The organism is Pseudomonas mohnii (genome assembly GCF_900105115.1).
GTDB lineage: Bacteria > Pseudomonadota > Gammaproteobacteria > Pseudomonadales > Pseudomonadaceae > Aquipseudomonas > Aquipseudomonas mohnii.
In genome coordinates this window covers 288,205-345,875 of record NZ_FNRV01000001.1, presented here as the reverse complement: position 1 = coordinate 345,875, position 57,671 = coordinate 288,205, and the positions used below count along the sequence as shown (strand labels likewise).

General features: G+C 61.1%; 50 protein-coding genes (1 of these 50 running past the window's edge). 17 read left to right on the top strand and 33 right to left on the bottom strand.

Annotation, left to right across the window (positions count from 1 at the left end; translation table 11 throughout):
- The first annotated feature begins 203 nt into the window (after positions 1-203).
- Together BLV61_RS01455 and BLV61_RS01450 are read left to right on the top strand one after the other, a co-directional pair.
- The gene (locus BLV61_RS01455) at positions 204-1,259 is read left to right on the top strand and encodes a glycerate kinase (protein WP_090462027.1); all 1,056 of its coding nucleotides are present in this window, start codon (positions 204-206) and stop codon (positions 1,257-1,259) included.
- The gene (locus BLV61_RS01450; protein ID WP_090462025.1) at positions 1,259-4,102 is read left to right on the top strand and encodes an RHS repeat-associated core domain-containing protein; all 2,844 of its coding nucleotides are present in this window, start codon (positions 1,259-1,261) and stop codon (positions 4,100-4,102) included. The genes BLV61_RS01455 and BLV61_RS01450 overlap by 1 nt, the downstream gene beginning before the upstream one ends.
- A 388-nt stretch (positions 4,103-4,490) precedes the next feature.
- On the opposite strand, the gene BLV61_RS01445 is transcribed toward BLV61_RS01450, so the two are convergent.
- Complete coding sequence (locus tag BLV61_RS01445) at positions 4,491-4,775, bottom strand: LuxR family transcriptional regulator (RefSeq protein WP_090462023.1); 285 nt, start codon at positions 4,773-4,775, stop codon at positions 4,491-4,493.
- Between the two features lie 464 nt (positions 4,776-5,239).
- On the opposite strand from BLV61_RS01445, the gene BLV61_RS01440 reads away from it, so the two are divergent.
- Positions 5,240-6,427 (top strand): pyridoxal phosphate-dependent aminotransferase, encoded by a 1,188-nt coding sequence (locus BLV61_RS01440; protein ID WP_090462020.1) that lies wholly within the window; start codon positions 5,240-5,242, stop codon positions 6,425-6,427.
- A 79-nt stretch (positions 6,428-6,506) separates the two neighbouring features.
- Here BLV61_RS01440 and BLV61_RS01435 read toward each other — a convergent pair whose 3' ends face one another.
- The 7 genes from BLV61_RS01435 to BLV61_RS01405 form a co-directional block, all read right to left on the bottom strand.
- Entirely contained in the window at positions 6,507-7,484 is a 978-nt protein-coding gene (locus BLV61_RS01435; RefSeq protein WP_090462018.1) for a 2-hydroxyacid dehydrogenase, read from the bottom strand.
- A gap of 21 nt (positions 7,485-7,505) precedes the next feature.
- On the bottom strand, positions 7,506-8,804 hold the full coding sequence (locus BLV61_RS01430; protein WP_090462016.1) for an MFS transporter: 1,299 nt from the start codon (positions 8,802-8,804) through the stop codon (positions 7,506-7,508).
- Positions 8,805-8,942: 138 nt separating this feature from the next.
- Positions 8,943-9,929: a sugar kinase gene (locus BLV61_RS01425; RefSeq protein WP_090462014.1), complete on the bottom strand. Its 987-nt coding sequence runs from the start codon at positions 9,927-9,929 to the stop codon at positions 8,943-8,945.
- Entirely contained in the window at positions 9,922-10,704 is a 783-nt protein-coding gene (locus BLV61_RS01420) for a sugar phosphate isomerase/epimerase family protein (protein WP_090462011.1), read from the bottom strand. Before BLV61_RS01420 ends, BLV61_RS01425 begins: the two co-directional genes overlap by 8 nt.
- 167 nt (positions 10,705-10,871) lie before the next feature.
- Positions 10,872-11,897, bottom strand: coding sequence for a LacI family DNA-binding transcriptional regulator (locus BLV61_RS01415; protein WP_090462009.1), 1,026 nt, complete (start codon positions 11,895-11,897; stop codon positions 10,872-10,874).
- 132 nt (positions 11,898-12,029) lie between these two features.
- A complete protein-coding gene (locus BLV61_RS01410; RefSeq protein WP_047529385.1) occupies positions 12,030-12,638 on the bottom strand; it encodes a LysE family translocator in 609 nt (202 codons plus the stop codon).
- A 52-nt stretch (positions 12,639-12,690) separates the two neighbouring features.
- Entirely contained in the window at positions 12,691-13,530 is an 840-nt protein-coding gene (locus tag BLV61_RS01405) for an AraC family transcriptional regulator (protein ID WP_047529383.1), read from the bottom strand.
- A gap of 212 nt (positions 13,531-13,742) precedes the next feature.
- On the opposite strand from BLV61_RS01405, the gene BLV61_RS01400 reads away from it, so the two are divergent.
- Positions 13,743-15,425, top strand: coding sequence for a fibronectin type III domain-containing protein (locus tag BLV61_RS01400; RefSeq protein ID WP_167361770.1), 1,683 nt, complete (start codon positions 13,743-13,745; stop codon positions 15,423-15,425).
- A gap of 24 nt (positions 15,426-15,449) precedes the next feature.
- Here BLV61_RS01400 and BLV61_RS01395 read toward each other — a convergent pair whose 3' ends face one another.
- The 3 genes from BLV61_RS01395 to BLV61_RS01385 form a co-directional block, all read right to left on the bottom strand.
- Entirely contained in the window at positions 15,450-16,091 is a 642-nt protein-coding gene (locus BLV61_RS01395) for a DUF1345 domain-containing protein (RefSeq protein ID WP_090462005.1), read from the bottom strand.
- Between the two features lie 181 nt (positions 16,092-16,272).
- A complete protein-coding gene (locus BLV61_RS01390) occupies positions 16,273-19,371 on the bottom strand; it encodes an efflux RND transporter permease subunit (RefSeq protein ID WP_090462003.1) in 3,099 nt (1,032 codons plus the stop codon).
- A gap of 15 nt (positions 19,372-19,386) precedes the next feature.
- Entirely contained in the window at positions 19,387-20,544 is a 1,158-nt protein-coding gene (locus BLV61_RS01385; RefSeq protein WP_090462001.1) for an efflux RND transporter periplasmic adaptor subunit, read from the bottom strand.
- 293 nt (positions 20,545-20,837) lie between these two features.
- On the opposite strand from BLV61_RS01385, the gene BLV61_RS01380 reads away from it, so the two are divergent.
- The 3 genes from BLV61_RS01380 (at position 20,838) to BLV61_RS01370 (ending at position 23,226) form a co-directional block, all read left to right on the top strand.
- The gene (locus BLV61_RS01380) at positions 20,838-21,539 is read left to right on the top strand and encodes a response regulator (RefSeq protein WP_047529373.1); all 702 of its coding nucleotides are present in this window, start codon (positions 20,838-20,840) and stop codon (positions 21,537-21,539) included.
- Positions 21,540-21,543: 4 nt separating this feature from the next.
- The gene (locus BLV61_RS01375; RefSeq protein ID WP_090461998.1) at positions 21,544-22,842 is read left to right on the top strand and encodes an ATP-binding protein; all 1,299 of its coding nucleotides are present in this window, start codon (positions 21,544-21,546) and stop codon (positions 22,840-22,842) included.
- A 111-nt stretch (positions 22,843-22,953) separates the two neighbouring features.
- Complete coding sequence (locus BLV61_RS01370) at positions 22,954-23,226, top strand: hypothetical protein (protein ID WP_047529368.1); 273 nt, start codon at positions 22,954-22,956, stop codon at positions 23,224-23,226.
- A 52-nt stretch (positions 23,227-23,278) separates the two neighbouring features.
- Here BLV61_RS01370 and BLV61_RS01365 read toward each other — a convergent pair whose 3' ends face one another.
- The 3 genes from BLV61_RS01365 to BLV61_RS01355 form a co-directional block, all read right to left on the bottom strand.
- The gene (locus tag BLV61_RS01365) at positions 23,279-24,040 is read right to left on the bottom strand and encodes an anti-sigma factor family protein (protein ID WP_090461996.1); all 762 of its coding nucleotides are present in this window, start codon (positions 24,038-24,040) and stop codon (positions 23,279-23,281) included.
- Positions 24,037-24,522 carry an RNA polymerase sigma factor gene (locus BLV61_RS01360; RefSeq protein ID WP_047529365.1) on the bottom strand — a complete coding sequence of 162 codons (486 nt, stop codon included), beginning with the start codon at positions 24,520-24,522 and terminating at the stop codon, positions 24,037-24,039. Before BLV61_RS01360 ends, BLV61_RS01365 begins: the two co-directional genes overlap by 4 nt.
- Before the next feature lie 66 nt (positions 24,523-24,588).
- Positions 24,589-25,122: a tetratricopeptide repeat protein gene (locus tag BLV61_RS01355; protein WP_090461994.1), complete on the bottom strand. Its 534-nt coding sequence runs from the start codon at positions 25,120-25,122 to the stop codon at positions 24,589-24,591.
- Between the two features lie 260 nt (positions 25,123-25,382).
- Between BLV61_RS01355 and BLV61_RS01350 the strand changes: the two genes are divergently transcribed.
- The gene (locus BLV61_RS01350) at positions 25,383-26,195 is read left to right on the top strand and encodes a crotonase/enoyl-CoA hydratase family protein (protein ID WP_090461991.1); all 813 of its coding nucleotides are present in this window, start codon (positions 25,383-25,385) and stop codon (positions 26,193-26,195) included.
- A 7-nt stretch (positions 26,196-26,202) separates the two neighbouring features.
- Entirely contained in the window at positions 26,203-27,033 is an 831-nt protein-coding gene (gene nudC / locus BLV61_RS01345) for an NAD(+) diphosphatase (RefSeq protein WP_047529359.1), read from the top strand.
- Here nudC and BLV61_RS01340 read toward each other — a convergent pair.
- Both BLV61_RS01340 and BLV61_RS01335 read right to left on the bottom strand, forming a co-directional pair.
- Complete coding sequence (locus tag BLV61_RS01340; RefSeq protein WP_047529357.1) at positions 27,001-27,780, bottom strand: TSUP family transporter; 780 nt, start codon at positions 27,778-27,780, stop codon at positions 27,001-27,003. The two genes, nudC and BLV61_RS01340, sit on opposite strands and share 33 nt — an antisense overlap.
- A 145-nt stretch (positions 27,781-27,925) precedes the next feature.
- Positions 27,926-29,164 (bottom strand): acyl-CoA dehydrogenase family protein, encoded by a 1,239-nt coding sequence (locus BLV61_RS01335; protein ID WP_090461989.1) that lies wholly within the window; start codon positions 29,162-29,164, stop codon positions 27,926-27,928.
- Positions 29,165-29,500: 336 nt separating this feature from the next.
- Here BLV61_RS01335 and sfnG point away from each other — a divergent pair, with 336 nt between their 5' ends.
- The gene (gene sfnG / locus BLV61_RS01330) at positions 29,501-30,595 is read left to right on the top strand and encodes a dimethylsulfone monooxygenase SfnG (RefSeq protein ID WP_090461986.1); all 1,095 of its coding nucleotides are present in this window, start codon (positions 29,501-29,503) and stop codon (positions 30,593-30,595) included.
- Positions 30,596-30,648: 53 nt separating this feature from the next.
- Here sfnG and BLV61_RS01325 read toward each other — a convergent pair whose 3' ends face one another.
- Together BLV61_RS01325 and BLV61_RS01320 are read right to left on the bottom strand one after the other, a co-directional pair.
- Entirely contained in the window at positions 30,649-31,125 is a 477-nt protein-coding gene (locus tag BLV61_RS01325; RefSeq protein ID WP_090461984.1) for a nuclear transport factor 2 family protein, read from the bottom strand.
- Positions 31,126-31,181: 56 nt separating this feature from the next.
- Entirely contained in the window at positions 31,182-31,745 is a 564-nt protein-coding gene (locus BLV61_RS01320; RefSeq protein WP_090461982.1) for a TetR/AcrR family transcriptional regulator, read from the bottom strand.
- Between the two features lie 170 nt (positions 31,746-31,915).
- On the opposite strand from BLV61_RS01320, the gene pssA reads away from it, so the two are divergent.
- Positions 31,916-33,259 carry a CDP-diacylglycerol--serine O-phosphatidyltransferase gene (gene pssA, locus BLV61_RS01315; RefSeq protein WP_090461979.1) on the top strand — a complete coding sequence of 448 codons (1,344 nt, stop codon included), beginning with the start codon at positions 31,916-31,918 and terminating at the stop codon, positions 33,257-33,259.
- A gap of 141 nt (positions 33,260-33,400) precedes the next feature.
- Here the strand turns inward: pssA and efeO (BLV61_RS01310) are convergent, their stop codons facing one another.
- The 4 genes from efeO (BLV61_RS01310) to efeU all read right to left on the bottom strand — a co-directional run bounded on the left by efeO (BLV61_RS01310) (position 33,401) and on the right by efeU (position 37,891).
- The gene (gene efeO, locus BLV61_RS01310; RefSeq protein WP_090461977.1) at positions 33,401-34,225 is read right to left on the bottom strand and encodes an iron uptake system protein EfeO; all 825 of its coding nucleotides are present in this window, start codon (positions 34,223-34,225) and stop codon (positions 33,401-33,403) included.
- 25 nt (positions 34,226-34,250) lie between these two features.
- Entirely contained in the window at positions 34,251-35,546 is a 1,296-nt protein-coding gene (efeB, locus tag BLV61_RS01305; RefSeq protein WP_090461975.1) for an iron uptake transporter deferrochelatase/peroxidase subunit, read from the bottom strand.
- A gap of 18 nt (positions 35,547-35,564) precedes the next feature.
- The gene (gene efeO / locus BLV61_RS01300) at positions 35,565-36,764 is read right to left on the bottom strand and encodes an iron uptake system protein EfeO (protein ID WP_090461972.1); all 1,200 of its coding nucleotides are present in this window, start codon (positions 36,762-36,764) and stop codon (positions 35,565-35,567) included.
- A gap of 269 nt (positions 36,765-37,033) precedes the next feature.
- Positions 37,034-37,891 (bottom strand): iron uptake transporter permease EfeU, encoded by an 858-nt coding sequence (gene efeU / locus BLV61_RS01295; RefSeq protein WP_090461969.1) that lies wholly within the window; start codon positions 37,889-37,891, stop codon positions 37,034-37,036.
- Positions 37,892-38,185: 294 nt separating this feature from the next.
- On the opposite strand from efeU, the gene BLV61_RS01290 reads away from it, so the two are divergent.
- From BLV61_RS01290 to BLV61_RS01265, 6 genes are all read left to right on the top strand, one after another.
- Positions 38,186-39,202, top strand: coding sequence for an AraC family transcriptional regulator (locus BLV61_RS01290; RefSeq protein ID WP_090469667.1), 1,017 nt, complete (start codon positions 38,186-38,188; stop codon positions 39,200-39,202).
- Between the two features lie 144 nt (positions 39,203-39,346).
- Entirely contained in the window at positions 39,347-41,011 is a 1,665-nt protein-coding gene (locus tag BLV61_RS01285) for an AMP-binding protein (RefSeq protein ID WP_090461968.1), read from the top strand.
- A 16-nt stretch (positions 41,012-41,027) separates the two neighbouring features.
- A complete protein-coding gene (locus BLV61_RS01280; RefSeq protein WP_090461966.1) occupies positions 41,028-41,789 on the top strand; it encodes an SDR family NAD(P)-dependent oxidoreductase in 762 nt (253 codons plus the stop codon).
- 11 nt (positions 41,790-41,800) lie between these two features.
- The gene (locus tag BLV61_RS01275) at positions 41,801-42,994 is read left to right on the top strand and encodes an acetyl-CoA C-acyltransferase (RefSeq protein ID WP_090461964.1); all 1,194 of its coding nucleotides are present in this window, start codon (positions 41,801-41,803) and stop codon (positions 42,992-42,994) included.
- 147 nt (positions 42,995-43,141) lie between these two features.
- Positions 43,142-44,269, top strand: a complete 1,128-nt coding sequence (locus BLV61_RS01270; RefSeq protein WP_047529329.1) for an acyl-CoA dehydrogenase — start codon at positions 43,142-43,144, stop codon at positions 44,267-44,269.
- Positions 44,270-44,283: 14 nt separating this feature from the next.
- Complete coding sequence (locus BLV61_RS01265) at positions 44,284-45,057, top strand: enoyl-CoA hydratase (protein WP_047529327.1); 774 nt, start codon at positions 44,284-44,286, stop codon at positions 45,055-45,057.
- 158 nt (positions 45,058-45,215) lie between these two features.
- Here the strand turns inward: BLV61_RS01265 and BLV61_RS01260 are convergent, their stop codons facing one another.
- From BLV61_RS01260 to arnA, 11 genes are all read right to left on the bottom strand, one after another.
- Positions 45,216-46,367 (bottom strand): acyl-CoA dehydrogenase family protein, encoded by a 1,152-nt coding sequence (locus tag BLV61_RS01260; protein WP_090461961.1) that lies wholly within the window; start codon positions 46,365-46,367, stop codon positions 45,216-45,218.
- A gap of 3 nt (positions 46,368-46,370) precedes the next feature.
- Complete coding sequence (locus tag BLV61_RS01255) at positions 46,371-47,477, bottom strand: enoyl-CoA hydratase/isomerase family protein (RefSeq protein WP_090461958.1); 1,107 nt, start codon at positions 47,475-47,477, stop codon at positions 46,371-46,373.
- Between the two features lie 160 nt (positions 47,478-47,637).
- Positions 47,638-48,345, bottom strand: a complete 708-nt coding sequence (locus tag BLV61_RS01250) for an HPP family protein (protein WP_090461956.1) — start codon at positions 48,343-48,345, stop codon at positions 47,638-47,640.
- Between the two features lie 161 nt (positions 48,346-48,506).
- Positions 48,507-49,685, bottom strand: coding sequence for an MFS transporter (locus BLV61_RS01245; protein ID WP_090461954.1), 1,179 nt, complete (start codon positions 49,683-49,685; stop codon positions 48,507-48,509).
- Between the two features lie 142 nt (positions 49,686-49,827).
- Positions 49,828-51,411: an ArnT family glycosyltransferase gene (locus BLV61_RS01240; protein WP_244159772.1), complete on the bottom strand. Its 1,584-nt coding sequence runs from the start codon at positions 51,409-51,411 to the stop codon at positions 49,828-49,830.
- Entirely contained in the window at positions 51,411-52,796 is a 1,386-nt protein-coding gene (locus BLV61_RS01235) for a UDP-glucose dehydrogenase family protein (RefSeq protein ID WP_047529316.1), read from the bottom strand. Before BLV61_RS01235 ends, BLV61_RS01240 begins: the two co-directional genes overlap by 1 nt.
- Positions 52,793-53,194, bottom strand: coding sequence for a 4-amino-4-deoxy-L-arabinose-phosphoundecaprenol flippase subunit ArnF (gene arnF, locus BLV61_RS01230; RefSeq protein ID WP_047529314.1), 402 nt, complete (start codon positions 53,192-53,194; stop codon positions 52,793-52,795). Before arnF ends, BLV61_RS01235 begins: the two co-directional genes overlap by 4 nt.
- A complete protein-coding gene (gene arnE, locus BLV61_RS01225) occupies positions 53,191-53,535 on the bottom strand; it encodes a 4-amino-4-deoxy-L-arabinose-phosphoundecaprenol flippase subunit ArnE (protein ID WP_090461949.1) in 345 nt (114 codons plus the stop codon). Before arnE ends, arnF begins: the two co-directional genes overlap by 4 nt.
- Entirely contained in the window at positions 53,532-55,181 is a 1,650-nt protein-coding gene (arnT, locus tag BLV61_RS01220) for a lipid IV(A) 4-amino-4-deoxy-L-arabinosyltransferase (protein WP_090461947.1), read from the bottom strand. The genes arnE and arnT overlap by 4 nt, the downstream gene beginning before the upstream one ends.
- Positions 55,178-56,062: a 4-deoxy-4-formamido-L-arabinose-phosphoundecaprenol deformylase gene (arnD, locus tag BLV61_RS01215; protein ID WP_090461945.1), complete on the bottom strand. Its 885-nt coding sequence runs from the start codon at positions 56,060-56,062 to the stop codon at positions 55,178-55,180. The genes arnT and arnD overlap by 4 nt, the downstream gene beginning before the upstream one ends.
- Positions 56,062-57,671, bottom strand: the 3' portion of a protein-coding gene (gene arnA / locus BLV61_RS01210) for a bifunctional UDP-4-amino-4-deoxy-L-arabinose formyltransferase/UDP-glucuronic acid oxidase ArnA (protein ID WP_090461941.1). The gene runs 382 nt beyond the window's last position; the window shows 1,610 of its 1,992 coding nt (coding positions 383-1,992); its start codon lies off the right edge, out of view; it ends in the stop codon at positions 56,062-56,064. The genes arnD and arnA overlap by 1 nt, the downstream gene beginning before the upstream one ends.

The window sequence follows — 57,671 nt, the reverse complement described above, 5'->3', positions numbered from 1 at the left end:
GGCCAGCGGCTGCCACAAGCGCTTTGTGAACGCTGGCTTGCCGGGGATGGCGATGGTGACGTTAGTATCATTGGCAAGCCGATTCCCCCAGCGGTAACGTTGGCTGGCTGGAATTGAAAAAAATCTTTTCCGCATGCGCTGCCGACCGGCGCTATCGCTAATGCGGGCTGGCAGCATTGATGTAATGAATAGGGAGAATTCGCATGAAAATCGTCATTGCCCCGGACTCGTTCAAGGACAGCCTCAGCGCCCAAGGCGCGGCCGACGCCATCGCCATGGGACTGGCCGGGGTATGGCTCGACGCGCAACTGATCACATGCCCGATGGCTGACGGTGGTGAGGGCACGATCAAAGCGGTGCTCGCAGCGCGTGATAGCGCACTTTGCTGGGCGGCGGTTTGCGGGCCATTGGGCTCACCCGTCGATGCGAGGTGGTGCTGGTTGCCCGACAGCCACACCGCGATCATCGAAATGGCTGAAGCCAGCGGTTTGCAATTGATCCCGTTGGACCACCGCGATGCTTGCACCAGCAGCACCTACGGCACCGGCGAGTTGATCCGCGCCGCCCTGGATGCGGGCGCGCAACGGGTGATTCTGGCGGTTGGCGGCAGTGCTACCAATGATGGTGGCGCCGGGGCCATGCAAGCCTTGGGGGTGAAGTTGCTTGACGCCCGGGGACAGCCTTTGCCGCCAGGAGGTCTGGCGCTGAGACGACTGGCGAAGATTGATTTGTCGGACATCGATCCGCGCCTGGCCGCCGTGCACTTCGAAATCGCTGCGGATGTGGACAATCCATTGTGCGGCGCTCAAGGTGCCTCGGCGATTTTCGGTCCGCAAAAAGGCGCCTCGCCCGAACAGGTCGAACAGCTGGACCGCGCCCTTGGGCACTTTGCCGATCACTGCGCCAAAGTCCTGGGCAAGGATGTGCGTGACGAACCCGGCAGCGGTGCGGCGGGGGGGCTGGGATTTGCCGCCAAGGCGTTTCTGGGCGCGCAGTTCAAGGCCGGGGTAGAAGTGGTCGCAGAGCTGGTGGGCCTGGCCGAACTGGTGGAGGGCGCCGATCTGGTGATCACCGGCGAAGGGCGTTTCGATGCGCAAACCCTGCGCGGCAAGACGCCCTTTGGCGTGGCGCGCATCGCCCGTGAACATGGCGTGCCGGTGATCGTTATCGCTGGCACCCTGGGTGAGGATTACCAGGATCTGTATGCCCATGGCATCGACGCCGCATTCGCGTTGCCGAGCGGGCCGATGATCTCGTGATGATCCGTTATGCCTACGACGCACTGCAGCGGGTGATCAGCGAAACGGCGGCGCCAGGCACGGCGTACGAAGCCACCCGTCGCTATGAGTATTTCCTGTGCGCCAAAGCAGGCGAGCAGGCCGAGCAACGGATGTTCGATGTCAAGAATGTAAAAACCACCGCCCGCTTCGACGGGCTCAACCGGGTCATTTACGAAGAGCGCGATGACGCCGATAACCCGGCGCCCAATAGCCCGCCACGCCAGATCTATGCCGGCGGCTACGACTCATTCGGCAACCTGGTGAAAGAAACCGAGTTCGACTGGATCGGCGCGACGGCACTGGCCCTGACCACTGAATATGAGTTTGACGACTGGGGCCAGCAGCGCTGTGTAACCGGGGCGGACGGTGTGAAAACCTTCGAGGAAACCGATCCCATCGGTACAGAGGTGTCCCAAGGCCCGATTCAGCGTAGCTGGCGTCAGGGCGCGGGTGAGAATCCGCCAGTGAGCGGCGTGACCGAAACCTGGTTCAACCTGTTCGAGAAACCGACGCGCACCGAACGTTTCAATCTGGCCCAGCAACGTGTCAGCCTGCATCAGTATTTTTATGACGGACTAGGGCGGACTCAGAAGGAGATCGTAGGATTCGACAAGGTCCAGCGCGTCACGCAGTACAGCTATGACGCATTTGATCGGCTGATCACCAACACCTTGCCCGACGAAGCGATCGTGCGGCGCAGTTTTGCCACGCATAGCCGCAACGATTTGCCAACGAGCATCAGTGTCAACAATATCCAGCTGGGCACCCAGGCGTTCGACGGCCTTGACCGCAGGATCAAGGCCGTCACTGGCGGTCGCGAACAGGTCTTCGACTACGAGCCGGGGCAAACCCAGCCGAGTTCGGTCACCATGGCGAGTGGGGAGGTCATCGAGTATGCCTATGTGCCGCAGTTGGGCAGTGAACCTGTGTTGCGCCGATTACCGAGCATCGGCCTCAAGGGCGAGGTTGACGAGGCCACGTATGAATACGACACGAAAAACGCGCGCCTGGTGTTTTGCCAGGAGCAGGACATCGCACTGACGCGTGAGTACTACAGCACCGGTGAACCCAAGCGCGAAAAACGCACCGTCGCTCAGGGCGAATACACCATGGACTATCGCTATAGCCGGCTCGGGCGTTTGCTGGGTTACACCGATGTGCTGCGTCAGGAACAAACCTATCGCTACAATGCCGACGGACGACTGGTACACACCCAACTGGGTACTACATCTTCGACGTTTACCTACGATTTACTGGGGCGACCGGAAACCATCACAACCAGCGACACCGGCAGTGGGCAAAGCGTTGGCATCAGATTGGAGTACGACGAGTTCGATCGGGAAACTCTGCGCGAATTCGATCTCGACGGTGTGAAGCAGCAAATGACGCAGAAGTACAACGATGTCGATGGCCTGGCCCTGCGGACGCTGAAAGAAGGGACTGTCGTGCTGCGTGATGAAACGTACGGCTATGACTTGCGCGGAAGGTTGACCACCTACACATGTGGGGGCACTCAACGCCCGGTTGATCCCTATGGCAAGACCATCACCGGTCAGGTGTTTTCGTTCAGTCCAGTGGACAACCTCCAGCTTGTGCTGACGACCTTTGACGGTGGCAGCAACCGGGCCATCTATACCTATGACACGGTTGATCCGACGCAGCTGCGCAAAGTTGTCAACACTGACGTCGATTACCCGGCGGAAATTCTGCTCGACTACAACGCCGACGGTCACCTGATTCGCGACGAAGCCAATCGCACTCTGGAATACGATGCGCTGGGCCGTTTGATCAGCGTCAGCGCACTGCCGGGCGAAACGCCGGGCAGCTACCACTACGACCCCCTCGATACACTGGCCGGGGTGAGCGACGGTGGTGGCCAGGAACAGCGTTTTTATCAGGACGGCAGCCTTGCCAACCAGATCAAGGGCGCCAACAGCAGTACCTTTATTCGGGGTGAAGACGTGGTGCTCGCTGAGCTAAAGGCAGGTGCCGACCCAAAGTCTTTATTGCTGGCCAGTGACATGAAGAGCAGCGTGCTCGCCGAGGTCAGCAGGGCCGGGCGCAAGGAGGTCGCGTATTCACCGTATGGCCACCGTGCGAATGACCCCTCGGTGAGCAGCCAATTGAGTTACAACGGCGAGCGAAGGGAAGGACAGACCGGACGGTATTTGTTGGGCAATGGTTATCGGGCGTTTAGTCCGGTGTTGATGAGGTTTAACAGTTCGGACAGTGAGAGTCCTTTTGAGCAAGGCGGGGTTAACCCCTATGCGTACTGCGAGGGTAATCCGGTTGATTATGTGGATCCGGAGGGTAGGTGGCGCTTGCCCCTGGCTGTGACAAAGTTTTTTGGCCGGCTTTTCGGAAAAACGGCAGCAACTGGCGCAAAGGCAAGCCGTTCTGCAGCGAAAGCGGGTCAAGGATCGCCCAGTTCAGGTGGGGCACTCAGCAGGAGCACAAATGCGGGTACGCGAGTTTCCAGGACCGCAGGTAACGCTGTCTCCGACGGTGGCAAGATTCAACCCCGTGGCGCTCTCAAACGTGGACGGGTAACAGGCGGTTACTGGGACCAACTAACGAGCGGAGAAATCCAACTCAGGCCGGGCCAGTTAGCTGCAAAAGGCTCAAGTCCTATTGCCGATGTAAAAGGACCAAAAATGTATGATGCGCTGGAAAAGCCACCAAGCGGTTTGCAGCAATGGAGGGCGCGAACACGTGCTAAGGAATCCATGTTTAAACAGAACTTTAAAATCAGTGGACTCAGTCAGAGCCAACAAGCAGAGGCTGGCACAGCGTTGAGCGGGCACTTCATTAGAAGAACATAACAGGAGCCAGTCCGTGCTCGGCACAACCTGTCGAGCATGGACTTCAACCAACGGAAACAGGCAATTTCTGCAAGCCGTTGGTGTAAGCCCACCTATGACCGGATCACTGAAGATTTCTTCTCGATGCAACACCATCATCACCGCCATCTGGCGTGAACTGCCCCCCAAACGTGCGACGAATATTGCTGAAGTGGTCATTCACACCCGCTTCACCGCCATTGAAGAAACGGCTGATTTTCCACGACGACGTGTCTCCGGCGACAACAGTGCTTTTATTGCGTGTGGTGAGCGCAACGCAGCCGTTGTTTGGGGCAGGTCAGGCACGCCACCTGCATCCGGTGTTCTTCACTGCCCCTGCAAACACACTGACCACTGTTGGACGGCCGGTTTAAGGTCGTTGAATCAAACCTTGCTCCAGGGCCATGACCATAGCGACCCAGCGCGAGCTCACGCCGAATTTTCGGCGGATATTGGTCAGGTGGTAATTCACCCCTGCTTCGGTACAGCTGAAGATCACGGAGATTTCCCAGGACGACTTGCCAGCGAAGACCCACTGCAAGACTTCTTTTTCCCGGGTGGTGAGGGTGATTTCTTCTGAGGGGTCGCTTTCTTGATGCAGGACATCGGCCGGGGCTGGCGATGCACGAACTGAAGTGGTGGCGGAACGGTGCATGGTTGAGTCTCCCATTCATCATCAATGACGGCGTGGGCGCGGCAGAATCTTCCTACTTCTAAATGGCGTGGTTCGCGCGGCCGTCCTACAGACACCTGTACAAGGGCTGAGGTACGGGGTTCTTATATCGCGATTCTGTCCTCTTGGAACCTGTCACAAATTACAGGTGGTGCACTTTAATCAGGCGCCGGGGAAAGGCTGTCAGTGAAAGCACTCCGCGTTTGTAGTCGGTGTCTTTGAGTTCTCGCCTCCTACAAACAGAGCGCTAAATTATTGAATAGAAAGGATTTTTTTGATCTGGCGAGGCACCGGAGGGCGGCAAAAAACAGCACCGGACTGCATCGGTGGTCTCGCCGATTCGCAATACGTGGCGCGATGCCGGTCGTCGAATTGAATGCGCTGCTGGCGCACTGCATGATTTGAGATAGGGTTGTGGCTTGGAGCCCGCGCGACAGGAGAACCACATGCGCTATTCATCCTTGACCCATCGAATCGCCGGTGACGGAGCGGCAGCCTGGCAGATCCATTACCGAGCGCTGCAATTGCGAGAGCAGGGTGTCGATGTACTGCTGTTATCCGTCGGCGATCCGGATTTCGACACACCCAAACCCGTGGTGCAGGCGGCCATCGACAGCCTGCTGGCGGGTGATACTCACTACTCGGAAGTCCGTGGCCGTCGAGGCTTGCGCGACAGCATTGCCCGCCGTCATCGGCTTACCAGCGGCCAGATAGTGGACGCCGAGCATGTGGTGGTACTGCCCGGTGCCCAGAGCGCGGTGTATTCAGTGGTGCAATGCCTGCTCGATCCAGGGGATGAAGTGATTGTCGCCGAGCCGATGTACGTCACCTATGAAGGGGTCATGGGGGCCTGTGGCGCCAAAGTGGTACCGGTGGCCGTGCGGCCGGAGAATGGCTTTCGGGTCGATCCGGCGGATGTGGCAGCACTGATCACGGCAAGGACCCGCGCCATTTTGCTCAACAGCCCGAACAATCCTTCCGGCGCCAGCCTGCCCCTGATGGTCTGGCAGGAGCTGGCGTCGCTGTGCATCCGGCATGATTTATGGCTGATTAGCGATGAGGTCTACAGCGAATTGCTTTACGAGGGCGAACACATCAGCCCGGCAAGTCTGCCGGGTATGGCCGAGCGCACCGCGACCATCAATAGCCTGTCCAAATCCCATGCCATGAGCGGTTGGCGGGTGGGGTGGGTGGTCGGGCCCAAGCCCTTGAACGACCATCTTGAGAATCTGTCGTTATGCATGCTCTTTGGCATTCCGGAGTTCGTGCAGAAGGCTGCGCAATTGGCGCTTGATGAAGATCTGCCGGAGGTGGCGTTGATGCGTGAGGAATATCGCCAGCGTCGTGACCTGGTGTGCGCGAGCCTGAACCATTGTCCGGGCATTCGCGCGATCAGGCCCGATGGCGGGATGTTCGTGATGGTCGATGTGCGCCAGACCGGGTTGTCGGCCCATCGCTTCGCCGAGCGGTTGCTGGAAGGTTATGGCGTGTCGGTGCTGGCGGGCGAAGCGTTCGGGCCGAGTGCTGCGGGGCATATTCGCCTTGGCTTGGTGGTGGACCAGCTAAAACTGGCGGATGCGTGCCGACGCATTGCGCTGTGCGCGATGGACCTGCTGGAGGCGCGGCGGGCCTGAAAGGATCGCAGCCTTTGGAAGCGCCTGCATTGAAATGCGTTCACTCAATGAGCCGCCAACAGCTGCGATCTTTTGATCTTCAGCCTTTCCAGGCCGCTCCATTCACCAGATTAACCGGCCGCTGACCCGCCAGCGCGGCCAACAGGTTGTCCACCGCACACCGGGCCATCGCCTCCCGGGTTTCATGAGTCGCTGAACCCATGTGCGGTGTGGCCACCACATTGTGCAGTTGCAGTAACGGCGAGTCATGACTCAGCGGCTCGCGCTCGAACACGTCCAGCCCCGCGGCGCGAATCTGCCGTTCGCTCAGGGCCCGGATCAGCGCCGCTTCATCCACGACTTTGCCTCGGGAAATATTGATAAAGATGGTCTTCGGCCCCATCAGCGCGAACTGCCGCGCACCGATCAGCCCTTCGGTTTCGGCGGTCAGCGGCAGCGTCAGGCAGACAAAATCGGCCTGCTGCAGCAATTCGTCGAGGCTGCGGTATTGGGCATTGAACCGCTGTTCGACCGCCGGTTTCGGCGAGTGACTGTGGTAAATCACCGGCATGCCGAAGCCGAAATGCCCGCGCTGGGCCAGGGCTTCGCCGATGCGTCCCATGCCGATGATGCCCAGGGTCTTGCCGTGCACGTCGCTGCCGAAATGCGCAGGGCCGATGTTGCGGGTCCACTGGCCGTCGCGAACCATGTTCGCCAGTTCCACTACGCGCCGGGCGGTGGCCAGGATCAGGGCGAAACCCGTGTCGGCGGTGGTTTCGGTCAGCACATCCGGCGTGTTGCTGAGCAGGATGCGCCGTTCGGTCAGGTAGTCGATGTCGTAGTTGTCGACGCCCACCGAGACACTGGCGATGGCTTCGAGATTCGGCGCCAGGTCGAGCAGTCCGGCATCGAGTTTCAGGCTGGCACCGAGCAAACCCTGGGCACGGGGCAGGGCGTGGCGCAGCTTGGCCAGCCCCTCGGCATCGAGGCTTTCGATCAGGGTCACTTCAGTCTGCTCGTGCAAGCGAGCCATCAGCGACGGTGACAGTTTCTTGTATAGAACGACCTGCTTTTTCATCCGGGTTCTCTCGACATCAATTCATGGGTGAGCGGCGGTGCGACGGGTCAGCGCGACCGTGGGACGTTCCCGGTCGCTGGCGCCGGGCTTGAGGAAAATCGTCAGCACCACCGAGAGCATCAGCGCGCCGCTCATCAGCAGGTACGACGCACCAGGCGAGCCAGTGGAGCTGTTCAGGTAGCCGACCAGGTAGGAACCGCCAAACGAACCCAGCGCGCCCATGCTGTTGATCAGCGCCATGGCGCCGCCGGCGACGTTGGACGGAAGGATTTCCGGGATGATTGCGAAGAAGGGGCCGTAAGGCGCGTACATGCAGGCGCCGGCAATCACCAGCAGCGTGTAGGACCACCAGAAATGTTCGGCGCCCAGGGCGTAGGAACCGTAGAAGGCGATGGACGCAATCAGCAGCGGCGGCCAGACGAAGCGTTTGCGTTTTTGCAGCTTGTCCGAACCCCAGGACACTAGCAGCATGCCGATCACCGCCGCCAGGTAGGGCAGGGCCGAGAGCCAGCCGGCTTCGATCATGTCCATTTGCGCGCCGGCCTTGAGGATCGATGGTAGCCACAGCACGAAGCCGTACACGCCGATGCTCCAGCAGAAAAACTGCAGGGCCAGGATGATCACTTTGCTGGAGCGGAACGCTTCGGCGTAGTTTTTTACGGCTTTGATGCCGACCTGTTCGGCCGCCAGGGCGCTTTCCAGATCGAGTTTTTCCTGGTCGTTGAGCCACTTGGCCTGGGAGGGGCGATCATCGGCCAGACGCCACCAGATAAAGGCCCAGAGCACCGCCGGCAAACCTTCGACGATAAACATCCAGCGCCAGCTGAAATGCTGCACCAGATAGCCCGACACCACCGACATCCACAGCATCGTCACCGGGTTGCCGAGGATCAGGAAGGTATTGGCCCGCGAGCGTTCGGCACGGGTGAACCAGTGGCACAGGTAGATCAGCATCGCCGGCATCACCGCGGCTTCGACAACCCCGAGCATGAAGCGGATGACCACCAGCCAATAAGCGTTGGAGACAATCCCGGTCAAGGTCGCCAGGCCACCCCAGAGGATCAGGCTAACGAAAATCAGTTTCTTCACGCTGTGTTTCTGCGCGTAAATCGCCCCCGGTACCTGGAAGAAAAAGTAACCGAGGAAGAACAGCGCGCCGAGCATCGACGACAGGCCCGGGGTGATCATCAGGTCCGCTGCCATGCCCGAGGCGGCGGCGAACCCGTAGTTGGCGCGATCGAGGTACGCCAGGCTGTAGGTGATGAACACGATGGGCATGATGTACCACCAGCGGCGGGTGGCGAGCGTTGCGGTTTTCATGGTGATGCTCCTGAGCTTGTTGTTTTTGTCGCAGCAGGTAACGGTTTCAAATCTTCAGTGGCTGGGCGGGTTCAGTGGCTGGGCGGGCCTCATCGCGGGCAAGCCCGCTCCCACAGGATCGGTGGTGTTCCTATTTATTTATGTTCGACACAAGTCCCCTGTGGGAGCGGGCTTGCCCGCGAAGGCGGCCTCGAATTCGACGGACATCTCTGCCCGGGTCGGCAACCCTTCCATGTCCCCGCGGCTCTGCACCGCGCGGCTGCCAACCCAGTTGGCACGCTGCACCGCCTCGGCAAAGCTGTAGTTTTCCAGCAGCGCGCTGATCATGCCCACGGCAAAGCCATCACCGGCACCCACGGTGTCGACCACGGTTTGCACCGGCACGCCGGCGACAAAACCAGCATCCAGGTGCGTGCGGTAATAGGCGCCATGCGGCCCCAGTTTGATTGCCACCGCTTCGGCGCCCTGGTCGAGATAGAACGCGGCGATGTCGGCCGGGTCCTCGAAACCGGTCAGCAGGCGACCTTCGCTCAGGCCCGGCAGTACCCAATGGGCAAGGGCGGCGAGGCGGTTGATCTCGCTGATCATCAGTTGCTCGCTGGCCCACAGGCCCGGACGCAGGTTCGGGTCGAACGACACGCTACGGCCGGCATCGCGCATGCGGCTCATCAATTCGAACGACATCTGCCGCGCCGTTTCCGACAGCGCCGGGGGGATGCCGGTGGCGTGCAGGTGCCGGGCAGTGAGCAATTCGGGCACGATCGAATGCGCCGACAAGTGACTGGCCGCCGAGCCACGGCGGAAGTATTCGACCATCGGGTCGCTGCCATCGTCGGTGCGCGATTTGAGTTGAAACCCGGTGGGGTGCGCGGGGTCGATGTCGACGTGGCGGCAATCCAGGCCTTCTTTCTCCAGCGTATCGATCACAAATCGGCCCAGTGAATCGGCGCCGACCCGGCTTAGCCAAGCCACCTTGAAGCCCAATCGGGACAAGCCGATGGCGACGTTGCTGTCGGCGCCGGCAATGCGTTTGTGGAAAGCGCTGACGCTGGCCAGATCGCCGGCCTGTTCGGCGACAAACATCGCCATGGTCTCGCCGAACGACAGAATATCGAACTCAGACATGAACGTTCTCCAGCTGCGATTGGCCGAGTCGGGCGAGGGCGGTGACGTGTTCGTGGGTCAGTTGCATCAGGTCTTCACCTTGCAGTGGATATTCCACCGCCCGCATAACCCCTTGGGCCATGTGCCGCAGCAGGTGTTCCCATTGTTGCAGGTCACTGGCAGTGGGCGGGATCGCCACCTGTTTGCCGTCGGCACGACGCGCCACCGCCTTGCAGTGCACATACCCGACGTGACGTCCGAGCAGGCGTGCGGCGCAGGCGGCCGACTGGTCCTGCCAGTGCCAGTTGCCGATATCGAAGGTCATTTTGATCGGCAGGTGGTGTTGCTCGACTTCCGCGAAAAAGCGCTGGAACGGTTCGATACGACCACCGTGCAAGGTCTGGTCGTTTTCGACCAGTAACTGCACGGAGCTTTCGCCGAGCGCGCGGGCAAGGGCTTGCAGGTCGCAATTATCGGTGAAATAGCCGAGCGACACTTTCAGCCATCTGGCGCCAAACGCCTGGGCGCGCCCCAGGGCGCTGATCAGTTGCGGATTGGGTTTGGACTGCCCGGCCAGCCACAGCTCCATGGGCGAGGAATACACGCTTTGCAGACCTTGGGTCAGGGTCGCCTCGGCCAGTTGGGCAGGGTCTTCGACGGTCAGCAATTCCTCGCGCCATTCAATGTGCGTGGCGCCGGCGGCGGCCAGGACTTCGATGAAGCTGCCCTGACCGCGCTGACGGACCAGATCGGCACCGTAGCTCGACAGGCTGATGGAAACGGCAGGTTTGTTCATTGTTTTTCTACCTCTGAAACCGGTTTCATTTTTGTTCAAAAAAATAGTGATCTTTAGGGCCCCATCGCGGGCAAGCCCGCTCCCACAGCGTTTTGTGTCGTCCACAAATGGTGTGTATCCCAGAGACTCCTGTGGGAGCGGGCTTGCCCGCGATGGGGCCAGAACATTCACCGCAAATTCCCAAGGGTGGACCCTCTAACAATCAATCGCGCCGCAAAATCCAGCGTCCGCACCGGCCCGTCATCCCCGCGCAAACGCTTGAGCAAACACTCAAACGCGCTCGCGCCAATTTCGGTGGTCGGTTGGGCGAGGGCGGTGATGCCGCTGCCCACCAGCGGATACCAATCCAGGTCATCAAGGGCGATGAGCCCCACGTCTTCAAACAGGTTGCACTGCAATTCACGCAGGGCATGGGTGCTGGCCAGCGCCGCGATGCCGTTGGCGCAGAACAGCGCTTTGGGGCCCGCACCGGGGGTGTCGAGAAAGGTTTTGAGTCGTGCGGTCAGATCGCTGCCGGTTTCGACCAGCGTGCCGCGAAGGGCTGGGCGTTGCTCGATGTGCGCCTTGAAGCTGGCGACCCGTTCGACGCGAGAACTGGTGCCGTCAAAAGGTTCGGTCACCAGCAACACATCGCGGTAGCCACGTTCTTCAAGGTGGGCGAGGGCCATCTCGACCGCTGCGGGGTTGTCCAGGCCGACCATGTCGCTTTCCAGGTGCTCGACCTTGCGGTCCACCAGCACCAGGGGCATTTCACGGTGCAATTCCAGCAACTCGTCCCGGTGATGGCCGAGGGTGTTCACGATCAGGCCCTCGATGTTGTACGAGCGAAGCAGGGCCAGGTGCTGGCGTTCCTGCTCGTCGTCGCGGTCGGTGTTGCACACCACCAGGCTGTAGCCATGCTGACGACAGGCGGTTTCCACCCCGTGCATCACGGCGATTGAATAAGGGTTGCGGATATCGGCCACCAGCATGCCGATCAGGCGGGTACGCCCGCGCTTGAGACCACGGGCCATCTGGTTCGGGCGATAACCCAGTTCGGCAATCGCCTGTTCGATGCGCTGGGCAATGGCATCGGAAAGCAAGTCGCGGTCGTCGCCAATGAACCGCGAAACGCTGGCCTTGGAGACCTTGGCGTGTTCGGCCACGTCGAGCATGGTCACGCGGCTGCGCTGGGCGGCGGAGAAATCGTTCACGGTCTGGAACCTTCTTATTGGATTTATTAGGCTGAGCGCATGACGCTGAAACCGGTTTCAGAAGACACCAAAAGCCAATTCGCCGTCAAGCCCCGAATAGCGAATTGTCCTACAACCCACGACGAGTGGTGTTCACGCCAGCACGCTCAACCATGCCGAACCCAGCAGTAATAGCGCCATACCTCGGTTGAAGCGTTGCACTGCCGTCGCCGAACTCAACCAGTGCGAGGAGGCCGCACCGAGCAGCGCCCAGGCACTCAGGCACGGCACCGAAATCACAAAGAACGCCAGGGACAGGCAGAACACATGGACCAGCCGATTTTCGCCAACCCCGGCAAACACACTGACCACCGCCAGCGCCATCATCCAGGTCTTCGGGTTGATCCATTGCAGGCCGGCGGCGCCCCACATTCCGAGACGGGGTTCTTTGGCCTGAGCGCTGATTGCGCCGGCCGGCGCGCGGAAAATCTGCCACGCCAGATAGCTCAGCCACGCCACACCGATCCATTGCATGACGGTTTGCACGACCGGCCAGGCAGTCAACGCAGCCCCGGCCCCGGTACCCACCAACAGCACAAGGCTCGCAGCGCTGACGCAGGCGCCCAGGATGATCGGAATGGCCGCCGCCACGCCGAACCGTGCACTGTTGCTCAGCACCAGAATATTGGTCGGGCCGGGCGTGATCGAGGCGACAAAGGCAAACAGCAAGAAGGGCAGTAACGTCGGAAAAGAGGCGAACATTGCGGGCAAACTCCGGTGAAGATCAGTGAAGTTGATCTTCACAATCGCGGCGTTACCTGTCTGGAAGATTTGAGCAGCGTTTACGGTATAGGGCCGGTGTCAGGCCGTAGGCGCGGACGAACCAGCGACCGAGATGACTCTGATCGGCGAAGCCCAGCGCCATGGCGACCGCTGCCGGTTGTTCGCCCTGGGCGAGCATTCTCCGGGCGTTGGCCAGGCGCAACTGCACAAGATAGGCATGGGGCGCGATGCCATACGCGGCCTTGAAAGCGCGGGTCAGACGGAAACGGTCGACGCCAGTGGCGGTGGCCAGTTGATCGAGGCCGATGTCGTATTGAGCGTTGGCGTGCAGGTACTCTCGCGCCTTTTGCGCAACCAAGGGCAGGCGCGGATCTTCGCCATAGCGGGTGCGCCAGTGCAGATGGCGGGTCAAGCGTTCGAGCAAACCGTCAAGGGCGGTTTGCCGGACGATTTTCAGTTCGCCGCGGTGCAAGGTTTCGAACGCCAGGCTGGTGGCCTGCGCCAGGCGCGCGTCGGTTGCCAGGGTGTTGGTGAAGCCCAATTGGCCGTGGTCGGGCGCTTTCTCGAATACGGCAGCCAGTTCACGCTGCAACCACTGCGGGTCGAGGTACAGCATGCGGTAGGTAAAGCCTTCAGCCGTCGGGGCTTCGCCGTCGTGAATGTCTCCCGGTTCGAGCAAAAACACCTTCCCCGGCGTGCTTTGATGCCTGGCGCGCCGACAATTGAACTGCTGTACGCCTTGCTCGGTGACACCCACCAGATAACTGTCATGCCAGTGCGGATCGTAGGCATGGCCTTCGAAATGCGCGCGCAGGGTCTCGATGCCGGTGTCGGCATCCTGGGACAGATCGATCCAGTTATGAGACGTCATGCTTCACCTGTGGGACGGGTTTTCTGGCTCATTTAACGCTCGTATCGAGGGCGATGGATAGAATGTTTGTGCACTGGATATCCATTGCCTCCCCCACAAGCCGACCGCCTTAGCACAAATGCACGGTCTTGCCACTCACAGTTCTGATAGTGGTGCAGTTGACTCAGATGTTTTTTACTAACGGGACTTCATTTATGCAGGGCTCCCAAAACATGAACCAGTTTGACTCCCCTTCATCCGCCGTCGGCCCTGCAACGGATGAGGTGCAAATTTGTGCTCCGGGTAATTTGAGAGGCACACGAACCGCCCCGACAACTGCCGTGTTGAGTTGGGAGGAGCCCTATTCAACCTGCAAGCGGTGCCCGAATGCCATTGGTTATGAAGTGTTCGGAGAAGGTATTCAAACAAGAAGCGTGACCCAACCGCCTGTTGAATTGACCGGGTTAAACCCAGATACCGAGTACCTGCTTTACGTCAGGGCAATGGCTGCCGGCAATAATGTTTCGCAACTCAGTCCGATGCGGTTTTTAAAATTCAAATTAGTCGCGCCCTCCAGCCCGGGCCCCCTGGATCTGAGCGATTTAACCAGCACCTCTGTAAAAGTGAGCTGGGCCGCGTCCACTGATAATGGTGGGAACATTCGCTATAGGGTTTTTTTGAACGACTTTCTCATCAAGCAGACCGCCCAACCGCATGTCTTGATTACGCACCTGCAAAATCATACTGACTATCGAGTCAAGGTACTGGCAATCAATGCCGCAGGCAGCTCCGAACCCGTTGCCACGGCCTTTAAAACCAGGCTGAGCCCACCGACCAATCTTAAGTTCAGGCACTTTAACGGGATCTGCAGGCTGGCATGGGATCCACTATTCAAAAAACGCCCGGCGCATGAAGTTTCCATTAATGGCAAAAGTTTTACGATTGCCCCTGGTCGCTGGGGCTACAACTTCAGGTTGGCGGATCTTTCTCCTGGGCCTGCTCCGCATCACTTCAAGTTTGCGGTACGCGCCCAACTTGACGGAGACAGCTCTGAAGTGGTGACTCTGGAGGCGACAGTGGCTGACACAATCCCTCCAAGCCAGCCTGGAGCCCCCGTCGTCACTGATGTAACGGAAACCTCCGCAAAAATATCCTGGGAGCCCTCGAGCGATAATGCTGCTGTCACTGACTATCGGATTACCTTGAACGGATTTCTGGTGTTCAATAGTCCGGACACTCAAATGACCTTCAATAGTTTGACCCCGGGTGCCTATCACTATGCTTCCGTGCGCGCCCGTGACAAGGACGGAAACCTCTCCGAACGCAGCCCGATAAGCGTATTCAAAACGGCAGGGCAGGCGCCTGTGCCTAGACCCCATGCACCGACCGTCAGTATAAGCGCACTGAGCTCCAGCTCAGCCAAGTTGGAGTGGGCATTCGCGGAAGGTGATGCGGCTTCGGGGGTAAGGATCGTGAAGGATGACGAGCACCTGAAAGACGTGCTGTTCTTACCAAGCATTCACCTCAATAACTTGATCCCGCACACGGAGTACAAGATCAGCGTCAGTGCGTTTGATATTTACGGACAATTGTCCGAACCCACGGTCATTGTTTATGAACCCCTGGACCTCACCCCGCCCAGCGCTCCGGGAAACCTGCGCAAGATGGGTTCGACCCTTGACTCCGTCACGCTCGCCTGGGATGAATCCACCGATGACATCGGTATTTGTGATTACATTATCTACAATAATCAGCAGTATTTTGATCGCACCCCATTGACCCATTACACTGCCGTTGACTTGCCTTCCGGCGAGTACTTATTTGAGGTGTGTGCGCTGGATCTCAGCGGTAATTACTCCGTCCCTGCGTCGGTAAGGATTGAAATCGAGGGTGAACCCTGGGGCAGCGAGCTCTGAAGACTGCCACTGACCACTATCGCTTTAGCCAAACAACCCAGCGGCGATGTTGATCGAAAACCCGAGAATGGCCGTGTTGAACAGAAAACCGATCAGCGACTGCGCCAGTACGATCTTGCGCAAGTCGCGAGTCGCCACGCCCACATCGGACGTCTGCACCGCCACACCGATGGTGAAGGAGAAGTACAGGAAGTCCCAGTAATTGGGGGTGGTCAAGCCCTCGGCAAACCGCAGCGCCGGCTCTTTGCCTTCCCAGGTGTAATACAGCCGCGCGTAATGCACGCTGAAAATCACCCCGATCAGCAGCCACGAACTGAACACCGTCAACGCGGTGAAACCGTAATGCAGCAGTTTTCGGGTGGTTTCCAGCTCCTTGCTGCCCGCCAGTTCGAAGGTGATGGTCGCCAGGCTGGCAATCGCCGCAATGCACACCACGAACAGCACCAGCCCGGCGTTTTCATCTTCGATGTCGGCAATGCGTTTCACATCCGCGGCTTTGGAATTCACGACGAGCCAGGACATCAGGATCAGGTAAGTCCAGACCCCGGCATTCCAGCCGATGAGTATTTTGGTGATGATCGAATCGGCCGGAACCAGAATGCCCGCCGCGATCCCGCACGTCATGGCGGCGGAGAGGCGAGGGTGGGTGTGGGTGAGGAAGGACATGAGCACTCGATGGGTCAGGGTATTGCCAACACCTTAGCCCAGGTGAGCACAATCTTGAAATCACCAAGATCCCTGTAGGAGCGAGCCTGCTCGCGATGAGGCCATCACATTCAACTACTCGGTTGACTGTCACACCGCTATCGCGAGCAGGCTCGCTCCCACAAGTCATCGACTGTGTTGGTCAGATGATTTTGTGGCGCTTGCTGACCAGCTTCATCACCACCACAAAAAACACCGGCACGAACACCACGGCAAGGGTCGCGGTGATCATCCCGCCAATCACCCCGGTCCCGATGGCCTGCTGGCTCGCCGAGCTGGCCCCGGTGGCAATCGCCAGGGGCACCACGCCGAGGATGAACGCCAGCGAAGTCATGACGATCGGCCGTAATCGCAGGCGCGCCGCTTGCAAGGTGGCGTCGATCAGCTCATGGCCTTCGTCGTACAGGCTCTTGGCGAATTCGATGATCAGGATCGCGTTCTTCGCCGACAGGCCGATGATGGTGATCAGCCCGACCTTGAAGAACACATCGTTGGGCATGCCGCGCAAGGTCACCGCCAGCACCGCGCCAAGCACGCCCAGCGGCACCACCAGCAGCACCGAGGTCGGGATCGACCAGCTCTCGTAGAGCGCCGCCAGGCACAGGAACACGATCAGCAACGACAAACCGAGCAGGATCGGCGCCTGGCTGCCGGAAAGACGTTCCTGCAACGACAACCCGGTCCATTCCTGGCCCAAACCCGCCGGGCCCAACGCGACGAGGCGCTCGATCTCCGCCATGGCTTCACCCGTGCTGTGGCCGGGTTTCGGTTCGCCGGAAATCGCGATCGCCGGGTAGCCGTTGTAGCGGGTCAACTGCGCCGGGCCTTGGGTCCATTTGGCCTGGACGAATGCCGACAGCGGCACCATGTCGCCGGCGTTGTTGCGCACATGAATCTTCAGCACGTCCTCGACCTGACTGCGTTGATCGCCTTCAGCCTGCACCACCACTCGTTGCATCCGCCCCTGATTGGGGAAGTCGTTGATGTAGGTCGAGCCGACGGCGGTGGACAGCACGCTGCCAATGTCGGCAAAGGACACGCCCAGGGCATTCGCCTGTTTACGGTCGACGACCAGTTGCACCTGGGGCGCTTCGGCCAGGGCGCTTTCGCGTACGTTCATCAGGATCGGGCTTTTCTCGGCGGCGGCCAGCAGCTCGGTGCGCGCTTGCATCAGCGTGGCGTGACCGAGGCCACCGCGATCCTGCAGGCGGAATTCGAAACCGCTGGAGGTGCCGAGGCCGTCGACCGGCGGCGGCAGCACCGAGAAGGCCATGGCGTCCTTGATCTCGCTGAGGGCGATGTTGGCGCGGTCGGCGATCGAACTCGCCGAATCGTCGCTGCCTCGATGCGACCAGTCCGTGAGCGTGGAAAACGCCAGCGCGGCATTCTGTCCACTGCCGGAAAAGCTGAAACCGAGAATCACCACGCTGTCACCGATACCGGGTTCGCCGGCATTGTGCGCCTCGATCAGCTCGGCCACTTGCACCGTACGATTCTTGGTGGCGCCTGGCGGTAATTGAATGTCGGTGATGGTGTAGCCCTGATCTTCCACCGGCAAAAACGAGGAGGGCAGGCGCACAAAGCACAGGCCCAGACCTGCCAGCAGCACACCGTAGATCAACAGGTAACGGCCGCTGCGCTTCAACGCATAGGCGACCCAACTCTGATAACGGTCCGTGAGTCGCTCGAAACGGCGGTTGAACCAGCCAAAGAACCCGCCTTTCTCGTGATGCTCACCCTTGGCAATCGGCTTCAACAGCGTCGCGCACAACGCCGGGGTCAAGGTCAGGGCGAGGAACGCCGAGAACAGGATCGAAGTGGCCATCGACAGCGAGAACTGGCGGTAAATCACCCCGACCGAGCCCTGCATGAACGCCATTGGAATGAACACTGCAACCAGCACCAGGGTGATGCCGATGATCGCGCCGGTGATCTGCTTCATCGCCTTGCGCGTCGCTTCCTTGGGCGACAGGCCTTCAGTGGCCATGATTCGCTCGACGTTTTCCACCACCACAATCGCGTCGTCCACCAGAATGCCGATGGCCAGCACCATGCCGAACATGGTCAGCACGTTGATCGAGAAACCCAGCGCCAACATGGTCGCAAAGGTGCCCATCAGCGCCACCGGCACCACCAGCGTCGGGATCAGCGTGTAGCGGATGTTCTGCAGGAACAGGAACATCACCGCGAACACCAGCAGCATCGCCTCGCCCAGGGTGTAGACCACTTTGGTGATGGAGACTTTCACAAAGGGCGACGTGTCGTACGGAATCTTGTATTGCACCCCGGCCGGGAAGTAGCGCGACAGTTCATCCATCTTCGCCCTCACCAGCGTCGCGGTGCTCAGGGCGTTGGCGCCGGGCGACAATTGCACGCCGACGGCGGTCGACGGCTTGCCGTTCAGGCGCGTGGAAAACTGATAGTCCTGGCTGCCGATCTCGACCCTGGCGACATCGCCGATGCGCACGGTGGAGCCATCGGGATTGGCCTTGAGTACGATATCGGCGAATTCCTCAGGCGTAGACAATTGGCCCTTGACCAGAATGGTCGCGGTGATTTCCTGGGTGCCGCGGCTCGGCAAGTCGCCGATGCTGCCCGCCGAGACCTGGGCGTTTTGCGCCACGATGGCGGCATTGACGTCGGCGGGCGTGAGGTTGAAACCGAGCAGTTTCTGCGGGTCGATCCAGATGCGCATCGCCCTTTCGGCACCATACAGCTGCGCCTTGCCGACGCCGTCCAGACGCTTGATCTCGTTCATCACGTTGCGCGCCAGGTAATCGCTGAGCGCCACATCGTCGAGCTTGCCGTCACTGGAGGTCAGGGTGATCAACAGCAGGAAGCCGGCAGAGACTTTCTCCACCTGCAAGCCTTGCTGGGTCACCGCTTGTGGCAGGCGCGATTCCACGACCTTCAAGCGGTTCTGCACATCCACCTGGGCCATTTCCGGATCGGTGCCGGGCTGGAACGTCGCCTTGATCGTGGCACTGCCCAGACTGCTTTGGGATTCGAAATACAGCAGGTGGTCCGCGCCATTGAGTTCTTCCTCTATCAGGCTGACCACGCTTTCGTCCACGGTCTGTGCCGAAGCGCCGGGGTACACGGCATAGATTTCGATCTGCGGCGGCGCGACGTCGGGGTACTGCGCCACCGGCAACTGAGGGATGGCCAGGGCACCGGCCAGCAGGATGAACAACGCGACCACCCAGGCAAACACCGGGCGGTCGATAAAGAACTGCGGCATAAACAAGCGTCCTGCTTACTGGCCAGAAACCTGGGCGAGTGGAAGAGGGGTGTCGTCGATCTGCACTTTTTCGCCGGGGCGGGCGTGTTGCAGGCCTTCGACGACGATGCGGTCGCCGGGTTTTAGGCCGCCGGTGACGACCCAGCGATCGTTCTGCACTGGGCCCAGTTCGACCGGTTGCTGGCCCACCCGCTGTTGGTCGTCGAGCAGCAGCACCTGCGCCACCCCGGCGCTGTCACGCTGGATCGCCCGCTGCGGCACGCTGATGCCTTGCTGATTGACCGCTTGTTCCAGGCGCACCCGTACGAAACTGCCCGGCAGCAAGTCGAGGTCCGGGTTGGGGAATTCGCTGCGCAGGATGATCTGCCCGGTGCCTGGATCGACCGTGATATCGGTGAACAGCAGCTTGCCCGGCAACGGGTACAGGCTGCCGTCGTCCTGGATCAGTGTGGCCTTGGCCTGTCCTTGACCCACTTCCTTCAACTGACCGGTACGGAATGCCCGGCGCAGGTCATTGAGTTCGCGGGTCGACTGGGTGAGGTCGGCGTGGATCGGGTTCAGTTGCTGGATCAGTGCCAGCGGCGTGGTTTCGCTCTGCCCCACCAGCGCGCCTTCGGTGACCAGGGCACGACCGATGCGCCCGGAAATCGGCGCGGTGACGGTGGCGTAACCCAGGTTGAGGCTTGCCCGGTCGACCGCCGCCTTGTTGGCCGCGACATCGGCCGCCGTTTGCCGAACGGCGGCGCGCGCATTGTCGTAGTCCTGACCACTGATGGCCTTGTCGTCGATCAACTGGGCGTAGCGCTGCTCTTGCAGTCTGGCTTGATACGCATTGGCCTCCGCCTTGCGCAACGCCGCCTCGGCGCTTTCCAGATCGGCCTTGAACGGGGCCGGGTCGATGCGAAACAGCACATCGCCTTTTTTCACGTCGCTGCCTTCGCGGAAGGTCCGTTGCAACACCACGCCGGCCACCCGCGCTCGCACTTCGGCGATGCGTGGCGCCACGATCCGCCCGCTCAGCTCGCTGCTGATCGACAGCGGCCGCGCTTCGATGGTTTCGATGCGAACGGTGGCCAACGGCGCCTGTTCTTCGGCGTTGGAGGACTTCTCGCACGCGCTGAGTGTCAACGCCAACGTTACAAGACTGAGCCGGGCAAGCAGATGTTTAGACATGAATGACCCCAATAATGACCCCCAGCATCCTACTGGGCGGCGGGGAGGGTAGCGGTGAAGCTTTGTAGGCGCTGTGTGAAATTGTGTAAGGGTTTTACTCAGGTGTGGGCGGGGGCGTATATCCTGCAAGTCTTGAATTTTATTGCGACTGTGAGGCCGCCTTCGCGGGCAAGCCCGCTCCCACAGTGGTCGGTGGTGTTCACATCATCTGTGTTCACATCAGATCCCTGTGGGAGCGGGCTTGCCCGCGAAGAGGCCGGAACAGGCGCCACAGCACTTTCTGGAACACCCCCATGCCCAACATCCTCCTGGTCGAAGACGACACCGCACTCGCCGAGCTGATTGCCAGCTACCTGGAACGCAACGGCTACTCCGTCAGCGTGATCAGTCGCGGTGATCATGTGCGCGAACGGGCGCGGCTCAATCCGCCGGACCTGGTGATCCTCGACCTGATGCTGCCGGGGCTCGACGGCCTGCAAGTGTGCCGACTGTTGCGCGCCGATTCGGCGAGCCTGCCGATCCTGATGCTCACCGCCCGCGACGACAGCCACGATCAGGTGCTGGGCCTGGAAATGGGCGCTGACGACTACGTCACCAAACCCTGCGAGCCTCGCGTATTGCTGGCCCGGGTACGTACCTTGCTGCGGCGCAGCAGCCTCAGCGAACCACAGACCGCCAACGACCGGATCCTGATGGGCAACCTGTGCATCGACCTGTCCGAGCGCACCGTGACCTGGCGCGAACAATTGGTCGAACTGTCCAGCGGCGAATACAACCTGCTGGTGGTGCTGGCCCGGCATGCCGGCGAAGTATTGAGCCGCGACCAGATTCTGCAACGGCTGCGCGGCATCGAGTTCAACGGCACCGACCGTTCGGTGGACGTGGCGATCTCCAAGCTGCGACGCAAGTTTGACGACCACGCTGGCGAAGCGCGCAAGATCAAGACCGTGTGGGGCAAGGGCTATCTGTTCAGCCGTTCCGAGTGGGAATGCTGAGCCGATGTTCAGAATCCTCTTTCGCCTTTACCTGGTGACCATTGTCTCGTTCAGCGCCGCCATTTATCTGGTGCCGGACCTGGTGATCAAGGTCTTCCAGGAGCGCTTTATCAGCTACAACCTCGATTATTCCCGAGGGCTGCAAACCCTTATGGTCAAGCAGTTCAAAGCGGTTCCGGTCGATCGGTGGCCAGCCCTGGCGGCCGAAATGGACGAGGACTTCCGACCGCTGCACATCGTACTCAGCGCGATCGACGATCCCGGTTTGTCCCTCGACGAGCAGCAACGTTTGCAGCGCGGTGAAAACGTGGTGCGTGTCGGCGACTGGGGTTGGCGCACCCTGGCGGTGGCGCCGCTGAATGAGCGCACCGTGGTGCAAATGGTGGTGCCGCCGGACCCGCTGGACGTCAACCTGCTGTACTGGAGCATCAACGTGCTGATCGGCGCGACCATGCTCGCGTGCCTGTTGCTGTGGCTGCGTCCGCACTGGCGTGACCTGGAGCGCCTGAAACGTGCGGCAGAACGCTTCGGCAAGGGCCACTTGAGCGAGCGCACGCAGATTGCGGCCAGTTCCAACATCGGCAGTCTGGCGAACGTCTTCGACACCATGGCCGGCGATATCGAAAACCTGCTGAATCAGCAGCGAGACCTGCTCAACGCGGTGTCCCACGAATTGCGCACGCCGTTGACGCGACTGGATTTCGGCCTGGCCCTGGCCCTGTCCGACGACCTGCCGGCCACCAGCCGCGAACGTCTGCAAGGGCTGGTCGACCACATCCGTGAACTCGATGAATTGGTGCTGGAACTGCTGTCCTACAGCCGCTTGCAGAATCCGGCGCGGGTGCCGGAGCAGGTCCAGGTGTCGCTGGATGAATTCATCGACAGCATTCTGGGCAGTGTCGATGAAGAGCAATCACCGGACATCGTTATCGACGTGCTGCTCCATGGGCAGCTCGAACGCTTCAGCCTCGACCCGCGCCTGACCGCCCGCGCCCTGCAAAATCTGCTGCGCAACGCCATGCGCTACTGTGAAAAACGCATTCAGATTGGCGTGCAGGTGTGTCCAAAAGGCTGTGAGATCTGGGTCGACGATGACGGCATCGGCATTCCGGATGATCAGCGTGAACGGATTTTCGAGCCGTTCTATCGGCTCGATCGCAGTCGTGATCGCGCCACGGGCGGGTTTGGCCTGGGGCTGGCGATCAGTCGTCGGGCACTGGAGGCGCAGGGCGGTACCTTGACGGTCGAAGCATCGCCGCTGAGCGGGGCGCGATTCCGCTTGTGGTTGCCGACGCCGGCGTGACACGACAGCCGAACTGTCATTCCTGACAGTAGTCACCCACGCGAATTCGGCGTTTCATTGAAAACACGCAGTCAAGCTGTCGCGCCACCCACGTATGACCGGAGGCGAGTGATGGGAACACCCACAATAAAAACAACGGGCAACGGTACGATCAACGCCATCAGGCACGTCTGGATCGATTCGACACCGACCCGGTTCGCGATGATCCTGCCGGATGACGGCCATTCCAGACTGGCCGTGCGCATAAGCCCCCATCTTACGGTCGATGGCCGCGACTGTTTTCAAGTGGGCGACAAGGTCAAATACACCGTGCTGACGGGGCCGACGGGAGAGTTCCCAAGGGTGCAGGACCTGGCGAAGTCCGCCGACACCAACACGGTCTGACAGGCCGCCGCCCTGTGGCGAGCTCGCTCCCTCGCCACAGAGATCCGTGCAGTCAGGCGCTTAATCGGCTGCGTAGCGTCGTGGCCATCGCCTCAAGTTCTGCCGCCGGGTTATGCCCGATCAGCATCCAGGCGTGGTGCATGTCCGACCAATAGACAATGTTCAACCCGTGCCGACGTTCCCGGGCGACCTGTCGGCTGCCACTGCTGGAAAGGGTGATGCACAGCGCAAGCGGGCCATGGACCGGGTCCAGGTAGGTGATCTGGGCGATCGGCACGTCATCGTATTCAAGGATTTGCGCGCGCTTGAGTTCAATCCTGGGCAAGCTCAACTGCGCGGGTGCGAGCTTGAGGCCCAGATGTTCATCAAGGGTCTGCAACTGCGCGCGCTGAGTGGTTTCATCGCTGGGTAGATGGTCCAGGGTCTGCGGCACGTAGAGCGCCATATAGTCGGCCACCAGCCCACGCCAGTTGCTGGTTTGCTGACTTTCCTGCCAGCCCAGGAACAGGCGATCCGCCAGCACGCCACCGGCCAACAGCCCGGCCGCTGCCGCCAGGAACCAGCGACGGCTGAGCGGTGGACGGGCCGGCGAGGGCAAGGTGTCGAGCATCGCTTGCAGGCGATCCACGGGGGCCTGCCGATTCAATTGATTGAACGCTTCCTTGAACGGCAGGCTGCTGCGATCCAGCCATTGCAGGCGCAGGCCGATCATCGGGTCTTCGGCAATGGCCGCGTCGATGCGTGCCCGCTGTTCGGTATCGAGCTGGTCATCCAGGTACGCCACCAGTTGCTCATCCGAGAGTTTCGCGTTCATCGACGTTCTCCGCTGGAAGGGTTCGGCACGGATTGCAACGGCGGGTATTCGGCGAGTTTCACCCGGGCCGCTGCCAGGCGACTCATGACCGTGCCGATGGGGACTTGCAACACTTCGGCGACCTCGCGATAGGACAGACCCTCGACATAGGCCAGAAACACCGTTTCCCGTTGTGCCTCGGGCAGCGCATCGACACGGCGAATGACCTGCGACGCCAGCACATGGGTCTGCGCCACGTGCTCTCCGTCAAACGACAAGGCAGTGTCGGTATCGACTGTCCCTTGCCCCTGACGCACCCGCCGCGCGCGTACTTCGTTGATCCAGATCGAATGCAGGATGCTCATCAGCCAGCGGTCCATCCGCGTCCCCGGTTCGTATTGCCCGGCCCGTTCCAGTGCGCGCACGCACGTGGCCTGCACCAGGTCTTCGGCGACATGCCGTTGTCGGGACAGCAGCAGGCCGTAGCGCCACAATCGCGCCAGGTGCTGGCTCAGCTCTGCCCGTATTGCCTGATTGCTGGCGATGGCGACCTCCGTCCGTTCAGGGAGTCAGGTTTTCGATGAATCGTTGATGGCTTCGGCCAGGTCCCGGTATTCCTCGCAGGCGCTGTTGCCGCAAATCGATTTGATCTGTTGCAACTGTTCCTGGGCCAGGTCCAGCCGGCCTTTGACCACATAGGCTTCGCCGAGGTACTCGCGGACCTTCGCGTACTGCGGGTCGAGTTTGACCGATTGCAGGTAGTAACCGATGCCTTCGTCGGTGCGCCCCAGTTTACGCGTGGCGTAGCCGCGATAGTTTAACGCCTTGGCGGTGTTGGGGTCTTTGAGCGTATCCAGCAATGCCAGCGCTTCTTCGTAGCGATTGTCCTTGGCCAATTGGTAAGCGTAATCGGTGCGGTCGGCGTCAGACAGCGCTTTACTGGTTTGCAGGACGCATTTTTGCGTTTTTTTATCTAAAACCTGGCCTCGAGGGCATTCGGGCTTGGCGGGGGAGTCGTCATCGCCGTGGGCCAGCGCCAGGGAACTGGTGAGCGCGGTGGCAATCAACAGCGGTGCGATGAACACTGAAAAACGGCTATTCATGGACAATGCTCCACAGGAATCAGGGTCGGGACATCGAACAGGCCGAATACGTCGAATTGCTCTGCCAGTGCCCGTCACAAGGTAAACACTGCAGGGTGAACAATTATTCATTCCGTTGCGGGGTTCTTTGCAAGAAAGGCTCACATCGAGGGGTTATGTCCGCATGCGGTCCCGCTTTTGGCCGAACCGCTGCCTTACTGCCCACCGCACTGCCTTGTTATAGTTCGAGCCTCTTTTTGGCCCGTTAAAGGATCACTGGCATGTCCCAATACACAGCATTCAACGTCGAACTGGTCGATAAAATCGCCCATGTGCAGATCAACCGCCCGGAAAAGATCAACTCGATGAATGCTGCGTTCTGGAGCGAAATCGTCGAGATCTTCCAGTGGATCGACGACACCGACGAGGTGCGAGTGGTGGTCCTCAGTGGCGCCGGCAAGCATTTTTCCTCGGGCATCGACCTGATGATGCTGGCGGGCGTAGCCAATGAACTGGGCAAGGATGTCGGCCGCAACGCGCGCCTGTTGCGGCGCAAGATTCTCAATCTGCAAGCGTCGTTCAATGCCGTCGACAACTGCCGCAAACCGGTACTGGCCGCCATTCAAGGCTACTGCCTGGGCGGTGCCATTGACCTGATCGCTGCTTGCGACATGCGCTACGCCGCCGAAGATGCCCAGTTCTCGATCAAGGAAATCGACATCGGCATGGCCGCTGACGTCGGCACGCTGCAACGCTTGCCGCGGATCATCGGTGACGGCATGCTGCGCGAACTGGCTTACACTGGTCGCACCTTTGGTGCCGAAGAGGCGCGGGGCATGGGCCTGGTCAATCGTGTTTACAGCGACAACGCCAGCCTGCTTGATGGCGTGATGGGCATTGCCCGCGAGATTGCCAGCAAGTCGCCGATTGCCGTTACCGGCACCAAGGAAATGATCAGCTACATGCGCGATCACCGCATCGATGATGGCCTGGAATACGTCGCCACCTGGAACGCCGCCATGTTGCAATCCACTGACTTGCGCGTGGCCATGGCCGCCCATTTGAGCAAACAGAAACCCGAATTTCTGGATTGATTGAAAAATGACTTCACGCTGGACCACTGCAGTACTGGACACCGATCAACCCGGCGGCTGGGCCGTGGCGCGCAGCCCTGAAGGCTTTCTGTTCGATGACAATGGCGCGCTGTTCCCCCGTGAGTGGCTCAAGCGCCAGGACCTGGCGATTCTTGCCGAGCATGGCATCGGTCATCTCGATGGCGAGCCGGTGTATCTGCTGGAATTGCGCAGCCACAGCGAAGTCCCGGGCTGTCAGTGGAAAGGCTTGCGGGCGTTCATGCTCGAAGGCGATCACACGGTGTACAAGGTGCTCGCGTACGCCGCGCAGATCGGCACCTGGGCCCGTGAGCACCGCTATTGCGGTAACTGCGGGCAAGCCATGAGCCAGGTGCCGCGCGAGCGGGCGATGTATTGCCAGCCGTGCGACCTGCGCAGCTATCCCCGGATCTCGCCGAGCATGATCGTGCTGGTGACCCGTGGCGACGAAATCCTGCTGGCGCGTTCACCACGGTTTGTCAGCGGCGTCTACAGCACGCTGGCGGGCTTTGCCGAACCGGGTGAGTCAGCCGAGGATTGCCTCATTCGCGAGGTTCGCGAAGAGGTGCGGATCGAGGTCAGGAACATCCAGTACATGGGCAGCCAGTGCTGGCCGTTCCCGCACTCGATGATGCTCGGCTTCCATGCTGAATACGCGGGCGGCGAGATCGTCTGCCAGGAAGACGAGATTGAAGACGCCCAGTGGTTCAACGTGCACGAGCTGCCGCCGTTGCCGGCGTCACGCTCGATTGCCCGTTACCTGATCGACGTCTATGTGGCGCGGCGGTTAGGCCACGCTGAACCAGTGTTGCCAGGCTAGGCGCACGGTCAGGCCCAACACCACGGTGATGAACACCGGACGAATGAACTTCGCGCCGCCACTGATGGCGGTGCGAGCGCCGAAGAAGGCGCCGACCATCAATGACGAGCCCATGCTCAAGCCGATGACCCAGTCCACCTGACCGGAAAAAATGAAGATCGACAGCGCCGCCGCGTTGCTGACGAAGTTCATGCTGCGCGCCACGCCGCTGGCTTTCACCAAGTCGATGGGGTAGAGCAGCAGGCTGCTGACGGTCCAGAACGCCCCGGTGCCGGGACCGGCCACACCATCATAGAAGCCGAGGCTGAAGCCTTGGGTCGATTGCCAGGTTTTCTTGATCGGCGCGTCGCTGTCCAGCGGGGCTTTCGGCGTTCCGCCAAACAACAGATAGACACCGCAGGCAAAGACGATCACCGGAAGCATCTTGTTCAGCCATTCGGCCGGCAGGTAGTGGGCGACCACGGCACCGCTCAGGGCGCCGACCAGCGTGCCGACGATGGCGTGAGTCCACTGCCTGGGATGGAACAGCTTGCGGCGGTAGAAGGTAAAGCTGGCGGTGGCGGAGCCGAAGGTCGAGCTGAGCTTGTTGGTGCCCAGGACCAGGTGCGGTGGCAGGCCTGCGGTCAGCAAGGCCGGGGTGGTCAACAGGCCACCACCGCCGGCAATGGCGTCGATGAAGCCGGCGACAAAGGCGACAAGGGCGAGAATGGCCAGGGTGGTGAGGTCAACGCTGAGTTCGAAAGGCATGGAATCGGCTTATTCGGCGAGGTGCCAAAGGTGGAATGCGGGGAGGGCTCACATCTTACCCACATCCACCTTTGGCGGCGACCCGCCTGGCCTTACCCTGTGGGAGCGAGCTCGCTCCGGGCGGCGTTCCGACGATGGCGGCAGATCATTTAAGCTGCGGCCCATTACCGATCTGCCACACGAACGGTGGCTCGGTTCCGTTGATCGTCCAGTCCCCGACAATCCGTGCCTTGTAGATCAGTGGATTATGCGACGACACGGTCCGCGCATTGCGCCAATGCCGGTCGAGCGATTTGCCCTGGCGAATATCCGAAGCCCCCAACGCATTGAAAAGCTCGGTGGTCGCCCGTTGGATCAGCTCCGTGACCACCACTTGCGCCTTAGCCGATTCGATTTCCGCGGCCACATTCGCCGCCGTTTCCCGTAAGTCGTCACCGGCGAAACGTGCCAGGTAGGCCTCCTGCGCGGGTTGCGCGGCTCTCAAGGCGCTGGCTTCGGCGGCATACACCCACGCGGCAATATTGCCGACCACTTGCTGGACCTGCGGGTCATCGCTGACACGCTGTGCGTTGCCATGGCTGTAGATGCGCTGGCGTTCGCGCACATGACGCGAAACATCACGCAATGCCGCACGGCCGATGCCTGCCAGGGTGGCCAGGAGTACGAGCTGATAGAACGCAGTCTGGTATTTGAAGCGGGTCGCGAAATCGATGATGTTCTCGGCGTCCACCTCGGCATCGACAAAGCGCGATGTTCCGCTGCCCGTGGTGCGTTGGCCGAAGCCGTCCCAGTCGTCGCTCTGCACGATGCCCGGCTGGCGCGTGCGCACGGCGGCAATCACGTCGCCACCGGTGTCGCTGCGCTGGGCGTAGACGTCAATCCAGTCGGAGAACAGGCTGCCGGTGCTGTAGAACTTCTCACCGTTGAGCCGCCATTGATCGCCATGGGGCGTGACTTTGGTCACGACATCGCCAACCTCGACGGCACCGATTTCAGTCCAGGCGCAACCGACGATGTCTCCCTCGACGAAGCGTTTGAACCAGATATCCCGCGACGGGCCGTAGGGGGCGTTGAGGCGATCCTCGACAAAGGCGAAGTGGCCGCGCAGTGCCTGGGGAACGTTGGAGTCGGCTTCGGCCAGTTCGATCAGCAGCTCAAACAACTGCGGCACCGAAGCGCCACCGCCGCCGTATTCAATCGGCACCCGCACTGCGCCGAATCCGGCGTCCTTGAGCCATTGGATGGGCTCATAGGGCAGGGTGCGCGACTGTTCGCGTTCGAGGGCGCCGTCGGCAATGCGCTGGAAAATCGGTCGGTACTTCGCGGCGAGGGTTTGATAGTCGGTGCCGGTGGACAGCGGGTTGATTACCTGGTGTTCGGTCATGGGACAACTCCTTGGCTGGGCAGAAAAAGCATTGCGTCTGCCGGGGACGGTTGCAGGGTCCATGCCGGACCCGTCCTGTGCGGATTTACTGGGCGCCCTTGAGTGGGCGGTGGTTTCAACTGTTGCCGGGCCAACAGTGCATCAGCAAATTGTCCGGGTGAGGCGGTTTTTGTGGCGGGGGAGCCTGCTCCCGCTTGAGTGCGCAGCGCTCGCCGAAATCCGGGGCCGCTGCGCAGCCCGGCGGGAGCAAGCGCCCTCGCCACAGTGCTCACTTCAGGTCTGGCACGCTTGCTGCTCATGCCCCAGGACATACCCTAATGTCCCGAGGAAACGCCAATGAGTCAGCAAGCCGTGAAATTTGCCTACTGGGTGCCGAACGTCAGCGGTGGGCTGGTGGTCAGCAAGATCGAGCAACGTACCCACTGGGGTATCGACTACAACCGCAAGCTGGCACAACTGGCAGAAGAGGCGGGGTTCGAATATGCCCTGACACAGATTCGTTTCACCGCCGGTTACGGCGCCGAGTACCAGCATGAATCAGTCGCCTTCAGCCATGCGCTGCTGGCGGCAACGACCAAGCTCAAAGTCATCGCGGCGATCCTGCCGGGCCCTTGGCAACCGGCGCTGGCGGCCAAGCAACTGGCTACCATCGATCAACTCACCAACGGCCGGGTGGCGATCAATGTCGTCAGCGGTTGGTTCAAGGGCGAGTTCCAAGCCATCGGCGAACACTGGCTGGAACACGATGAGCGCTATCGCCGCTCCGAAGAGTTCATCCGATCACTCAAAGGCATCTGGACCCAGGACAACTTCACCTTTCGCGGCGACTTCTACCGCTTCGATAACTACAGCCTCAAACCCAAACCCCTGGGGCGTCCGGAAATCTTCCAGGGTGGCAGTTCCCGTGCCGCGCGGGACATGGCCGCGCGGGTGTCGGACTGGTATTTCACCAACGGCAACACCCCGGAAGGCATCAAGGCTCAGGTCGATGACATTCGCGCCAAGGCCGCGGCGAACAATCATTCAGTCAAGATCGGGGTGAACGCATTCGTGATCGCCCGCGACACCGAAGAGGAGGCGCGGGAAGTGCTGGCACAGATCATCGATCAGGCCGACCCGGAGGCGGTGAATGCCTTCGGCGACGCGGCGAAGCAAGCCGGCCGGGCATCGCCGGAGGGCGAGGGCAACTGGGCGAAATCGACGTTTGAGGATCTGGTGCAATACAACGATGGTTTCAAGACCAATCTGATCGGCACGCCACAACAGATCGCCGAGCGAATCGTGGCGCTCAAAGCGGTGGGCGTGGATCTGGTACTGGCGGGGTTTCTGCACTTTCAGGAAGAAGTGGAGTATTTCGGCCAGCGGGTATTACCACTGGTAAGGGCGTTGGAGGCCGAAGCGTTGTCCCGGCACACCGCAGCGGTCGCCTGAGCACCTCAACCCCTGGCAGGTACTGGCTTGCCAGCGCCTGCCAGGGGCCAGTGTTACAAGCCCAGGTCGGACAAGCCCGGGTGATCATCCGGGCGGCGGCCCAGCGGCCAGTGGAACTTGCGCTCGCTTTCCTTGATCGGCAGGTCGTTGATGCAGGCGAAGCGCCGGGCCATCAGGCCGTCTTCATTGAACTCCCAGTTTTCGTTGCCGTAGGAACGGAACCAGTTGCCCGAATCGTCGTGCCATTCATAGGCATAACGCACGGCGATGCGGTTGTCAGTGAACGCCCAGAGTTCCTTGATCAGGCGATAGTCCAGTTCCTTGGCCCATTTACGGGTCAGGAAGGCTTTGGCCTCTTCGCGGTTGTGGGCGAACTCGGCGCGGTTTCGCCATTGGGTGTCCAGGGTGTAGGCCAGCGACACACGCTGCGGATCGCGGGAGTTCCAGCCGTCTTCGGCCAGGCGGACTTTTTCGATGGCGGATTCACGGGTAAAGGGCGGCAATGGCGGACGAACTTCAGCGTTAGACATTGGATATCTCCGTATCAAATGAACGTTCAACAACGTGGTCGGTCTTGATCACGCAGTTACAGCACCAATAACTTGCGCGCCACACATTGCGCATGATCGGCGGCACTGTAGTCACCCATGACAAGTGCGACGGTAATGGCCCCGTCAATCAGGATCAGCAACTGCTTGGCCAGCGTCTGCGGATCTTCGGCGCCATATTCGGTACACAGCTCGCACACGTAGTCGAGCAGCTTCTGTTTGTGGTCTTTGGCGACCAGGCGAACCGGGTCTTGCGGATCACCGGTCTCACCGCTGGTATTAATGAACGCACAGCCGCGAAAGCCTTCGGAACAGAACCAGGACTTGAGCACGGTAAACAGATTGAGCAGCCGGTCCGCTGGAGTATCGGCCTGGTCGACCGCACTCCTGTACCAGTGCATCCAGCGCTGATCCCGGCGTTGCAGGGCGGCGACGGTCAGCGCCTCCTTGTTGGCGAAGTAGCGGTAGACGCTCTTTCTGGAGACGCCGGCGGTCTTCACCAGAAGATCCATGCCAGTGGCGGCGATGCCACTTTTGTAGATCAGCTTTTCGGTGACGTCCAGAATGATGTCGCGTGTGTCGTTGCTTGTGATTTCGTTCATGGATCGAACAGTAGAACGATCGTTCTTCATGGTCAATTATTATTTTCGCCAGTGAAGAAATCGTCATCGCTGGCTGGCCTTCGATGACGTCAGGCCAGACAGCCACAAGACCCGAACCGATCCATGGTGTAAGCTCTCAACCTCTTTGGATTCGACCCACTGCGAGCCCTATGCCGTCGCTTTTCAAACGCTCTCTGCTGCCCAAACTGCGCAGTTTTCCGCTGACCGCCGATGCCGTCACCTTCCTCTCTGGCGCTGCCGAATTCCGCCGTTGCCTGCTGGAAAAAATCGCCAGTGCAACCCGGCGTATTTACATCGTTGCGCTGTACCTGCAACAGGATGAGGCCGGTCAGGAAATTCTCGATGCCTTGCACGCCGCCAAACAGGCGCGTCCGGAACTGGACGTGGTGGTTGTCGTCGACTGGTTGCGCGCCCAGCGCGGCCTGATCGGCGCGGGCAAGCAACCGGGCAACTCGGCCTGGTATCAGGAAATGACCCGCACCCACGCCAGTGAAGTACCGGTGTATGGCGTGCCTGTGCAGACCCGCGAACTGTTCGGCGTGCTGCATCTGAAGGGTTTCGTGATCGATGACTGCGTGATCTACAGCGGTGCGAGCCTGAACAACGTCTACCTGCACAAATTCGACAAGTACCGCTACGACCGTTATCACCTGTTGCAGAACCGTGACCTGGCCGATTCGATGCAGCATCTGGTTCAACACGGCCTGGTGGCTTCCAAGGCCGTGCATCGCCTGGATCTGCCGAACCTGCCGACCACCCGCAGCCTACGCAATGACATCGGCGACCTGCGCAGCCGACTCAAGCATGCGGTGTACGACACGACACAGGGCACCACGGACAAGAGCGGCCTGTCGGTCAGCCCCTTGCTCGGCGTCGGCAAGAACAACCCGTTGAACCGGGTGATTTGTGAACTGATCGCCAGCGCCCAGCAGCAGCTGACCATCTGCACACCGTATTTCAATCTGCCATTGGCGGTGATTCGGGAGGTCAACCGGGCATTGGCGCGTGGGGTGAAGATCGACATTGTGGTCGGCGACAAGACCGCCAACGACTTCTATATTCCGCCGAGCGAGCCGTTCAAAGTGATTTCGGCGCTGCCGTACCTTTACGAAATCAGCCTGCGCCGGTTCGCCAAGCGCCATCAACGCAACATCGACAGTGGCCAGTTGAACCTGCACCTGTGGCTGGACGGCGATAACACCTATCACCTCAAGGGCATGTGGATCGATCAGCGCTACACCTTGCTGACCGGCAACAACCTCAACCCTCGGGCGTTTCGTCTCGATCTGGAAAACGGCTTGCTGATCGATGATCCGAAAGGCGAGTTGCAGGCACCGCGGCGCACGGAACTGGCGCAGATTTTCCAGCACACCCGGCGTATCGAGCGCTTCCAGGACCTGCAAACCTTGCCGGATTACCCGACCGGAGTGGCGAAGTTTCTCAAGCGTGTGAGCCGGGTGCGTATTGAGCGCTTACTCTACCGTATCCTGTAAAAACGCTAGCGCGGCGGCTGACGCCATCGCGGGCAAGCCCGCTCCCACAGGGTTGAATGTCGATCACGTGATTGGGGTTCGACTCAAAACTCCGTGGGAGCGAGCTTGCTCGCGATGAGGCGCTTCCAGTCGCTACGACACTCAGTTCAGACCCAGTTTTCCACGCAAGGTCGATAGATCCTCTGCCAGGGTATTCACCGGCCCGACCAGCGCCTTGCGGTCGTTTTCCTTCACCTTGTCGTAAGTCTCGAAACCGCCGTCCGTGGTTTTGTACTTGGCCAGAATCCTGTTCACCGTGGCAAAGTTCTTGTCGACTTTGGCGATGAATGCCGCATCCTGTTTTTCGATTTGCGGGCGGAACAGGTCGACGATTTTCTTCGCGCCGTCGATGTTGCCCTGGAAGTCATAGAGGTCGGTGTGGCTGTAGCGATCTTCTTCGCCGGAGATCTTGGTGGCGGCCACTTCTTCCAGCAGCGCAGCGGCACCCCCGACGACTTTTTCTGGCGGGAACGTCAGGCCGGCGACACGGGTTTGCAGGTCTTCGACGTCTTTGTTCAGACCGTCCGCCAGTTCGCCCAGGCCCTGGGTGCTGTTTTCCGAAAACAGCGCGAATTCGATGCGGTGGAACCCGGTGAAGTCTTCAGCTTTCACGCCTTTTTCGTGGTCATCGACGCGGGAGTCGATGGACGCGTCGAGGTCACTGAACAGTTCGGCAATCGGTTCGATCGATTCGTAGTAAACCCGGGTCGGCGCATAGAGTTTTTTCGCGGTGGCCAGATCACCTTTTTTCACCTCCTCGGTGAACTGCCGGGTGTGGCTGGCCAGTTCATCCAGTTGTTCGGTGACGTAGATCTTGTAGTCCGAAATCTGCTGCACCAACGCCAGTGGCGCAGTCGCCGCGGAAGCCGCAAGCGGGGTGGTCAGCAAGCCTAGGGTCAGGAGTAACGCGAGTGGCGACTGTTTCATGGGACGGTTCCGTGTTGGGGGATGGTTACGCGGTTGTTGGATGTGTGGCGGCAAGCAGTGAGCGACCGATGAAATCCTGGTCGCCGGTGACACCGGGCAGGGTGAAGAAGTAGCCGCCACCGACCGGCTTCAGGTACTCCTCCAGCGGCTCGCCGTTGAGTCGGGTTTGCACGGTGATAAAGCCTTTCTCCAGGTCGGCCTGATAGCAGATGAACAGCAAGCCCATGTCCAACTGGCCGTTCTTGTTCACGCCATTGGAGTAGTTGAACGGCCGACGCAGGATCAGGTTGGCCTGGGTCGCGGCGGTGCGCGGGTTGGCCAGGCGGATATGCGAGTCGAGTCTGGTCAACTTGCCGTGCGGGTCCTTGCTGTAGTCCGGCACCTGCGACTCATGGGTACCGCCCATGGGCGCGCCGCTGCTCTTGACCCGGCCGAGAATGCTTTCCTGCTCCTGCAACGGTGTGCGGTCCCAGCGCTCGACGAAGTTGCGGATGATCCGCACCGCCTGATAGCTGCCGTTGGCGGCCCAGGCCGGCTCGTCGCTGCCGGGTTGAACCCAGACGATGCTGTCCATGGTGTTGGCATTGTTGGAATCGGGGTTGGCCGAGCCGTCACGAAAGCCCAGGAAGTTGCGCGCGCTTTGCGCCGGCACGCCGGGTTTTGCGGGGGCCTGGGGCGGCACGCTGCCTTCCTGTTTCCAACGCACCAGCAGCAGGTCCGGAAGGTTTTTGACGATGTCGCGCAAGGCGTGGATGTTGGTGTCGGTGGTGTTGGAGCAGAACTGCAGGCTCAGGTCGCCATGGCAGCAGTCGGCCTCCAAGGCATCGTTGGGAAAACCGACCATGCGGATCAGGCGCTTGGGTTTGGCGTGGGCCAGACCAAAGCGTTCATCGAACAATGAGGCACCGACCGACACGGTGATGGTCAGGTTATCCGGGGTCACAATCGGGCCGAGAATGCCTGAATCTACCAGCGGCAACTTCGGATCGACCTGGGTGACCGGACCGCCTTTCATCAAAAACGCGATGCGATCATTGAGGGTGCGAAACAGTCGCTCCAGGTCTTCGCGATCGCTGGCCAGCACATCGAACGACACCAGCATGCCGGACGCCGGGCGCGGAGTGACGATGCCCGTCTGGTGCTTGCCGTGGAATTCGTGGTGGTCTTGCGTGTGGTCGCTGCTCGGCGCCTCGGTGACCTGTGCCGGACTGGCGGCCATGGCCGGGCAGCTCAGCGCGGAGCCGGCCAGGGCGACACCGGCTGCGCCCATGCCCATCAATACCCGGCGCCGCTGGAGGTTGAATTGCTTTGAGTCGTTCATTGATCAGTCGTCTTCTGCTTACAGGCCAGAAAGGCCAAGGGCGGGGTCGATTCCATCGAGTGCCGCGGCCAGTGCCTTGGCCTTGTCGGCGATCTTTTGGCGTTGCGCTGTGCCGACACTGTCGTAACTGGCGTAGCCGTCCTTGACCTTCAATCCGTTGAGTTCGGTGTCGAATGCGCTGAGCGCACTGTCGATCTGCGGCAGCAGGTCGGCGGCGGATTTGGCCAGCAACGGACGCAACAGGTCGACGACCTTGCGTGCGGCGTCGAGATTGGCGGCGAAGCCATTCAGGTCGGTGTGGCTGTAACGTTCTTCTTCACCGCTGCGGGCGCGCACCTCGGCGATGCCGTTGAGGCTGCGCACGACAAGGCTCACCAGTTGCTCCGGTGGCAGGGACTGGGCCAGCAGCTGTTGCTTGAGGGTGCTCACGTCCGCCGACAGACGCTGGGCAACCGGTGCCAGACCCTCGAGGTCGCGTTGCTGGAACAGCGCGTATTCGAGGCGATGGAAACCGACAAACCCGGGGTCTTGCTCGCGGTGTTCGAAGTAATCGGCACGGGCGTTGATCCCGTTGTCCAGCTCGGCCAGGCGCTGGGCGGCCGGGGCCAAGCGTTGATAAGCGGCTCGGGCCGGCACGTACAAGGCTTGGGCCTGGCTGAGATCACCGGCGGCGATGGCTTGCTCAAGGGCGGTGACGGCTTTGATCAGCGCCGTGCCCTGGCTGCTCAGGTACACACGGAACTCCGACAGCGGCCCGATGAACGCCACCATCGACGGCCTGGCCTTGGCCGCCGCTTCCGACGCCGCCGTCGGCGTGACGTGCAAGGTGCCGCGCGGGTTGCTCAGCAGACCGCAGGTGATGGCGTAGTCGCCGGGCAACAGGTTGGCGTTGATCACCTGGCTCAGGCCGGGTGCGATGTTCTCCCGCTCTTCGACCACCAGCACGCCATCGAGGATTTCCCATTCGACGGCGCGATCGGATCGATTGACGATGCGGAAGCTGGCATGGCCGGCCGGAACCGTCAGGGCATTCGGCTCGCAGCTGTGCGGGTCGATGGTCACCAGCACTTCGTCGTGGTTGGCCTGGCGCTTGTCGGCGGCCATTTTCGAGGCGTAATAGAACAGGCCGCCGGCAGCGATCATCACGATCACCGAGCCGGCCACCGCCCAGCGCAAGGCGCGGGGAGGGGAAGCCTGGGTGGGGGCTTGATTTGGCATGGTTGCCCTTACTGGCTGGAAATGGAGGAAGACTGTCTGGCTGGATGTTCGAACGACCCCTGTGGAAGCGAGCCTGCTCGCGAAATACGTGCGGGCGCCGCAGGACATCCGGTTTTACCCGTTATCGTTCACGCCCATCGCGAGCAGGCTCGCTCCTACAGGAGGGTGACAGCGTTCTACCGCCGTCATTTGAAACACCACCGTCCCTTGTAGGAGCGAGCCTGCTCGCGAAAAATCTGCGGGCGCCGCAGGACATCCGGTTTTACGCGTTATCGTTCACGACCCTCGCGAGCAGGCTCGCGCCTGGGGGTGTGCGCAACAGGCGCGGGGGCTGGCGTAAAGAACATCACCAGCGCCACGATCAGATAAATCAGATAGGCACCCAGGGTGCTGACGGTCGGGGCATCCTGGTAACCGAACATGCCGGCCAGCACCGACCCCAGCGGACCGTCCATTGGCAGTGTCGTGCTGATGTCGAAAAGCACGGTTTGCAGGTGATTCCACACCCCGGCCTCGTGCAGCGCCTGCACCGAGTTGGCGAGAATGCCGGCAGCCACCACGAGGATGAACAGACCGGTCCAGCGGAAAAACGCGCCGAGGTTCAGGCGCATGCTGCCGGTGTAGATCAGCCAACCAACGATGATCGCCAGGACCAGCCCGAGCAGGGCTCCGATCGGGGCCGTAGGACCTTCGCTTTGCTGGAACACCGCGAGCAGGAAGAACACCGTTTCCAGGCCTTCACGCGCCACGGCGAAAAACACCATGGCGATCAGCGCGGTGACCTGATGCCTGGACCCGGTCAGCGCGTGATCGAGGGAGGCGTGCAACGAGTGCCTGATCGAACGCGCCACTTTGCGCATCCAGAACACCATCGAACTGAGAATGCCGACCGCCACCAGGCCGACCACGCCTTCAAACAGTTCCTGCTGTTTTTGCGGAAACTCGGCGCTCACCAGTTCCAGGCCACCGCCCACCAGCAGGGCGAGGGCGGCGGCGAGGAACACGCCGATCCACACGGCAGGCATCCACTGGCCACGACCGGTCTGTTTGAGGTAGCTGGCGATGATGCCAACGATCAGCGCGGCTTCGATGCCTTCGCGCAGCATGATCAGAAAAGGAACGAGCATTCAGCACCGTGTGAGAATTAGATAGGGTGCTAATTTGTAACATAATGAAACTCATTACCAAATGGCATTGATTGCCAATTACCTGAACATATGCTGAACAACCCGCAAAATCACTCCGCTCCCCCTGTAGGAGCGAGCCCGCTCGCGATGGAGGTCAACGATGACGTGGGCTGCCTGGATGAACGCGGTGCCCTGCCTTCCATCGCGAGCAAGGTCGCTCCTACAGGGGGCGCGGCGTTGGCGGCTGAGCTAATATGCCCACCACTCAAACAAGAACAGGGTTTGCCTCGCTCCATGGCGGAAAAAGACACCATCTCCATTCAACTGGTGCGAGAAGCGCTGTTGCAAAGTTGCGCCCCGGGCGTTGCCACCGAAGAGGTGTTGATCAAGGTCGGTATCGATCCGCTCCTGCTGCACACCAGTGATGCGCGCGTACCGGCCACCGCTTACGCCCGGTTGTGGCGTCTGTTGGCGCGGCGCGGCGATGACGAGTTTTTCGGCATGGACCCGCGCAAGCTCAAATCCGGCAGCCTGGAGTTTCTTTGTCGTTGCGCCATGGTCCAGCCGAGTCTGGCGGCGGGCCTCACCAGTGGCCTGGGCTTCCTGTCACTGATGCTCGAACACCTGCCCGCGGAGTTGGTCCGCCAACAGAGCCTGGCGGAAATCGTGCTGCTGGAAGATGAACAGGCGCCGCGCCGGGCCTTCACCTATTTCACCTACTGGATGATCGTGCATGGCGTGGCCTGCTGGCTGGCGGGGCGGCGGATTCCGATCCTGGCCATCGAGTTGCGCTGCTCGCAACCGGACTTCTGCGACGACTACCAGGTGATGTTTTCCGAAAACCTGCGATTCGACCGCCCACGCACGCGGATGATTTTCTCGGCCGATTGCCTGGATGCGCCGATCAAGCGCAGCGCGGAAGAGCTCAAGCGTTTCCTGGCCCATGCGCCGGCGAACATTCTGGTCAAGTACCGCGACCCGCAGAGCCTGGCCAGCCGCATCAAGCACGATCTGCGGCAACTGCCCGCCGAACGCTGGCCGGAAACCGAAGCCCTGGCGCAACGCCTGTGCATGTCGGCCTCGACCCTGCGTCGGCGGTTGGCCGAGGAAGGGCAAACCTATCAAGGGCTCAAGGACAGCGTGCGCAAGGAACTGGCCATCGTCTGGCTGGCGGAACCGGCCATCAGCTTCGCGGAAATCGCCACGCGCCTGGGGTTTGCCGATGCGAGTTCGTTCTACAAGGCGTTTCGCAAGTGGTCGGGGTCCAATCCGGGGCATTACCGCAGTTTGATTCTCAACGAAGCTTCCTGACAGAGGCGCCACCTACCGGATCTTGGCCAAACCAGTCACGCAACTTGATAACTTTGACCATTGTCCCGATCCCCCCGCAGAGCGAGTATTTCCCCGTTAGTTACGGTTCCCCCAACCTAATAAAAATACAGAGGGATTCTGGCAATGCGCGATTACTTGTCTGCTACTTCACAGTTCAATTATCAGCACACCGTCGACGCCGTACTCGCTGGCGATCTGACTGCCCTCAACGCCTGCATTGAGTGCTGCGACCGGCATGCCTTGCCGGGTCGGATCGCGCTGTTCTGGGAAGGCCGCGACGGCACCAGCGCGACCTACACCTTCAGCGACTTGCAGGACAAGGCCGCGCGTTTCGCCAACTTCCTGTTGGCCCAGGGCGTGCAGAAGGGCGACAAGGTCGCCGGCCTGTTGCCACGTAACATCGAACTGCTGATTACCGTGTTCGCCACCTGGCGCATTGGCGCGGTCTATCAGCCGCTGTTCACGGCCTTCGGGCCGAAAGCCATCGAACATCGATTGGGCAGCTCCGGCGCCAAAGTGGTGGTCACCGATGCGGTCAACCGCTCGAAACTCGCGGAAGTCGCCGACTGCCCGACCATCGTCACCGTCGGCGGCCCCAAGGGGCAGGGCATTGTCCAGGGCGATTACAGCTTCTGGGCCGAACTGGCCAACTTCTCCAATGTCTGCGAACCGGTGCTGCTGACCGGTGAAGACCCCTTTCTGCTGATGTTCACCTCGGGCACCACCGGCCCGTCGAAAGCGCTGTCGGTGCCACTCAAGGCCATCGTCGCATTCCAGAGTTACACCCGGGATGCCGTGGATTTGCGCCCCGAAGACGCGTTCTGGAACGTCGCCGACCCGGGTTGGGCCTACGGCATCTACTTTGGTGTCACCGGGCCGATGTCGATGGGTCATCCGATCACCTTCTACGATGGCCCGTTCACCCTGGAAAGCACCTGCCGGGTGATCAACAAGTACGGGATCACCAACCTCACCGGATCGCCGACGGCTTATCGCTTGCTGATCGCCGGGGGCGACGAGTTCGCCAAGTCGATCAAAGGCAAGCTGCGTATCGTCAGCAGCGCCGGCGAGCCGCTGAACCCGGAAGTGATCCGTTGGTTCGCCGATAACCTTGGCGTGGTCATTCACGACCATTACGGCCAGACCGAACTGGGCATGGTGTTGTGCAATCACCATGGCCTGGAGCACCCGATTCATATGGGGGCCGCCGGTTACGCTTCGCCGGGCCACCGTATTGTGGTGCTGGATGAACAGTACAAGGAACTGGGCGTCGGCCAGCCGGGCATCCTGGCCATCGACCGTAGCCAATCGCCGATGTGCTGGTTCGCCGGTTACGAAGGCGCGCCGACCAAGGCTTTCGTCGGCGACTATTACTTGAGCGGTGACACCGTCGAGTGGAACCCGGACGGCAGTATCAGCTTTGTGGGGCGCAGTGACGATGTGATCACCACCTCCGGCTACCGTGTCGGCCCGTTCGACGTGGAAAGTGCGTTGATCGAACACCCGGCGGTGATCGAAGCGGCGGTCGTCGGTAAACCCGATCCGGAACGCACCGAGCTGGTCAAGGCCTTCGTCGTGATCGCAGAGCAATACCGCGCCACGCCGGAGCTGGCCGAAGAGCTGCGCCAACATGTGCGCAAGCGCCTGGCCGCGCACTCATACCCCCGTGAAATCGAGTTTGTCAGCGAGTTGCCGAAAACCCCAAGCGGCAAATTGCAGCGCTTTATCTTGCGCAACCAGGAAATCGCGAAGGCTCAAGAGGCTGCCGCGAAGAACGTTTCAGCTTGAATCCAAGGAAACAATGATGCAGATCGAAAACAAGGTTTTTCTCGTCACCGGCGGCGCCTCCGGCCTGGGTGCGGCCACCGCTGAAATGCTGGTTGCGGCCGGCGCCAAGGTGATGCTGGTGGACATGAACGCCGAAGCCGTCGCCGCCCAGGCCCAACGCCTCGGCGCGCAAAGCGTGGTGGCGGACATCAGCAACGAAGCCGCGGCTGAAGCGGCGGTGCAGGCGACGGTCAAGGCCTTTGGCGGCCTCAATGGCCTGGTCAACTGCGCCGGCATCGTGCGTGGCGAGAAGATCCTCGGCAAGAACGGTCCGCACGCGCTGTCCAGCTTCAGCCAGGTGATCAACGTCAACCTGATCGGCAGCTTCAACATGCTGCGCCTGGCCTCGGCGGCGATTGCCGAAACCGAGGCGGACGCCGATGGCGAGCGCGGCGTGATCATCAATACTGCATCCGCCGCCGCTTATGATGGCCAGATCGGCCAGGCGGCCTATGCCGCGTCCAAAGGTGCCATCGTCAGCCTGACCTTGCCCGCCGCCCGTGAGCTGGCGCGTTTCGGCATCCGTGTGATGACCATCGCCCCGGGCATTTTCGAAACCCCGATGATGGCGGGCATGACCCAGGAAGTGCGCGATTCCCTGGCCGCCGGCGTGCCGTTCCCGCCGCGTCTGGGCAAACCGGCCGAGTACGCTGAGCTGGTCAGGCATATCATTGAAAACAGCATGCTCAATGGTGAGGTGATCCGTCTCGACGGTGCCTTGCGCATGGCCGCCAAATAAGAGGAATTGTCATGAGCCTTTCCAACGATCCAATCGTCATCGTCAGCGCCGTTCGCACCCCGATGGGTGGTTTTCAGGGCGAGCTGAAAAGCCTGACCGCGCCGCAACTCGGTGCGGCCGCCATCAAGGCCGCCGTGGAGCGCGCCGGTATCGCCCCGCAAGCGGTCGAAGAAGTGTTGTTCGGCTGCGTCCTGTCCGCCGGCCTCGGCCAGGCCCCGGCGCGCCAGGCTGCGCTGGGCGCCGGGCTGGATAAATCGACCCGCTGCACCACCCTGAACAAGATGTGCGGTTCGGGGATGGAAGCGGCAATTCTGGCCCACGACATGCTGGTCGCCGGCAGCGCCGAGGTGGTCGTCGCCGGCGGCATGGAAAGCATGTCCAACGCGCCATACCTGCTGGACCGCGCTCGCAGCGGTTACCGCATGGGCCACGGCCGCGTGCTCGATCACATGTTCCTCGACGGCCTGGAAGACGCTTACGACAAGGGCCGCCTGATGGGCACCTTCGCCGAAGACTGCGCCGAAACCAACGGTTTCAGCCGCGAAGCCCAGGACGCCTTCGCCATCGCCTCGACCACCCGCGCCCAGCAGGCGATCAACGATGGCTGCTTCAAGGACGAGATCGTGCCGCTGACCGTGACCGTCGGCAAAACGCAGGTGACGATCAGCAACGACGAACAGCCGCCAAAAGCCAAGCTCGACAAAATCGCCTCGTTGAAACCGGCGTTCCGCGAGGGCGGTACGGTGACGGCGGCGAACTCCAGCTCGATCTCCGACGGCGCGGCGGCGCTGGTGCTGATGCGCCGTTCCGAGGCCGACAAGCGCGGCCTCAAGCCGCTGGCGGTGATTCACGGTCATGCGGCGTTTGCCGATACGCCGGGCCTGTTCCCGGTGGCACCGGTCGGCGCGATCAAAAAACTGATGCACAAAACCGGTTGGTCGCTGGACCAGGTCGATCTGGTCGAAGTCAACGAAGCCTTCGCCGTGGTCAGCCTGGTGACCATGACCCAACTGGAAATCCCCCACGAGAAGGTCAATGTGCACGGCGGTGCCTGCGCCTTGGGCCACCCGATCGGCGCCTCCGGTGCGCGGATTCTCGTGACCCTGCTGTCGGCGCTGCGCCAGAAAGGCCTGAAACGTGGCGTGGCGGCCATCTGCATCGGCGGCGGTGAAGCCACGGCCATGGCCGTGGAATGCCTGTACTGACACCGCCCCCCCCCTGTAGGAGCGAGCCTGCTCGCGATGGACTTGAACGATTACGCGGGCTGCCTGGATAAATGTGGCGCCCTTGCATCCATCGCGAGCAGGCTCGCTCCTACAGGTTTTGTGATTCAACCTAAATAAGGACTGGTCATGATCCCCAATGACGACCAACAACAAATCCGCGACATGGCCCGGCAATTCGCCCAGGAACGGCTGAAGCCGTTCGCCGCCGAATGGGACCGCGAGCACCGTTTTCCCAAGGAAGCCATCGGCGAGATGGCCGAATTGGGCTTCTTCGGCATGCTGGTGCCGGAACAGTGGGGCGGATGCGACACCGGCTACCTGGCCTACGCCATGGCCCTGGAAGAAATTGCCGCCGGCGACGGGGCCTGTTCGACCATCATGAGCGTGCATAACTCGGTGGGTTGCGTGCCGATCCTCAACTACGGCAACGACGAGCAAAAAGAACGCTTCCTCAAGCCCCTCGCCAGTGGTGCGATGCTGGGCGCCTTCGCGCTGACCGAGCCCCAGGCAGGCTCCGATGCCAGCGGTTTGAAAACCCGTGCGCGCCTGGAAGGCGATCACTATGTGCTCAATGGCTGCAAACAATTCATCACCTCCGGGCAAAACGCCGGGGTGGTGATTGTGTTTGCGGTGACTGATCCGAGTGCCGGCAAACGCGGGATCACCGCGCTGATCGTGCCGACCGATTCACCGGGCTACACCGTCGCGCGGGTCGAAGACAAACTCGGCCAGCACGCCTCCGACACCTGCCAGATCCTCTTCGAAGACGTGAAGGTCCCGGTGGCCAATCGCTTGGGCGAGGAGGGCGAAGGCTACAAGATCGCCCTGGCCAACCTCGAAGGCGGCCGTGTCGGCATCGCCTCGCAATCGGTGGGCATGGCCCGCGCGGCCTTCGAAGCAGCCCGTGACTACGCCCGCGAACGCGAGAGCTTCGGCAAGCCGATCATCGAGCATCAAGCGGTGGCTTTTCGATTGGCCGACATGGCGACCCAAATTGCGGTCGCCCGGCAAATGGTGTATTACGCTGCCGCCCTGCGTGACAGCGGCAAACCGGCATTGGTCGAAGCGTCGATGGCCAAGCTGTTCGCCTCGGAAATGGCCGAGAAGGTCTGCTCCTCGGCGTTGCAGACCCTTGGCGGTTACGGTTACCTGAACGACTTTCCGCTGGAGCGGATCTACCGCGACGTGCGGGTGTGCCAGATCTACGAAGGCACCAGCGACATTCAGCGCATGGTTATTTCGCGCAATCTTTGAGAAGGAGTCCATCTGTGAGCTACGAAACGATTTTGCTGGAAACCCATGGCCGTGTAGGCCTCATTACCTTGAACCGCCCGCAAGCGTTGAACGCCCTGAATTCGCAAATCATCGGCGAGCTGAACCACGCCCTCGATGGTCTGGAAGCCGATTCGAACATCGGTTGCATCGTGCTGACCGGCTCGAAAAAAGCCTTTGCCGCCGGTGCCGACATCAAGGAAATGTCCGAGCTGACCTACCCGCAGATCTACCTCGATGACCTGTTCAGCGACAGCGATCGCGTGGCCAACCGTCGCAAGCCGATCATCGCGGCGGTCAACGGGTTCGCCCTGGGCGGCGGCTGTGAACTGGCGCTGATGTGCGATTTCATCCTGGCCGGCGACAACGCGAAGTTCGGTCAGCCGGAAATCAACCTCGGCGTGCTGCCGGGCATGGGCGGTACCCAGCGCCTGACCCGCGCCGTGGGCAAGGCCAAGGCCATGGAGATGTGCCTGAGCGGGCGTTTGATCGATGCCGTGGAAGCGGAGCGTTGCGGGATCGTGGCGCGAATCGTGCCAAGCGATGTATTGCTGGAGGAAGCCCTGAAAGTCGCGACGCTGATCGCCAAGAAGTCGCTGCCGATCGCCATGATGGTCAAGGAGAGCGTCAACCGTGCCTTTGAGGTGACCCTGTCGGAAGGCGTGCGTTTCGAGCGTCGGGTGTTCCACGCAGCGTTTGCGACGCAGGACCAGAAAGAAGGCATGGCCGCGTTCATTGCCAAGCGTGAGGCGCAGTTCGTCGGCAAGTAATACGGCGTTTTTGCTGACGCCATCGCGGGCAAGCCCGCTCCCACAGTAGGTTTTGGGTGTGCTGCGGATTTTTTTCACACCGAAAAACCTGTGGGAGCGGGCTTGCCCGCGATGCTTTTGAGGCGCCCTCAGCTCAGCTACCTCGCTCCTACAGGGCCTCACACCAGGTAGTTCTTCAGTTCCCGTGCAATCACCATCCGCTGAATCTCGCTCGATCCTTCATAGATCTGTGTGATTCGCGCGTCCCGGTAGTACTTCTCCACCGGATAATCTTCCAGGTAGCCATAGCCGCCGTGAATCTGAATCGCTGAGGAGCAAACCTTTTCGGCCATTTCCGAGGCGAACAGTTTGGCTTGCGAGGCCTCCGACAGGCAGGGTTTGCCGGCTGTACGCAGGCGCGCCGCGTGCAGGATCAACAACCGTGCGGCGTTCAATTGCATGTGCATGTCGGCCAGCAGATTGGCGATGCTCTGGTGCTCGATGATCGGCTTGTCGAACTGTACGCGTTCGCGGGCGTAGGTCAGCGCCGCTTCAAAGGCCGCTCGGGCAATGCCCAGCGCTTGGGCGGCGATGCCGATGCGTCCGCCTTCAAGGTTGGACAGGGCGATGGCCAGGCCCTTGCCGCGTTCGCCCAGCAGGTTGGCCTCTGGAATGCGGCAGTCGTTGAGGGTGACCGCGCAGGTGTCGGAGGCGCGGATACCCATCTTGTGCTCCGTGCGGTCGACGATGAAGCCCGCGGTGTCGGTGGGCACCAGAAACGCCGAGATACCGCGTTTGCCCAGGTCCGGATCGGTCACGGCAAACACGATCGCCAGTTTTGCCCGTTTGCCGTTGCTGACAAACTGCTTGGCGCCATTGATCACCCATTGGCCGTCGCGCAATTCGGCGCGGGTGCGCAGGTTGTGCGCTTCGGAACCGGCCTGGGGTTCGGTCAGGCAAAAACAGCCGATGGCCTGGCCGCTGGCCAGATCCGCGAGCCAGGTCTGCTTTTGTTCATCCGTGCCGTAGTTGAGCACCGGCCCGCAACCCACCGAGTTGTGGATGCTCATGAAGGCGCCGGTCGCGCCGTCGCCGGCCGAGATTTCCTCCACGGCCAGGGCATAGGCCACGTAGTCGACGTAGGTGCCGCCCCATTCCTCGGGCACCACCATGCCCAGCAAACCCAGTTCGCCCATCTTCGCCACCAGGCCATCGTCGATCCAGCCGGCCTTCTCCCAGGCCTGGGCGTGGGGGGCGATTTCGCCACGGGCGAAGTCCCGGGCCATGTCGCGGATCATCACTTGCTCTTCACTCAATTCGATATCGTGCATGACTCAGCTCCCGCTCTCATCGAAACCCTCGAAGAAACTCGCGACATGCCCAGCGTCCAGCGCCTGCAAGGTAGGCGGGTTCCAGCGTGGTTGTTTGTCTTTGTCGATCAGCAAGGCGCGCACGCCTTCGATCAGGTCACCGCGCTCGAACCACTGGCGGTCCAGGTGCAGCTCCAGGGCGAAACATTGTTCCAGGCTCAGGCGCCGACCGCGCCGCAGCATCTCCAGGGTCACGCCCATGGCCAGTGGAGAGCGGGTTTCCAGCAGGTCGGCGGTGGTCGTGGCCCATTCATGGCTGTCGGCGACCGTCACGGCGCGCAGTTGCTCAACAATACTCGGCACATCCGGCAGGGCGAAGAAGTGATCGATGGCCGGACGCAACGCCGCCAGCGGCGCGTCGGGCAGCTGTTGCACCGCGAGTTTCGCCAGCAGGCCCTGAAGGTCCTTCAGTGGCGTGTCGCGCCATTGCAGTTGATCGAGTTTTTCGTCCAGCGTGGCCAGCTTGCTGCTGTCCAGATACCAGTCGGCGAGGCCGCAATAGAGCGCGTCGGCGGCGCGGATCTGCACGCCGCTGACGCCCAGGTAAATCCCCAGTTCTCCGGGAATGCGTGGCAGGAAGTAACTGCCGCCAACGTCGGGGAAGTAACCGATCCCGACTTCCGGCATGGCCAGACGGCTTTTTTCGGTGATCACGCGCAAGTCGGCGCCTTGCACCAGTCCCATGCCGCCGCCGAGGACAAAACCGTCCATCAGGGCCAGTACCGGTTTGCGGTAATGGTGGATCGCCAGATCGAGGGTGTATTCCTCGACGAAGAAGTCTTGGTGCAGGGTGTCGCCGTTTTTGAAACTGTCGTGCAGCGATCGAATGTCGCCGCCGGCACAGAAGGCTTTCTCGCCGGCGCCGCGCAGGACAACCGCGTGCACCTGAGGATCCTGCGCCCAGGCATCGAGTTGGCGTTGCAGGGTGCGGACCATGTCCAGCGTGAGGGCGTTGAGGCCAGTGGGGCGGTTGAGGGTCAGGTGACCGATGTGGTTGCGAACCTCGGCCAGCACGTCGTTTTGCGTGGCATCCATGGACTGTGTCCCCGGAGAAGAAACCTGAGCAGTCATCACTAACTCCCTGCTTTTATTGTTCTTTATTGAGAAGCTCGCGCGCGAGCGATGCAGGATCGTAACAGTGCAAATTTGTGATGTACAACCGGAAAATGTGCAGGTGCTTACTGCATTTTTGCATGGCGACCATCGGCGCCTGCGGCTGACACCGACGGGTTCAGGCGCTGCGGCTCAGTACTTCACCAATACTGCGACGTTTGGCGTGTAACTCACTGGTATGAATCAATTGTTCAAGGTCTTCGGGCGTGACGTCGAAGAAAGCCTCCATATCGGCGAGGGCCTTTTTCAGGTCCTCGGCGGTGATCGCCTGGCGATCAGTTGGCGGATGATCGGCAGGCACCACGGCCACCGGTTCGTTGGCACGCTTGGGGTAACGGATGCGCGTCAGGTTGTTGTAGGCCAGGGCGCAGAACAACATGATCGAGGCGCCGAGCATCACTGGGCCGAGGGCTTTCCAGTCCAGGGCAATGGTCGCCGGGTCTGCCAGCACCAGCGTCAAGGCGAGGGCGCCGGCCGGTGGATGCAGGCAGCGCAGCCAGCACATCAGGACCAGGGCCATGCCGGCCGCCAGGCATGCGCTGGTCAAGGTGCGACCGAGTACGTGCGCCACCAACAGCGCCACCACCGCCGCGCTGAAGTAGCCGCCGAGAATCGACCACGGTTGCGCCAGCGCCCCTGAGGATACGGCGAAGAGCAACACCGCCGACGCTCCTAACGGTCCGATCAGATGTTGTGCCACCTCGATACCGAATACCTGCCCACACAGCCAGACACTGAGCAGGGTGCCGAAGGCCATGCCGATGGCGGCGCGGCTCCATTCAGAGGGGCGGGTGTTGATGGCGGCAGGTAACCAGCGAGCGAGCATGGCGGAGTGCGTTCCCTTGAGCAAAATCGAGGAAAAAAAAGGGCTTACCGGGGGAAGCCCGGAAAGCCCTTGAAGTTGTTCCAACTGTTGGGGGAGGAACGAGCACAGTGTGCCGGTGATTCCTGATGCTGACAAATTCATATTAATGAAGCTTCAGTTCATTATTTCTGATGTATTACCACGCGACGGCCGCTCATGAAGCACAGCACACCGCCCAAGGCTGCGAGGACACTCAGGGCATAAAACATGGTGGGCGCCGGGGTGTGCATCAGCAGGAAGCCGCAAATCACCGGGCTGAGTGCACCGCCCAGGGCGGCCAGGTTTTGTGCGCCGTAATAGCTGCCACGCAGTTCAGCCGGGGCCAGGGTGTCGACGAAGAGAAATTCGGCCGGATAAATGATGATTTCGCCGAGGGTGAAGATAAACATCGCCACGCACCAGCCCACCAGGCTGTCGGCCAGGCTGAAGCCGATCAGCCCAAGGATGAACAGGGCCGTTCCGCCGACGATCCAGTGGCGCAAGTGCTCGCGCTTGAGGAAACGGCCGATCTGATACTGCAACAGGATCACGCTGATGGCGTTGCAGGCGAGCAGGGCCGCCATGACTTTAAGGGTGTTCTGGTCGTCGCTGGTGACCAGCAGGTACTGAGACAGATAAAAGGTAAAGCGCCCGTGCACCACCGTACTGAGCAGGCAACCGCAGGTGAACATGATCAGGGTGCGGTCGGTTTTCAGGGTGATCAGGGTGTTGAGGAAGCTCTGCGCCTGTCCGATTACAGGGGGCAGCGCCGGGTCCCTGGCAACGCCGGTCAGTAGAAAAATGCTGCAAAAGGCGATGGCGCCGGCTATCAGGAACGGCGCGATCGGATAAATCCCGGCAATCACCACGCCGAGCATCGGGCCGATGGCGTAGCCAATGTTGGTCAGGGTGTAGCTCAGGGAAAACGCCTTGGCCCGTTGGCCCACCGGCAGGTTTTCGCTGAGGATCGCCTTTGAACCGATGAGGAACAGCGCCGAAGCGGTTTCGGTGACCACCAGGATGACGGTGGTCAGGTAAAGGTTTTCGGCCAGGGTCAGCAGCACCAGGCCGATGGCACTGGATAGCATCGTCAGGATCAGCAGACGGCGTTTTTCCAGGCGATCGATGATGTAACCGCCGTAGAGCGTGAGCAAGGTTGCGATGAACACCGCGATGCCCAGCAGCAAGCCAACGTCCTGTTGGTTGAGGCCGAGTTTGTTGCTCAGGAACAGCGTGAGCATGGGGCTGGTGATCGCGCGGCTGATGACGATGGTCAGCGAGCAGATCAGCAACCGGCGGATAACGAGCGAGTAAGCGGCCACGGGGTGAATGTCCTTATTCGAAAACAGCTGCGGTAAGCCTCCTGTTTAACACGCCACCGCAAGCTGTTGAAGAACAAGCTCGATCTTCAACAGCTTGCGGTGAAAGGCCATCCGATCGCGCCCCGTGACGTCGGTCCCTCTATCAGGGGCGATGCAGCAGAACAAAGTCGTTCTTGTCGAAACGCCCGGTCAGTACGGGTGGCAAAGCGCCCAAGGGGGTGCCGTGCAGGGCGTTGTAGTCCTTGGCGTCCATCATCAACCACAACGGCCCCTGAAGGCTGTCCAGCTCTTGAGCCGACTCGGTGAACACCGGTTGCACGTCCTGCTCGATATTGACCATGAACTTGATGGCCTTGGCGTCCTTGCCCAGGGCGTGCAGCACCAGTGGCGCCGGGTCTTTTTGCACCTGTGCAAAGGCCGCGCGACTGAAGGTCCGGGTGTCGTACATCTGCCGTTCGAGCGGTTCAAACACCAGGATGTACACCGCCCACAACGCCAGGACCGAACACACGGCCAGGGTTTGCGGGCGCCAGTGCGGTTTGGCAAGGATCGCCACTGCAAGCAGTTGTAACGCCCCCAGGATCACCAACACCGTAGCAAGGTTGGGCACGTGTTGATCAAACCGTCGCTGGGCCACCAGCAGTCCGCCGATAAACAACGCCGGCATCAGCAGCCACAAGCCTTGCATCAAGCCGCGTAGCCAACCGAACACCCGACCCTGGGCCACGGCAAAGGGATACGCTGCAATGATCGCCACAAAGGGCAGTATCGGCAGCAGGTAGCGGGCTTTTTTCGCCTGGGGAATCGAAAGCCCGAGCATCACGATCAACCCGGCTGCAGCGCAATACTGGAGCAATCGCACTGCCGGCCCGGTGTCGCGCGGTTTGTTAAGGGCCAGTCCCAGCAATGCCAGCAGCGCCAGAGGATAGGCCAGCGCATAGTTGCCCATCGAACTGGTGAAGTAGTAGAGCGAGCCGCTGACGCCTTCGCTACCGTCCATGCGTCCCATGAACTGCATGCGAATCACGTCCTGCATGAAGACCGGCCCGCCACTGGCTTTGGCCATCCACAGTAGCGCGCCGACACACAGACCCAGCAACACGGCGGCCGTCAGGCCGAAGCCGAAAAACCGCTGCCATTGACGATTGAGCAGGAAGTAGCTGCACAGCATGCCGGTGGGAATCACCAGCCCGATCGGCCCGCGCAGGCCGAAACCCAACAGCAACAAGGCGAAGATCAGTAACCATCGACGGGGTGCCGAGAAGTGATCGGCGGCGTAGCCCAGGTAAAACACGGCAAATGCCACCGCCGCGAGCATCAAGTCCTGGGAAACCGCGCGCGCTTCGGTGATGAAGGTGTTGGTCAGCAACATCAGGGCGATGCTCAGCAACGCCCATCGGCGGGAAACGGGTGCGACCAGACGGTACATCAGCGTGACGACGACCGCCCCGGCGATGGCGCTTGGCAACCAGGCACTGAAGCTGGTGACCTGGCCGAACGGCAGGGCCGTCAGCCAGATGAACAGCGTCGAAAGCCCCAGGTAGTCAGCGTAGGGCTGACCATAGGTGGTAGGGAAAAACGACGGCCCGTGTCGCAGCATCTCCTGGGCAAACAGCACGAAGCGCGAATCGAAACCGATTGGCGCTTGCTGGTATGCCCCGGCGATGAATAACAGCAGGGCCAACAGTCCCACGACGCAGGACTGTTGGCGGATGGACAGCGACATTACGCTGAGGCGTCGAGTGGGGCGGACGGCCATTGTTGATGCGGGATTGGCAACTTGCGCGATTCGCCACGGCCCATCGGGAAGTACAGGAAGCCGGCACGGGAGAGGCGTTCGGCGTCGTACAGGTTGCGTCCGTCGAAGATCACCGGGGCAATGAGGCGCTGGCGGATCAGGTCGAAATCCGGTGCCTTGAATTGCTGCCACTCGGTGCAGATGATCAGCGCATCGGCACCGGTCAGCACCGATTCCGGCGTTCCCATCAGCATAAGCTTCGCTTCATCGGGATACAGTTTCTGGGTTTCCTGCATCGCTTCGGGGTCGAACGCGCGCACGTTGGCGCCAGCGGCCCACAGCGATTCCAGCAGGACCCGGCTCGGCGCATCACGCATGTCGTCGGTGTTGGGTTTGAATGCCAGGCCCCAGAGAGCAAAGGTCTTGCCCTTCAGATCGCCCTTGTAGAACGCGTTGATGCGTTCGAACAGTTTGTGTTTCTGCCGCTCGTTGATGGCTTCCACCGCTTGCAACAGATCGTTGGAGCAGTGGGCCTCTTCGGCACTGTGAATCAGGGCGCGCATGTCTTTGGGGAAGCATGAACCGCCGTAGCCGCAACCAGGGTAGATAAAGTGGTAGCCAATACGGGAGTCGGCGCCGATACCCAGACGAACCGATTCGATGTCGGCGCCCAGGTGTTCGGCCAGCTCGGCGATCTGGTTGATGAAGCTGATCTTGGTCGCCAGCATGCAGTTGGCGGCGTACTTGGTCAGCTCGGCGCTGCGCAGGTCCATGAACATGACCCGGTCATGGTTGCGGTTGAAAGGGGCATACAGGTCGCGCATCACATCGCGCACTTCATCGCGCTCGCAACCGATGATGATGCGGTCCGGACGCCGGCAATCGGACACGGCCGAGCCTTCTTTCAGGAACTCCGGGTTGGAGACGATATCGAACTGCAGCGAACGCCCGTCCTTGGCCAGGCATTGTTCGATGTGTGCACGCAGGGTATCGCCTGTGCCGACCGGTACAGTGGATTTCTCCACCAGAATAAGCGGTTGTTCGCGGTGCCGCGCGACGGCGTCGCCCACGGACAAGACGTAACGCAGATCCGCCGAGCCGTCCTCGCGGGACGGTGTGCCGACCGCGATGAACAACACCTGGCCGTGCTGTACCGCGAATTTTTCATCGCTGGTGAACTGCAACCGTTTGCCGTCCAGGCCTTCGCGCACCAGGCTGGCAAGCCCCGGTTCAAAAATGCTCACATGACCTTGTTGCAGCAACTTGACTTTTTTCTCGTCAATATCCATGCAGACCACGTCGTGGCCAACTTCCGCCAGGACGGCGGCTTGCACCAAGCCAACATAACCGCTACCAAACACACTGATTTTCATGAGGCACTCCTAAGTTCGGGCGCACTTGCAGGTCGAGAATTAATGGTGATGACACCCAGGATGACCAGGGCGACGCCAAGGCTTTTTGAAAGGCTGAAATCTTCGTGAAACAGCGGCAGGCTGGCGGCCAACAGGTACACCAGTGCATAGCTGATGCTCAGCAGCGAGTAGGCCCGGCCCAGGGGCAGGTCACGCAGGGCGAGGAGCCAACTGAGCATTGATAGGGCATAGGCAAGGACGGCGGCCAGCACCACGGCGACCGCTGCCAGGTCGATCGGGGCGCTGAGCCATTGTTCAGGCGACGGCAGGTGGCTCATGCTCCAGCGCATGCCCAACTGCGCCGAACTGACCAGCAGCACGCTGCCCAGGGCGAAGGTGATTCCGCGACGCGGGTTCATGCGTGTTGTCCCAGCAGTGCCACGCCACCGATCACCAGGGCTACACCCAGCCAGTGACGGCGGTCGATGGTTTCATGGAAAACGAAGCGTGCGACCAGGGTGATCAGCACGAAATTGAGGCTCAACATCGGGTAGGCGATGCCCACTTCGAGGCGCTGCAGCACCAGCAACCAGACCAGCAAGCCCAGCCCGAGCGAGACGAGCGCCAGCCACAGCCACGGCGAGCGCAGTTTCTGCGCCCAGCTCGAGGGTTGTCCGCGCCAGCTTTCCACGGCGTACTTCTGGGCAACCTGGCCCAGGCATGTCAGCAGGCAAGCGAGCAGCAGCAGAATCAGGCTCATGGCGCGGCCTGAGGAATAATCAAAATGACCAGATTGCCTTGCTCATAACGCTTGCCTTCCTTGGGCAATTGTTCGAGCTCGTGCAGTTCGTCGTCCCCTTTGACCCGCATCACCACGCCGACCGGGCCTTGTTGACGGGCTTCGAGCATCCATTGCTGGATCTGATCGGGGTTGACGCGCTGCTTCAATGAATCAGGGTAGGCAAGGCCATACTTCAATTCGCCGACCGTGTTGTAGAAAGACACGTCCGGGCGCTTCGTTCGCCAGGCCAGGGCCGAAGCCGCTCCCAGGTCATTGCTCAGCAACTTGGCGCTCTGGCCGAGTTCCTGCGCGTGATCGAGGATGAACTGATCAGGCGTCTTGTTGGCGACCACCGAGTTGGGCAGGCCGGCCGGCAGCAGGCCGATCAGCAGCAGGCTGCCAAAGGCCGGAGCCCCCCAGCATTGCAGTGGCCTGAAGGCTTGCAGCAGGTTGGCCATGATCCAGCCGATCAGACCGATAAACACCAGCACCAGGTTGTGCAGTTCATGGTCGTACAGCGGCTTTTTAAGCTGCAGGTAGACCAGGGCGAGCAGGGTGATCACACCCAGCGCAAGGTTGAGAACCCCGTTGATACCGAGGACCCGGCCTTGCTCCAGTTTCAGGCGATCGGCCAGGGTGTGACCCAGCAGCAGGGCCAACGGCAGCAGGCACGGCAGGATGTAAGCCGGCAGCTTGCCTTTACTGAGGCTGAAGAAAATCAGCGGCATCCACAGCCACAGCAACAGAAACGCAATGTTGGTCTGGCGACGGGTCTGCCACGCCTGTTTCAACGCTGGGGGCAGCAGCGCCACCCACGGCAGGCTGAACCCCACCAGCAGCGGCAGGTAGTACCACCACGGCGCATCGTGCTGGGCATCTTCCCCGGCGAAGCGGCGGATATGCTCGTGCCAGAAGAAGAACCGCCAGTAGTCGGGCTCCTGCGCATGCACCGCCAGGACCCACGGCAGGCTGACCACCACGGCCACGAGAATCGCCACCGGCCCGTAGACCAGCAACTCGCGCCAGCGCTTTTGCCAGAGCATCCAGGGCAGGGCGATCAGCACCGGCAACAGCCAGGCGAGAAAACCCTTGGTCATGAAACCCATGCCACACGCCAGCCCCAGCACTGCCCAGGCGATCAAACGTTGACCGCGGTTCGCGCTATCGACAGCAAACCACAAGGCAACCAGGCTCAGGTTGACCCAGAAGGTGAATTGCGGGTCGAGGTTGGCGTATCCGGCCTGGCCGGCGATCACGGTGAGGCTCATGTACAGCAGCGCACAGGCGAAACTCTTGCGCGGCTCGTTCCACATCCGCCGTGCGATCAGGTAGCACAGCAGTACGCTCAAGGCCGTGCTCAGCGCCGAGGCGAAACGTACACCGAACAGGTTTTGACCGAACAGCGCCTGGCCAATGGCAATCATCCAGTAGCCGGCGACCGGTTTTTCGAAATAGCGCACGTCCATGAAATGCGGCGACACCCAGTTGCCGCTCAGCAGCATGTTCTGGCTGATCTGGGCGTAGCGGGTCTCATCGGGAATCCACAGCCCGTGGGTTCCCAGAGGCAGCAGGTAAGCCAGCGCCACAAGGGCCAGCAATAGCGGGAATGCCCAGCGTTTGCTCATGCGCCTTGCACTCCCAGCCAGCCTTCGCGACCGTCGAGTGTGCCGCGTACCACGCGACCGGTCGGCAAACTGTCAGGGGTGTCGGGCAGCAGATCGCCCAAGGGTTGAAAGTGAATGCCTCGCTGCTGCGCATCGCTCAGCAGTTGGCGGAAATCATTGGCCATCAGAATCCCTTCTACTTCGGCATGGATCGTGTAGACGTTGAGTTTTTCCGGTGTGAACCGGTCAAGGATAAAGCTGTTGAAGTCTTTGGCGGCGACGTTCGGACCGACCACTTCGTCGAAAGTCGGCAGATCTACGGGAATTTGTGGCGCACCCAGGCGTCCATCGGCCAGTTTCGGCTGGAACAGGCTCTGACCGCGACAATCGCTGTTATAGCGAAAGCCGAAGCGCTGCTTGGCCTCGATCACGCGCTCATCCGCGCGCCAGCCGGCGGCGGCTGAACACTCGATCCTGGCACCGAGTATGTCGCTCAGGGTGTCCACGCCACGACGAATTTGCTCGATCAATTGCGCGTCGCTCCAGCGTCCGGCATTGGCCTGCCAGCCATGGTGATCCCAGGCATGCAGGCCGACTTCATGGCCGGCGTCACGGGCTTGACGCATCAGGTGCCCGAGATCGCGACCAATCGGTTTGCCCGGCCATGCAGTGCCGGCCAGCAGGATGTCCCAGCCATAGAGGCCGGCCGCGTTTGAGCGGAGCATTTTCCAGAGGAATTGTGGACGGATGAGGCGCCACAAGTGGCGCCCCATGTTGTCCGGGCCGACGCTGAAGAAAAACGTCGCCTTGACCTGTGCCTCGTCCAGCATTTCCAGCAGCCGGGGCACCCCCTCACGGGTGCCTCGGTAAGTGTCGACATCGATGCGTAGGCCTGCCTGCATCAGCGCTTGTCCGCGATTTCGAGCATGGCTTCGCGCAGGAAGAAGTCCAGGGTGTTGCCGATGGTTTCGCGCATTTCCACGGTCGGCTCCCAGTTCAACAGGCGCTTGGCGTTGGCGATGCTTGGCTTGCGGTGTTCCACGTCCTGGTAACCGGCACCGTAGAACGCCTTGCTTTCCACGTCGCGGAAACCGGCGAAAGGCGGGAAGTTGTCGCGCAGCGGGTGAGCTTCGAACTGACGCAGCAGCTCTTCGCCCAGTTGACGGATGCTCGCTTCGTTGTCCGGGTTGCCAATGTTGATGATCTGACCGTTGCAGACATCGTTGTCGTTGTCGATGATCCGCGCCAGCGCTTCGACGCCGTCGGCGATGTCGGTGAAGCAGCGTTTCTGCTCGCCGCCGTCGAACAGGCGGATCGGCGTACCTTCCACCAGGTTGAGGATCAGCTGGGTGATGGCGCGGGAGCTGCCGATACGTGCCGAATCCAGACGGTCCAGACGCGGGCCCATCCAGTTGAATGGACGGAACAGGGTGAAATTCAGGCCTTTGGCGCCGTAAGCCCAGATGACGCGGTCCAGCAACTGCTTGGAGACCGAGTAGATCCAGCGCTGCTTGTTGATCGGGCCAACGATCAGGTTCGAGGCGTCTTCGTCGAAGTTCTTGTCCTGGCACATGCCATAGACTTCCGACGTCGACGGGAAGATCACGCGCTTGTTGTACTTGACGCAGTAGCGCACCAGCTTCAGGTTTTCCTCGAAGTCCAGTTCGAACACGCGCAGCGGGTTGCGGGTGTATTCGATCGGGGTGGCAATGGCCACCAGCGGCAGGACCACGTCGCACTTCTTGATGTGGTATTCAATCCACTCGGAGTGAATGCTGATGTCGCCTTCGACGAAGTGGAAGTTCGGATGGCTGCGCAGGCGGTCAATGGCGTCGGAACCGATGTCCAGGCCATAAACCTCGTAGCGATCATCACGCAGCAGACGCTCGGACAGGTGGTTGCCGATAAAACCGTTGACACCAAGGATCAGCACGCGGGTGCGACGCGGGGCGCGGCCGGATTCGGCACCGCGCAGCACGGAACCGTCCACCAGACCCAGTTCGTTAGCCAGTTGCGGGCCGCTCAGGTACAGGCCGTTGTCGTTGCGTTGGCCGGCGGTGATCACCAGCGAGTCTTCGCCACAGGCAATGCGCAGCGGATCGACACTGATCACTCGGCCCGGGGCCTGGCCTTCATTGCCCTTGGCCACTTCGGCACTCCAGACAATCAGCTTGTGCTCGCCCACCGCGCAGAACGCGCCCGGGTAAGGCTGGGTCACGGCCCGCACCAGGTTGAACAGTTCTTCCGCCGGTTTTTGCCATACCAGCTTACCGTCGGCTGGTGTGCGGCGACCGAATACGCTGGCCTTGGATTCATCCTGCGGGGTTTCAGTGACTTTGCCTTGCAGCAGCAACGGCAGGGTGTCGCGCAACAGGTCGGTGGCGGCCAGGCGCAATTTGCCGTGCAGGCTCAGCGCGGTGTCGCTGCGTTCGATCGAAACGGCGCGCTGGGCGAGAATCGCCCCCGCGTCGGCGCGCTTGACCATGCGATGCAGGGTCACGCCGGTTTCGG

Excerpts from the sequence above, each read along its gene's own strand:
- BLV61_RS01455 (WP_090462027.1), top strand. The coding sequence starts at position 204 with ATGAAAATCGTCATTGCCCCGGACTCGTTCAAGGACAGCCTCAGCGCC.
- BLV61_RS01450 (WP_090462025.1), top strand. The coding sequence starts at position 1,259 with ATGATCCGTTATGCCTACGACGCACTGCAGCGGGTGATCAGCGAAACG.
- BLV61_RS01445 (WP_090462023.1), bottom strand. The coding sequence starts at position 4,775 with ATGCACCGTTCCGCCACCACTTCAGTTCGTGCATCGCCAGCCCCGGCC.
- BLV61_RS01440 (WP_090462020.1), top strand. The coding sequence starts at position 5,240 with ATGCGCTATTCATCCTTGACCCATCGAATCGCCGGTGACGGAGCGGCA.
- BLV61_RS01435 (WP_090462018.1), bottom strand. The coding sequence starts at position 7,484 with ATGAAAAAGCAGGTCGTTCTATACAAGAAACTGTCACCGTCGCTGATG.
- BLV61_RS01430 (WP_090462016.1), bottom strand. The coding sequence starts at position 8,804 with ATGAAAACCGCAACGCTCGCCACCCGCCGCTGGTGGTACATCATGCCC.
- BLV61_RS01425 (WP_090462014.1), bottom strand. The coding sequence starts at position 9,929 with ATGTCTGAGTTCGATATTCTGTCGTTCGGCGAGACCATGGCGATGTTT.
- BLV61_RS01420 (WP_090462011.1), bottom strand. The coding sequence starts at position 10,704 with ATGAACAAACCTGCCGTTTCCATCAGCCTGTCGAGCTACGGTGCCGAT.
- BLV61_RS01410 (WP_047529385.1), bottom strand. The coding sequence starts at position 12,638 with ATGTTCGCCTCTTTTCCGACGTTACTGCCCTTCTTGCTGTTTGCCTTT.
- BLV61_RS01405 (WP_047529383.1), bottom strand. The coding sequence starts at position 13,530 with ATGACGTCTCATAACTGGATCGATCTGTCCCAGGATGCCGACACCGGC.
- BLV61_RS01400 (WP_167361770.1), top strand. The coding sequence starts at position 13,743 with ATGAACCAGTTTGACTCCCCTTCATCCGCCGTCGGCCCTGCAACGGAT.
- BLV61_RS01395 (WP_090462005.1), bottom strand. The coding sequence starts at position 16,091 with ATGTCCTTCCTCACCCACACCCACCCTCGCCTCTCCGCCGCCATGACG.
- BLV61_RS01390 (WP_090462003.1), bottom strand. The coding sequence starts at position 19,371 with ATGCCGCAGTTCTTTATCGACCGCCCGGTGTTTGCCTGGGTGGTCGCG.
- BLV61_RS01385 (WP_090462001.1), bottom strand. The coding sequence starts at position 20,544 with ATGTCTAAACATCTGCTTGCCCGGCTCAGTCTTGTAACGTTGGCGTTG.
- BLV61_RS01380 (WP_047529373.1), top strand. The coding sequence starts at position 20,838 with ATGCCCAACATCCTCCTGGTCGAAGACGACACCGCACTCGCCGAGCTG.
- BLV61_RS01375 (WP_090461998.1), top strand. The coding sequence starts at position 21,544 with ATGTTCAGAATCCTCTTTCGCCTTTACCTGGTGACCATTGTCTCGTTC.
- BLV61_RS01370 (WP_047529368.1), top strand. The coding sequence starts at position 22,954 with ATGGGAACACCCACAATAAAAACAACGGGCAACGGTACGATCAACGCC.
- BLV61_RS01365 (WP_090461996.1), bottom strand. The coding sequence starts at position 24,040 with ATGAACGCGAAACTCTCGGATGAGCAACTGGTGGCGTACCTGGATGAC.
- BLV61_RS01355 (WP_090461994.1), bottom strand. The coding sequence starts at position 25,122 with ATGAATAGCCGTTTTTCAGTGTTCATCGCACCGCTGTTGATTGCCACC.
- BLV61_RS01350 (WP_090461991.1), top strand. The coding sequence starts at position 25,383 with ATGTCCCAATACACAGCATTCAACGTCGAACTGGTCGATAAAATCGCC.
- nudC (WP_047529359.1), top strand. The coding sequence starts at position 26,203 with ATGACTTCACGCTGGACCACTGCAGTACTGGACACCGATCAACCCGGC.
- BLV61_RS01340 (WP_047529357.1), bottom strand. The coding sequence starts at position 27,780 with ATGCCTTTCGAACTCAGCGTTGACCTCACCACCCTGGCCATTCTCGCC.
- BLV61_RS01335 (WP_090461989.1), bottom strand. The coding sequence starts at position 29,164 with ATGACCGAACACCAGGTAATCAACCCGCTGTCCACCGGCACCGACTAT.
- sfnG (WP_090461986.1), top strand. The coding sequence starts at position 29,501 with ATGAGTCAGCAAGCCGTGAAATTTGCCTACTGGGTGCCGAACGTCAGC.
- BLV61_RS01325 (WP_090461984.1), bottom strand. The coding sequence starts at position 31,125 with ATGTCTAACGCTGAAGTTCGTCCGCCATTGCCGCCCTTTACCCGTGAA.
- BLV61_RS01320 (WP_090461982.1), bottom strand. The coding sequence starts at position 31,745 with ATGAACGAAATCACAAGCAACGACACACGCGACATCATTCTGGACGTC.
- pssA (WP_090461979.1), top strand. The coding sequence starts at position 31,916 with ATGCCGTCGCTTTTCAAACGCTCTCTGCTGCCCAAACTGCGCAGTTTT.
- efeO (WP_090461977.1), bottom strand. The coding sequence starts at position 34,225 with ATGAAACAGTCGCCACTCGCGTTACTCCTGACCCTAGGCTTGCTGACC.
- efeB (WP_090461975.1), bottom strand. The coding sequence starts at position 35,546 with ATGAACGACTCAAAGCAATTCAACCTCCAGCGGCGCCGGGTATTGATG.
- efeO (WP_090461972.1), bottom strand. The coding sequence starts at position 36,764 with ATGCCAAATCAAGCCCCCACCCAGGCTTCCCCTCCCCGCGCCTTGCGC.
- efeU (WP_090461969.1), bottom strand. The coding sequence starts at position 37,891 with ATGCTCGTTCCTTTTCTGATCATGCTGCGCGAAGGCATCGAAGCCGCG.
- BLV61_RS01290 (WP_090469667.1), top strand. The coding sequence starts at position 38,186 with ATGGCGGAAAAAGACACCATCTCCATTCAACTGGTGCGAGAAGCGCTG.
- BLV61_RS01285 (WP_090461968.1), top strand. The coding sequence starts at position 39,347 with ATGCGCGATTACTTGTCTGCTACTTCACAGTTCAATTATCAGCACACC.
- BLV61_RS01280 (WP_090461966.1), top strand. The coding sequence starts at position 41,028 with ATGCAGATCGAAAACAAGGTTTTTCTCGTCACCGGCGGCGCCTCCGGC.
- BLV61_RS01275 (WP_090461964.1), top strand. The coding sequence starts at position 41,801 with ATGAGCCTTTCCAACGATCCAATCGTCATCGTCAGCGCCGTTCGCACC.
- BLV61_RS01270 (WP_047529329.1), top strand. The coding sequence starts at position 43,142 with ATGATCCCCAATGACGACCAACAACAAATCCGCGACATGGCCCGGCAA.
- BLV61_RS01260 (WP_090461961.1), bottom strand. The coding sequence starts at position 46,367 with ATGCACGATATCGAATTGAGTGAAGAGCAAGTGATGATCCGCGACATG.
- BLV61_RS01255 (WP_090461958.1), bottom strand. The coding sequence starts at position 47,477 with ATGACTGCTCAGGTTTCTTCTCCGGGGACACAGTCCATGGATGCCACG.
- BLV61_RS01250 (WP_090461956.1), bottom strand. The coding sequence starts at position 48,345 with ATGCTCGCTCGCTGGTTACCTGCCGCCATCAACACCCGCCCCTCTGAA.
- BLV61_RS01240 (WP_244159772.1), bottom strand. The coding sequence starts at position 51,411 with ATGTCGCTGTCCATCCGCCAACAGTCCTGCGTCGTGGGACTGTTGGCC.
- BLV61_RS01235 (WP_047529316.1), bottom strand. The coding sequence starts at position 52,796 with ATGAAAATCAGTGTGTTTGGTAGCGGTTATGTTGGCTTGGTGCAAGCC.
- arnF (WP_047529314.1), bottom strand. The coding sequence starts at position 53,194 with ATGAACCCGCGTCGCGGAATCACCTTCGCCCTGGGCAGCGTGCTGCTG.
- arnE (WP_090461949.1), bottom strand. The coding sequence starts at position 53,535 with ATGAGCCTGATTCTGCTGCTGCTCGCTTGCCTGCTGACATGCCTGGGC.
- arnT (WP_090461947.1), bottom strand. The coding sequence starts at position 55,181 with ATGAGCAAACGCTGGGCATTCCCGCTATTGCTGGCCCTTGTGGCGCTG.
- arnD (WP_090461945.1), bottom strand. The coding sequence starts at position 56,062 with ATGCAGGCAGGCCTACGCATCGATGTCGACACTTACCGAGGCACCCGT.